The following is a 41728-nucleotide window of genomic DNA, read 5'->3' as shown; positions in this document are numbered from 1 at the left end:
TAAAATTGGGGGGCTGTCCCCACACTACAATAAACACGAAAATCGAAAATAGTTGGAGATCCTGAGCTTGTCGAAGGGAAGATCGAAAATCAAGACAGCGACAGAAGTTGTAGGGGCGCGGTTTCCACGCCCGTTGGCGTCTACACCGCTCCTCTGATCACCGGAATCAGGTTGTCATTCTTGAGGAGTCATTCGCTTCGTGAATGACGACGAAGAATCTGCTTTTGACGCTACTTTTGTCAAATGTCAAGTCGAAGATCCTTCGCCAAGTCGGAGGGTTGAAAATCCTTTGCGAAGTCGGAGGGCACCGTCCCCAATATACTCATCTATCCTGAGAATAGATCCTATATGAGCGTCACCCGATTTCAGATAAAAATGCTTTTTCAACAATCCTACATGTCAAGGGTTGCGAATTTCAGACAAGAATGCTTGTCCCCGGCTTTGGTTATCAGTTCTGATAATTGGTCGTACCGCTAAACTTTAGCTGTAATACTTGAGAATAGCACATTTATCTGCGTATCCAAGGTGATGAGTCTACTGAAGAGTAACATCTAGCACAGAAATACGATCTCTTTCAGCGATCTCAATCACGCGTTCTTTTGCTCTTAGGAACCTATCTATGGGTAAGAGGACTAGTGCATCGACATGATTCCATGGGCGCGGGGATAAGGTTACCTTCCTCTCTGAGGATCCATCTAATCTGCAGATTCGGGATGCAGTTTCATCAGAAACGAATGCCATGATAAGAATCTCCCGTTCGGAAAGATAGTGGATCTCAAACATATAATCTGGCAAGCTTCGGATTCTGCGCGCAACACATCTTTTTAACACATCCGTAATGTTATCACCCCGAGTATCGAAATAGTATGTCGATGCAAAGAAAAACGTTCCGGACGGAATCTCTGATATTTGTTTCCCGGATTCCAGGGGACTCAGTCCCCGTAGATTCTCAAAGCGTCGTCTACTGATGAGCACTGAATCCATCTGGCCTTTGGACACTCCTCGTATGACTTTCAGGGATAACGGCTGTAGTATCTGAATTGAGTCGGATACGGACTCAGGGGAGTCTACCTCAACAGGATACTGGTCTACTCGGCTACGTGATGGCATCCGCCAGGTCCATGGGCGGGTGACCACAACAGCTGCCAGCAGAGCGAATACTCCGCTAATTACCGCTCCCTGTACGGTTCTACTTTGATACCATTTCCGCTTCATTGGCTGTGAAGGTATTAAGTGTTAGTAGTTGTAAACCCTTGAGAATCACTAGCTTTGATGCTCATCTGTTCTCAGAATTGATACTGTGAGACTGTTACACGATTTCAGATAAAAATGCTTGTTATTCTTCTGCGAATCTAATGTCAGTGATTCTGACTTCAACCTTCTTGCCCAAGTTAACAGCCCATCATCGCCGCGACATACAAAGTTCCTACCTACCAGATGAAGCATAGCGGATTGTGCGTTTGATGTCAATAATGACTTTGCCCTGCGAAAACCCTCGCCGGCTCGGGGTCGAACCTTGAAAGTCGAATCTCCGGACATGAATTGCATTCACCTGAGGCTATTGCCCATTCCCGCATTTGCACATGTGCGCATTTTCGAATTTTCGGGAATATGCAAGTATTACTTCATGTAAAATTGGGGGGCTGTCCCCATGATACTAAGATTGATGATCTAAGATCGATGATCGGGCATTGAGTAAGCCCGGGCGAATTTGTAGGGGTAGTTCGCGAACCGCCCACACTGTTCTTCATCTCGAGCCTCAATCCTTATCTTTCAATCTTAAATCTGCGATCTACGATCTCAAATGTTGAGGCCCTGCCCCTACAAAACCTGATGCGCCGAACGCGTAAGGTATTCATGGGGGCGGTTTTCGTACAGCGTACAGCGTACAGCTTTAGGTGGGAACTCTTTCAGTTATTGACAGTCTAATATATGTATAGTAGAATATGGGAAGACGGGAGGCAGGTCCGTCATTTTTTGTCTCCACGGAGGTCACATGACTGAAAACGAGAAAGATGTCCAGGCCGTAAAGAAGCTGAGAGAAGCTCGTCAGAAGATTGAAAAAGAGATTGAGAAGGTGATAGTCGGACAGAAGGTGGTGATAGACCAGCTTTTGACCGCCTTGCTTGCAAACGGCCACTGTTTGATTGTTGGAGTACCGGGACTTGCAAAGACGATGCTGGTCAACACCCTTTCCCAAGTCCTCTCACTTTCCTTCAACAGAATCCAGTTCACTCCAGACCTGATGCCGTCTGACATCACCGGTACAGACATCATTGACGAAGACACAGCCACAGGGAAGAGAAGTTTTCGGTTTGCAAAAGGCCCCATATTTGCCAATATCATACTCGCAGATGAAATCAACAGGACGCCTCCTAAAACACAGGCAGCACTTCTTCAGGCGATGCAGGAGTGCGAGGTGACCGCCGGAGGGAATACTTATCCGCTGGATCTACCATTTTTCGTCTTTGCCACGCAGAATCCCATTGAACAGGAAGGGACATATCCCCTTCCCGAAGCCCAACTGGACAGGTTCATGTTCAACATATACATCGATTATCCCAACCCTTCGGAAGAAGAGGAGATTGTCAGGACTACAACCAGCGCATACGAAGCGAGTCTCCAAACTGTCCTTGATTCACAGGAGATACTGGAGCTCCAGAGATTGGTGAGAAGAGTTCCGGTTTCAGACCACGTTGTCAAATATGCTGTGAACATGGTAAGCATGACCAGACCAAACAGTGATGGAGCGCCCAAATACATTAATGACTGGGTAGCGTGGGGCGCAGGACCAAGGGCTTCACAGTACCTGATACTGGGTGCCAAGACGAGAGCAGTTCTAGACGGCAGATACACCCCTTCAAAAGATGACGTGAGGGATGTAGCCATGCCTGTCCTCCGCCACAGAGTTTTGACCAACTTCAACGCAGAAGCCGATGGGATTGCTTCAACAGACATCGTTGACAGAATTATTCAAGATCTTCACAAAAAGGAAAGCTGATGCCTGTAGAGCAATCTTACAGAAGGTTTCTGAACCCTGAGGTCGTAACAAAGCTGAAGGGCCTTGACCTGAAGGCCAGACTGGTAGTTGAGGGGTTTCTTACAGGCCTTCACAAGAGCCCATACAGAGGTTTCAGCGTTGAGTTCACCGAACACAGACAGTACATGCAAGGAGACGAAATCAGAAGGATAGACTGGAAGGTTTGGGGAAAGACAGATAGATACTATATCAAGGAGTATGAGGAAGAGACTAATATGAAAGGCTATGTGCTGCTGGATGCAAGTGGCAGCATGGCTTACAGTTCAGGAGCGATATCAAAATTGGAATACTCTTCCCTCCTTGCTGCTTCCCTCTCATTTCTTCTGCTTCAGCAGCAGGACTCAGTTGGCCTCATCACCTTTGACACAAAGATAAGAAGATACATCCCACCAAGGTCAACTGCTTTGCACCTTCATAACATCCTCAAGGAGCTGGATAGTCTTTCTGCTGGGGGAGAGACGAACGTTTCAGTCACATTTCACGAGCTGGCCGAGAGAATAAAGAGGCGTGGCCTTATCATAGTCATTTCAGACCTGCTGGATGATCCCAGAGAGGTCCTTCTCAGCCTGAAGCACTTCAGACACAAGAAGCATGAGGTCATAGTCTTTCACGTCCTGGACAAATACGAATTGGAGTTCCCTTTCCAGAAGTCTGCCATTTTCAGAGACATGGAAACGAATGAAGAAATCCCTGTCCATCCTCAGCACCTGAGAAGGGAGTACAGGCAGCGAGTAAGGGCCTTCATGGAATCGTACAAAAGAAGATGCAGGGAAAACTCCATTGATTACGTGCCAATTGATACCAGCACTCCATACGGGTTCGCCCTCACTTCCTATCTTGCAAAAAGGAAAAGGTTGCATTAGGAAGCAAAAGACCTGAGGGAGGCAGTCCAGTCTGATCGTCCACCAGTTGAACCAGAGACATTGCGCAGTTTTCGATCTTCGATGGGGGGGAGATGGGTGTGTCGATGTTTCCCATGGAAGGAAAGATTGAGTTGACACCATGACTTTCTTGAATCCACTTTTTCTTCTGGGAGTTACGGCAGGGATCATCCCCTTTCTGATTCACCTTCTCTACAGAAGAAGACTCAAGGTTATCGAGTTCTCCTCTCTTGAGTTCCTGAAGAGGATAGAAGGAAGAAAGACGAGATGGTTCCGCATAAGAGAGATGCTTCTTCTAATACTCAGATGCCTGGCAGTTGTCCTACTTGCCATCGCTATCTCCCGCCCCATTCTGAAATCGACCAGTTTCGGATCACTCAGTTCCCATGCGCGAGCCTCTTCGGTATTCATATTGGACAACTCCTACAGCATGGGCCGCGTGGGAAAAGGCAAGAGCAGTTTTTCCAGAGCTAAAACCACCGCAGAAGAAATTCTGAAACTGATGGACAAAGGGGACGAAGCATCTCTAATCCTTGCATCAGACATCTCCAGGCTTGTCTTTGAAAATCCTGTCCATGACAAACACCTCTTGAGAAGCGCAATAATGGATGCAGAACTCTCTTCAAGGTACACGGACTTCAGACCCTCTCTCGAGATTGCAATGACCATGCTCCAGGGCTCCAGGAATCTGAACAGGGAGATGTATCTTTTTACAGACATGCAGAGGTCAGGCTTTGAGTCTCTCTCCAGAGGTGGAATTCACGGCGGCAAGGGGAAGAGACTGTACGTCTTCGACTCTGGCATGACTGGAGACGGTCACAACGTCGCCCTGGAGGATCTCGTTCTGACTGATCCCCTTATCTTTGAGCGTGGCAGAGTCGAGTTCATCGCCACCTTGAGGAATTACAGCCCAAGAGATGTGAACGTCTCACTCCATTCCAGACTCGACGGCCGTGAGATGGGTGTAAAAGAGGTTCCCATCCCCGCCACTTCAAGCCGGACAGTGGAGCTGGCTTTTTCCGTGGAGGAGCCTGGACTCCATCACCTCCGTGTAGAGATAGGCAGAGATGACCTCACAGCCGACAATTACAGATTCACATCCTTCGAGATACCCGGCGAGATAAAGGTGGCTCTCATATCGGACAGGCGACTCACGAAAAGGGGCTACGTGGAGACGGCCCTCAGTCCGCAAAAAGGTCTATCGATGTTCAACCCCAAGACCTTCAGCAAGGGCGAACTCCCATCGATTGATCTAAAAGACTATTCGGTGATTGCACTGCTGGGCGTCTCGTCTCTCACCTCAGCAGATGTACTGAGACTTACAAACTTCGTTCAGAAAGGTGGAGGCCTGTTTATGGCATTAGGGCCCTCAGCTGATATTCACTTCTACAATTCTGTTCTGCTGCCGAAGCTCTCGTCGGCCAGGGTCAGGCAAGGTCAACCCGCAACAAAAGACAAGACCTTTTTCCTCAGAATAACATACTCCGACTACACTCATCCTGTCTTCTCCCAATTCAAGGATAAGGACAAGGGTGACTTGAGTATTGCTCGTGTTTACAACAGGTTGGTTTGTACTGGAACCTCCGGCGTCATTGCCAGGTTTTCTGACGGAACCCCATTCATCATTGAGTCCAGCGCGGGAAAAGGAAAGGTCTTCCTTTCCACCATACCTCTTGATGGTTCTTCCAGCGACCTCCCGCTCAAGGCCATATACGTCCCACTCATCCACCGCATCTTCCGGTATCCATCCCTGGGAGAAGAGGGGGATTACAATGTGAATGTGGGGGAAAGGCTTTCTCTGTCTGTCAGTGGCCTTGAAGGGATAGTGTGTAAACCGCCCGACGGCAGACCCGTCAGGATTAAGCCCAGAGTAAGGTCGGGCCGGATGTATGCAGAATACGAGGATACAGAGGAACCCGGAATATACACAATGGCTGTTTCGGACTCAAACCTGGCATATTTCGCCGTCAATCCGGTCTCTAAGGAATCAGACGTGAGCAGAGCAGAAGAAGAGGAGGTCAGAGCTCTCCTGGCGGAGCTGAGTCCCCAGTTCTTGGGCCGGGGTGAGAAGCCGGGCTCGTCCATCTTTGATGTAAGATTGGGTGTTGAATTGACCAACCCTCTGATTATACTGGTTCTGATTGTGCTTGTTGCCGAGATGTTCATAGCAGGCCGGTGGAGGGGAACTGCAGCGCCAGGGATGTGAACCACATCCACAATCACAGGTTTTTTCTGTCTAGGCTTTCGATTCATAAATTCGATGACGAATTCATTCACTCAGAACGAGTGCTAAGTGAGCAACCTGGAGCAATGTCCCTTGAATGGAATGTCACTGTATTTGCGAATCGAAGCACTAGTCTAACCTATCACCGGACCCAGAGGTAGGCTTGGAGCTTTCTCACAGCAAAGTCCAGATGTATCTCTCCTGCCCCCAGCGATATAAATTTCATTATGTGGACAGGCTCCCCGAAAAACCGCACGCGAACCTTGAGTTTGGCAAGCTCATCCACGAGGTGCTCGAATTTCTTCACAACCCCAGGAACATGAAGACACCTGCCCTTGAAGAACTGATGGAGGAATTCGAAAAGAGGTGGAGCAAACTGCCGGAGACTGAAGGTATGGCCGACTACAAGCCTCTCGGCATCAAGATGCTGGAAGACTACTACCAAGTTTACGTTCCCCTCGAAGAGGAGGTGCTGGCAGTTGAGCAGAGATTTCGACTGCCTCTCGAAAACCATACTCTTGTAGGGGTGCTCGACAGAGTCAGCCGAAGCAAAGACGGGACTATCCTCATCACAGACTACAAGACATCAAAGACGCTCCCCACCCAGCCTGAGGTTGATAAGGACCCGCAGATGACCATATACCATCACTTTGCACACGACCTCTATCCCGGCCGTCCCATACTGATGCGACTCCACTTCCTGAAATTCGATTTCCTTTTTGAGACTAAACCCACAGATGAGGCGTGGACAGCTGCCAAGAAAAGAGTTCTTGGTGCCGCTTCTGCAATCGAGTCTGGCCAGTTCGACCCCACGCCCGGAGGACTCTGCAAGTATTGCGACTACATGAATCTATGTCCGGCAATGAAACATCTATTCAAGAGCGAGGATGAACAGACCGAGGTCTTTGATGGAATCGATATCAAGGATACTGTTAGAGAGTACATTAGACTCAAAGAGATTGTTAGAACCTCAAATGCTCAAGTAGACGAGCTGGCCACGAAGATTGAGGGCTACATGGGGGTTGAAGGCTACACAAGGCTGTTCGTGGACAATATCGTGATGTCCCAGGTCAAGACGAGGAGGCCAAAGTGGGACGAAGAGAGGCTGATTGAAGTCTTGAACAATCTTGGGCTGGTCGAAGAAGTTCAGGGCGTCAGAGAGGACATGGTGAATAAGCTTCTCGATTCCGATGCAATCTCGGCCGAACAGAAGAGGGAACTCGAATCCTGCAGGGAAATCAGGTTTTCCTACTCTCTGAGGTACAAATTCAAAGGTGAGGACAAGGATTGATTCCGCTCAGAGAAATCGTAGATCGAGCATCTCACTCACCGTCATTCGAAGGAATCTTATCTGCCCTTAGATCTGGCAAAAGAAGGCTTTCAGTTTCTGGCCTCACCGGCTCGGCAAAGCCTCTCCTTGCAGCACTGATATGGGAAACGATAGGCAATCCCGTGCTGCTGACGGTTGCTGAGGAGGACGAGGCTTTCACTTTCTATCACGACCTCCTCTCATTGACTGCTGCAGCTTTCAGTCTCCCATCAAGACCTGAAGATGTGGAGCCCTCGCTGGAGACTGCTGAACAGAGGATATGTGCGCTCCACGGTGCGCTAGAGCCTGGAACAGCCGCAATCGTTGCCACACCCAGAGCGATCCTGCAGCCAGTCATCTCCCCAGATCTTTTCCGTGGTCTAATTCAAAGCATCTCAAAAGGCGATCAGATCGACAGGGACAAACTGATAGAAGCTTTGAGCGATAGCGGATTCGAGAGGATGTCTGCCGTGGAGAATGTTGGCGAGATGGCGGTGAGGGGAGGGATAGTTGATGTCTATCCCTTTGACACCGAAAATCCTTTCAGAATAGAGTTCTCAGCTGATGTGATCGAATCTATAAGAGAGTTCGATCCCTTGACCCAAAGGTCGATATCGTTCTTGAACAGAATCCGCGTGCTCCCGTTCAGGGAGCCGTTGCCCCAGGATGACAGCGGAAAACCCTTTGTCGGCTTCTCAGAATACATAAATCCCCGGTGGGTGATCTTATTCGACGAAACATGGCTCCTCTCTGCAGAAGTGGAAGACTCAGATTCGAACGATCAGGCTTTTGACCCTTCATCTCTTGAGAGGTTGCAGAGCTCGCATCCAACCATCGTCCTCTCCGCACGGGCCGAATTGGATGTGCCACTGAAACCGCAAACACATTACGAGAAGAATCTGCAGCTTTTGAAGAAGGATCTAGAGAATTTACGGCAAGAAGGTTACGCTACCTTCGTGCTGTCCCAGAGTGAAGGCCAGAAGGAGAGGATGACTGAGGTACTATCAGAGACCGAAGTTGGAGTTGTTGTAGGGATACTCTCTTCGGGTTTTCTGCTACAAGACGCGCATCTTGCAGTATTCACTGAGAAAGATATCTTCGGCCGCGAACCGCGAAGAAGGCGACCAAAGTTCAAGGCGGGCATACCAATTGAAAGCCTTTTGACCCTCAAGCCAGGGGACATCGTGGTTCATACAGACTATGGAATTGCCAGATTTGAAGGTATAGAACGGGTGAATGTGAGAGGGGCAGAGAGTGACTGTCTTTTTTTGAAATATGCAGGCGCGGACAAAATATTCGTTCCGATAGAAAACATGCACCTCGTACAAAGATACGTAGGGTCACATGAAAGGCCACCAGCCCTGACCAAGCTCGGAACGAAATCCTGGGAGAAAACCAAGAACAAAGCGAGGAAGGCCGTGCTTGACATGACCCGAGAACTCCTTGACATATACGCTGCAAGAGCTGCCATGAAGGGAATGGCATCTCCCGAGGACGTTCCGTGGCAGGCCGAATTGGAAGCGTCGTTCGTCTTTGATGAGACTGAGGATCAGCTGGAGACGTTAGCTGAGATAAAAAAGGACATGGAGTCCGAGAGGCCAATGGACAGGCTCATATGTGGTGAGGTCGGATATGGTAAAACAGAAGTCGCCCTGAGGGCCGCGTTCAAAGCGGTCATGGCTGAAAAACAGGTTGCTCTTCTAGCTCCCACCACAATACTAGCCCAGCAGCATTACAATACATTCTGCGAGAGACTGAAACGATTCCCCATCAGGTGCGAGGTGATTTCCAGGTTCAAGACCTCTGCCGAACAGAAACGGTTGCTTCGAGAGCTGAGCGAGGAGAAGATTGAAATAATAATAGGTACGCACAGGCTGTTGAGTGACGACATCGTTTTCAGCGACCTCGGCCTCCTTATCATCGATGAAGAGCAGAGGTTCGGGGTAAGACACAAGGAGAAGATCAAGAAGCTGAGAAAACTGGTTGATGTTCTGACCATGAGCGCCACGCCGATCCCCAGAACGTTGTATATGTCCCTGGTGGGTGTGAGAGATATGAGCACCATAGACACAGCTCCCAAGGGCAGACTGTCTGTCCATACCGAAGTGTCCCCCTGGGATGAAGAACTGATCGTTGAATACATCTTGAGAGAGATTGACAGAGGAGGTCAGGTCTACTTCGTTCACAACAGGGTCCAGACCATAGATTCTATGGCATCTTTCATCCATGGACTACTACCCCAATTGAAAATAGGCGTCGCCCATGGACAGATGCGAGAAAGAGAGCTGGAATCGGTCATAGTCGATTTTCTTGACAGATGTTACGATGTCCTCATCACCAGCACCATAATCGAATCAGGAATGGACATCCCCAATGTCAACACCATGATAATCAACCGGGGTGATAAGTTCGGTCTGGCCCAGCTTCACCAGCTCAGAGGGAGGGTGGGCCGCTCAGACAGGAGAGCCTACTGCCTCATCCTCATCCCAAAAGGGAGAAGGATAACAAGGGAGGCGCGCGAAAGACTTTCAGCTATACTCTCCTACAGGGAACTGGGCTCTGGCTACAAACTCGCTTTGAGAGACCTCGAGATAAGGGGGGCGGGGAATCTTTTGGGCCCGGAGCAACATGGATACATCCATGCAGTGGGATATGATCTTTACTGCCAGCTCCTTGCAGAAACTGTGTCAGAGCTGAAGGGTGAACTGCCAGAGAGAAAGGTGATAACCTCCATTTCGCTCGACTGTGACGCCTATATTCCCAATTCCTATATCCCTGACGCACAGCACAAGATTGCTCTGTACAAGAGGCTCGTGGCAATTTCCAGCGAGCAGAGACTGGCAGAAATCCGGGATGAGCTTGTGGACAGGTTTGGACCTGCCCCTGAGGTGTGCCAGAACCTCCTGGATGGTGTAGAGGTGAGGATTCTTGCCTCAAAGCTCGGCATAAGGAGGGTGGCTCTCTCTGGCAGATGGGCAGAACTGCATTTTGAGAAATCTTTTGATCCGGGTTCGGAAACAATGGGAAGAGTATTAAAGAGCTGGCCTGCCCCCATTCAGTTCTTCACAGAGCGCGGCCTGATGATGAGGGTGGCATTGGGAGATGAGGGCTTGAAAAGATTCAACATCATAAAAAAGCTATTGCATTTGCTGGAGTGATTCTATAGAATACAAGGCCCGGTTTGCCAAGTAAATTGTCCAATGGAGGTGTTAGATGTCTCGTAGGTTCGTTATATTCTTTGTCACTCTTTTTGTGCTGGGGATCGCCTCTGGCTGCAAGAAGATGGAAGACAGAACCGTTGCCACAGTGGGTGATCTCGAGATCACCCTTGGGGAACTCGAAAAACAGTATTCGCCCAGGGGCCTGTACACTGATGAAGAGAGGAGAGCCGCCAAAGAACGGATTCTGAACACTCTCATAGATGAAAAACTTCAACTGAATGAGGCAAGGGCCAGAGGTTACGGTGAAAGAGAAGAAGTTATAGACCTGGTGGAGGCCAAGAAGAGAACACGCATTATCAACCAGCTGTACAAAGTAGAGATCGCGGACAAGGCGAAGGTTAGTTCTAGAGAGGTCAGGAAAACATACGACATGAGTTCTGAGGAACTGAACCTGAAGCACATACTGCTCACCACGAAGGATGAGGCGAAGTCTATCTACAACTCATTGGAGGAGGGTGCTGACTTCGATACGCTGGCCAAGGTGAAATCCATGGATGCCTCCACGAAAGCAAAGGGAGGATCGCTAGGATGGGGAACTCTGGGACGCATTCGGCTGCCAGATGAGGTGTTCTATGCTGCCCATAAACTGGAACCCGGGGAGATATCAGCACCTATTGAAGGCGACAACGGCTGGCACATAGTAAAGCTCATCGAAAGGAGAAAGGTAGAGCAGAGGCCATTTGAAGAGATGAAGAAGCGAATCGAAAGCGGATTGACGCAGAAAAAGATGAGAGCGACAGCCGAATCATATATTGAGCGGATCAAGAAGCTTGCTGACATGCAGTACGATGAGAATGTGGTCAAGTCCGTCGCGGAGAAGGTCCCACAGGAAAGACTTTCTCCCTGGGCTCAAGCATCACTTCCCAATGTGTCAGACGAGGAGAAGAAAAAGGTTCTGGTAACCACAAGATATGAAAAGTGGACCGTGGGCAAGATCTTGGAGCGGGGAGAGAAGTCACCTCCAAGGTCATCTGTTGACACTCCGGAAGCTCTCAAGCAATGGGTGGAAATGCTCCTCGTAGAAGAGATGCTGGTCCATCAAGCCCTAGAGAAAGGGTTCGACAGGACAAAAGAGGTTAGGGCCGAGATTGAGCGCGAACGTGACAGGCGAATGGTCAGTCTTCTCCATAGCGAGGTGATTGAATCAAAGAGCGAGCCTACTGATGAAGAGGTAAAGGCCGAGTACGAAGCAAACAAGGAGAAGTATGCAATACCTGAGAGAAACCAGGTGTCTGCAATCGTGACTGCAACTGAAGATCAGGCGAAAAACATACTGCTGCGTCTCCAGAAGGGAGAGGGTTTCAAAAGGCTAGCTGAGAAAAAATCAATCCACCCATCGAAAAGGAACGGCGGGAAACTGGGTGTTGTGAATGAGAGAAAATATCCCAACATATTCAAGGTCGCTAAAGAGCTAAAGGTCGGTCAGCTTTCCCAGCCCATAGAAACCAAAGATGGCTGGGCAATTATCCAGGTGACCGATAGAGAACCCATGGAGATGCGGGACTTTGAAGATGTACAGAGACTGGTCCAAAGAGATCTCAAACGAGCAAACATCAAGAAGAATGATGAAGTGTTCATAGCTGAGCTGAAAGAAAAATATCCTGTCACGATCGACGAGCGACTGCTCGAGGAAGTAGGAAAGAAGAAGGAGAAGGAGTACATGGAGCAGGAGGCCGAAAAGAAAAAGGCCTCCTAGAGCGTAGAAAACGTTTTCTTCCCCTAGGAGATCAAATGAACAGAACCGTTCCCTTCGTAGTCGTGGCAATCTTGGCATCTTCTCTCGGATGCAAGGAGGATGTTGCCAAAGGCGATGCTCTTGCCAGGGTCGATGACAGCGTCCTCACGGTCCAGGAGTTCAATGCCGATATTCCTTTAGAGTACGCAATGAGCCTCACTCCAGTGCAAAAGATGGCCTTTGTGCAGACATGGATAAACACGGAACTGCTCTATCAGGAGGCCATTAGGCAGGGTTTCGATGAGGACAGAAGGATTGCAGCGAGGCTGAAGCAGATCGAAAGAGAGCTTCTGGCCAATGAGTTTCTCCAGAGAGAGCTGGTGGGAAAGACCAATGTCTCCATTCAAGAAGCCCAGCTCTTTTTCCAGCAACATGAGTCTGAGTTCAATACTGAAATCAAGATAGCACAGATTCTCGTCTCTTCTCAAGATACGGCGAACGCACTCCTTGCCAGAATCAAGGGAGGCGCTGACTTCGCAGAACTGGCCAAGCAACACTCCCTGGATCCCTCGCGGGAGGCAGGAGGAGTCCTCGATTACATACGGAGAGGAGACATGGCCTCTACGCCAGAGCGAGAGGATGCAGCTTTTGCCCTCAAGAAGCCTGGCCAGATTTCAGATGTGATAGAGAACCGATATGGCTACTATATCGTGAAACTAATTGCCCGCAGACGTCTTCCCAAGCCGGCAAAATTTGAGGACGTTTCCGATCGGGTGAGAAACATGCTCCTTGTGAGGAGGCAGAAAGAGATTTTTGAAGTGTTGATTGACGGCCTCAGAGCCAAGGCAGAAATAGAAGTACACCCCGAGCTGCTGGCACCATATTCGCCGGCTCCTTTTGTGAAACCTGAAGGAAGTCGATGAAGTCCCTTCCCCTTTTGTTCTCTGTGGTCACACTTGTGGCTGGAACGATATGTGCGGGAACTGCAGACAGGATAGTGGCTGTTGTCGGCAGTGATGTGATCACCGAAAGCGAAATGGAAGATGCAATCTCGCTGCTCAGCGCCCAACTGATTGATCCCCCTCCTGCAGAAAGCCTGAAAGATCAAGTCCTGGACCAGATGATTGAGAACAGGCTTCTTCTGAATCAGGCTAAGGCTGAAACGATCCAGGTAACACACCTTGAAATAGAGAAGGCCCTGGATGGGTCAATAGAGGAGATAAGGGCCAGATTTCCGACAGAGGAAGCTTTCCAGAAACAACTAGAAGAAGAGCATACTTCGGTCGCGGAACTGAAGGAGCGGTACAGAAATGAGATTGAGGAGAAACTGATGGTTCAGAAACTCATCGAGAAGGACCTCAAGAGAGGAATCACAGTTTCGGACATGGATTTGAGGGGGTTCTACGAGGCCAAAAAGGAGTCTATCCCCAACCAGCCGGCAACCGTCAGGCTGGCCCATATCCTCATAGCCATAAAGCCAGGCAAGGGAGCAGAAGAAAAAGCGTCTGGACTGGTCGCCGAAATCCTTGAGAAGATCGAGGAAGGAGTTGACTTTGCCGCGCTGGCCAGACGATATTCTGATGATGTAGTCAGTTCAGGCAAAGGGGGTGACCTCGGATTCGTTAGGAGAGGAGATGTTCCAATACCTGAGTTTGAGCAAACCATCTTTTCCATGATAGTTGCGGAGATAAAGGTTACGGTTACCCCATTCGGCTTCCACATTATTCAGTGTACGGACAAAAGGGAGAACGCTGTACGGCTGCGCCACATTCTAATAGCAGTTGTCCCGACGAGGTCCGACACGCTAGTGGCAAGGGAACTTGCAGAGTCAATAAGGGAGCGGGTGCTAGCAGGTGAGGATTTCACTGAACTGGCAAAACAGTATTCTGAAGACCCAGAAAGCAGCAAGAGGGGTGGTGATATGGGCCTTTTCGCCAGTTCAGATCTGTCAAGCCCGTACAAGGATGTTGTTTCTTCTATGACCACGGGGCAGATAAGCGAAATCGTGCAAGCGGAATTTGGTTTCCATATCATAAAGCTTCTTGAAAGAACTGAAGCGAGAACGCCAACATTTGAGGACCTCAAGGATGAGCTCCGCGAGGTCTTCTATCAAATGAAAATAGCTGAGAAGTACGATAGATGGCTAGCTAAACTGAAGAAAGGAATCTACATAGAAAAAAGGCTGTAATAGTTGCGCCTAGATCTATTCCTCAAGACTTCAAGGTTGATAAGGAAAAGGACTTTCGCCAAGAAGGTATGTGACGCCGGGCTGGTGAAGGTCGATGGACAGAACGCCAGACCTGCCAAGGAAATAAGAGAAGGACAGACAATCTCCATCCAAACCCCCACCAGGCTCTTAGAAGTAAAGGTCGTCAGGATCCCGAAAGGAAATGTTTCTAAGAACGATGCTGTGTCGCTCTACCAGATAATAAAGGATGAATACCAAGAGTGACGGTTTTATGCGCATAGGCATTGTAATGGGGGACCCTTCAGGCATAGGTCCTGAAGTCGCGCTGAAGGCGATCAGGTTCGTCGACTGGAACGCAAACTCCTGCCCTATTCTTATTGGATCAAGAGATGTGTTCCAGAGGGAGATTAACAGACTAAACCTACCCACGCACCTTTCATGCGAAGAGAATTCGGCGTCACCTGATGGCGTCAGATTGGTGGAGTCTGTTCGTGAAGAGGTGAATAGATTTCCTTATGGGAAGCCATCCAAGCAGTCTGGTCAGGCGTCGTATAACTCTATCCTCATGGCAGTCGAACTCGCCGCCTCAGGAAGCCTTGATGCCATCGTAACCTCGCCGATAAGCAAGTCGGCTTTTGGACTGGCCGGGGTTGAATTTCCTGGCCATACAGAACTTCTTGCGCAGTTGACTAAGGCGCCGCGTTATGCAATGATGCTTGCCGCAGGTAAGCTAAAAGTGACTCTGGTGACCACCCATATGGCCCTATCTCAGGTAGGCACGCAGATTACGGCGGGGACTGTCTTCGACAAGATTGAGCTTTCTGCCATTTTCCTCAGCCACTATCTCAAGCTTCAGTCGCCGACCATTGGTGTATGTGCCCTTAACCCTCATGCGGGTGAGGGAGGCAAGTTTGGCACTGAGGAAAAGGAGATCGCTGAGGCAGTTCGCGATGCAAACAACTCAGCAATAAAGGCAGAGGGTCCGCTACCAGCAGACTCCCTTTTTGCTCACTGGCAGAAGTATGACTGCGTTGTTTCATGCTATCATGATCAAGGTTTGATCCCTGTAAAGATGCTCGCTTTCGATACGGCAGTCAATGTGACCCTGGGTCTGCCCATCGTGAGGACATCCCCTGATCACGGAACTGCGTTTGACATTGCGGGAGAGGGGAAGGCGAATCCAGATTCGATGATAGAGGCCATCAAGCTCGCTCGCAAGATGGTTCTCGCCGGGAGAGTGGAATGGAAAAGAAAAAAGTGAATCTTCAGGAACTGAAAGAGAAAGCACGCAGGGTCAGGATAGACGTGATCAAGATGTTGACCCGTGCCGGGTCTGGCCATCCAGGTGGGTCGCTCTCCTCTGCAGACATCCTGGTTGCCCTTTTCTTTTACAAGATGAGGCATGATCCAGAGAACCCAGAATGGCCCGAGCGGGACAGATTCATTCTGTCAAAAGGCCATTGCTGTCCCGCTTTGTATGCTGTCCTTTCAATGGCAGGCTACTTTGAGAGGAAACACCTCTGGACTTTGAGAAAGCTGGGCTCCATTCTCCAGGGCCATCCCAGTTCTACAATGACGCCTGGGGTGACAATATCTTCCGGTTCACTCGGTCAGGGGCTTTCAGTTTCCAATGGTATTGCACTTGCTGGAAAGCTGGACAAAAAGGACTACAGAGTGTACTGCATGCTGGGTGATGGTGAGAGCCAGGAAGGACAGGTCTGGGAGGCTTCCATGACCTCGTTCCACAGGCGGCTGGACAACCTCTGCGCAATCATCGACCACAATGACCTCCAGATTGACGACAGGGTTTCTCGCATCAAGGATCCAATATCATACGCGGAGAAGTGGTCATCTTTTGGCTGGAATACAATAGAGATTGACGGTCACGACATGGGACAGATCGTCCGTGCGCTCGATGAAGCAGAGAAGGTGAAGCGTGCTCCCACGATGATCGTCGCAAACACGATAAAGGGCAAGGGGGTATCATTCATGGAGGACGATGTCACGTGGCACGGCCGAGCTCCAAATGAGCTCGAAGCGAAAAAAGCTCTGGAAGAACTGGGAGGAGACCTGGATGTGCAATAAGGAATCGATGCGCGCTGCCTTTGGACAGACGCTTCTCGAAATGGGCCGGGAGAATCCTCAGATAGTCGCCCTCGCAGCTGATCTATCTGTCTCCACAAAGACATCGATGTTCGCCAAGGAGTTTCCTGACCGGTTCTTTCAGATGGGGGTGGCAGAGGCAGATATGATGGGCACGGCCGCGGGCCTGGCTACCTGCGGCAAGATACCGTTCGCCTCTACGTTTGCCATATTCGCCGCTGGAAGAGCCTGGGACCAGGTGAGAAATACTATATGCTATTCGGGACTGAACGTAAAGATAATCGCGACTCACGGCGGACTCGATGTGGGCGAGGATGGAGCCAGTCACCAAGGGATAGAAGATGTTTCACTCATGCGCGCTATACCTTCCATGAGAGTTGTGGTTCCTTCAGATGCCACCCAGACAAAAGAGGTGATAAGGGCTGTCGCCAAAGAGGAAGGGCCATTCTACGTTAGACTGGTCAGATCAATGAGTTGTCTTATATATGAAGGGCCCTCTGGATTTGAGCTGGGGAAGGCGATTCGCGTCAGGGATGGGAAGGATGTGACCATCATGTCAATGGGCCCTCTTCTCTGGGAAGCACTTGAGGCTGCACGGACTTTGGCAAAGGAAGGGGTTCAGGCCAGGGTTGTGGACATGGCATCGGTTAAGCCGATAGACGGAGATGAGATTGAAGCTGCCGCCAATGAGACATCCGGAATAGTCAGCGTGGAGGACCACGTATTGAACGGTGGACTGGGAAGTGCGATAGCAGAAGTTGCCGCCAGAAGAAGGCCTGTCAAAATGAGGATGGTGGGCATAGACAACACGTTTGGCCAGTCAGGCTCACCAGGGAGCCTATACAAGAAGTTCGGCCTCACCAGAGAGAACATCTCTCAACAGGCAAAGATACTTCTTGAAGAGAAACAAGAATGATTGACATAGAGAATGTTACCGTTGTTTACCGAAGGAAGTGGATAGGGCTTGAAGACGCAAGCCTTAAGGTAGGGAAAGGGGAGTTCGTTTTCCTTGTCGGGAGTTCTGGCGCAGGTAAATCCACTATTCTCCGACTGATTTACCTCGATATTTTTCCTGCGAAAGGACAGGTGACTGTTCTTGGACAGAATACTTCCAGCATAAGGCGACCGCAGATACCCTATATAAGAAGAAAGATTGGTGTGATTTTCCAGGATTTCAAACTTCTCAAGGATAGAACCGTCTTCGACAACGTCATGTTTGCTCTTGAGGTGACTGGCTCTCCGGCCAAGAAGAGGAAGAAGAAGGCGCTGGAGGCTCTGAACGCTCTCGGGATGGTGCATAGAAGAAACGAGTATCCATTCAGCCTCTCAGGTGGAGAACAGCAAAAGGTTGCCATAGCCAGAGCGCTCGTGCGCGAGCCGCTCATTCTGCTTGCTGATGAGCCGACAGGTAACATTGACGAGAGCAGCGGAACAGAGATTGTGGAGCTCTTGAAAGAGATCAACAGAAGTGGAACCGCTGTCGTCATGGCCACACACGACTTGAAACTGGCAGAGAGCAGCCCTTTCAGAACTGTCTACATGGAAAAAAGCAGGATCGTGGAGAAATAGGCAAATGTACGTGTTGAGAGCTGCGCTTTCTAGCATTGCCCGTAACAAGTTGATGGCTTTCATCTCTCTTGGAGTGATAGTCGTCTCCATCTTTGTGCTTGGGATATTCCTGACGATCACTGTCAATTTCCAGAGCATAGTTACGGCGCTGAAGGAAAAAGTTGAGATAAGGGTCTTTCTTAATGATGAGATCGACAAGACGGGCGTGGGGGATATTAAGGGTGCGATAATGGCGGTTGAGGGTGTAGAAAATGTCTTCTACACATCCAAAGATGATGCCTTAGACAGGTTCCGGGAAGAGTACAAAGACAAGGCAGATCTACTTGACCTGGTTGAGGGCAATCCTCTTCCCGCTTCCTTCAGTGTAAAACTTCTCCCAGAATACAGAACCGAAGAGAAAGCATCCACTATTGCCAGTAGGATAGAGAAGATGGAGGGTGTGGAGGAGGCAGAATACGGAAAGGAATGGGTGGCAAGACTAGACGAGGTGGTAAGGATTCTCGTGATGGTGGACGCTTCAGTCGGTGCGATCATAGCCCTCTCATGTCTGTTTCTCGTTTTCAACACCATAAGGCTTACCGTTTTCGCCAGAAAGGAAGAGATTGAAATCATGAGCCTGGTAGGCGCAACCAGCAGCTTCATAAGGAGGCCATTCTTGCTGGTCGGGCTGTTCTATGGCTTTCTTGGGGGAGTTCTTGCCAGTGCAATGCTTTACGCAATCTATCAGGCAGTCATCGTCAAAGTTCCAGCGATAAAGTTCCTCGAGCCTGCGCAGCTTGGTGGTCTTGTTCTGTTCGCCACCTTGCTTGGCTACTTCGGTTCTGTGTTCTCAGTGCGGAGATTCGTGGCAACATGATCTCCTCTCAGAAGCGGGTGGTTGTGGGCATGAGTGGAGGTGTGGACAGTTCCCTGACAGCATCAATTCTAAAGGATCAGGGTTATGAGCCTACCGGCATAACCCTCTCTTTGTGGGCGGAGGGCTCAAGATGCTGTTCAGAAAAGGATGCTCTGGATGCGAAGAAGGTTTGCCAGACGCTCCGGATCCCTCATTATACAATCTGTCACCAAAGCAGATTTCAGAGGGAAGTGGTTGACTACTTCGTCAATGAGTACGCAAGAGGAAGGACCCCAAACCCGTGTGTGGTGTGCAATGAGAGGATCAAGTTCAAGATGCTTCTCTCCAAGGCGATGGAGATTGGGACACACTATGTGGCCACAGGCCACTATGCCCGCGTGGAGCGTGACGAGGAATCGGGCTTTTTTCTCCTTAAGCGAGGAGTGGATGAAGCCAAAGACCAGTCTTACTTCCTCGCGACCTTGCCTCAGGCGGTGTTGCGAAGAATCCTTCTCCCCATGGGTTCGATTACGAAAAAGCAAGCCAGAGAGAGCGCCAGGACCAGCGGTCTGCATGTGAAGGACAAGAGCGAAAGCCAGGAGGTCTGTTTTGTAAGGGAGGGGGAACAGGAATCCTTCCTGGAGCGGAGAATAGGAAAGCAAAACGGAGAAATAGTGGGAGAGGATGGTGGAGTACTGGGCAGGCATTCAGGAATATACAGGTACACAATAGGCCAGAGAAGGGGCCTCGGGCTTTCCCAGAGATATCCTCTTTATGTAAGAGCACTCGACGAGAAAGAAGAAAAGGTTTTCGTGGGCCGCGAGGAGTCTCTTCTCAAGAAGACTGTCACTATTGAAGGCGTGCGATTCTTAGCACCTCAGAAGGGACGCGCGGTAGAGGTAGAAGCAAAGATCAGATACGGCAGCCCGCCCTGCCCCGCGAAATTCGAACTTCTGGAAGAGAATAGAGCAAAGCTCACCTTCCAGGTTCCACAGAAAGCCGTAACTCCCGGCCAGCTCGCAGTCGCGTACATAGGCGACACTGTGTATGCTTCGGGATGGATACTTTCCGGCCAATAGCCAAAACCACGAAATTCCCATCCCCTGCGCACCCCACCTTCGAAATTGCGAAATTCGAAATTGAAAACCCTGAAACCACAAGATTACACAAGATTAACACAGATTCAGACCATATTCTCATGGCTGAACCCGAACCAGAAGAATAATCTTGTGGTAATCAGTGAAATCTGTGGTTGCGAAATTGAAAGCCGGGACTGCTTCGACTCGCTCCGCGAGGCGCGTTTATGCCGAGTCTGTCGAGGTGCAATGAGAAGTGTGGTTGTTGGCCCGGCGAAAAGCAGATCCTTCGGCTGAGGCCAGGCTAAGGAGAGTCATGAGTAGCCAAGTGCCTCCGCTCGACTTCGCCCTTCGGGAGCCTCAGGGCCTCGCTCGGGATTAAGTCTTTGTAACGAAGTCACTGCGCTTCGCTTGTGACCGCTAACAAAGACTAAACAGGACGAAAAATGCCTCATCCAGTGACATAGAAGCATTCGGGAGGTCCTTCGGCGTTGCCTCAGGATGAAAAATACCCTACCCTGTCTGCCGACAGGCTCAGTCTTTTTCAGCTGGGCCTATTTCGTTTCTATTTTCGAAGGTGCAGGGTGGGTAGGTGGGAATTTCGTAGTTTCATGTATCAGCTATCGTACAGCGTGCTCCTGCAATCAGTGGTTCAGAGGTTTCAGTCCGATCCTGGTGCCCGGAAAACGCTTGACACGACCTCCGGGCTGGCATAGATTATTGGTGTATCTGTCGGCGGTTTTCAGAAATCAAAAAACTTTAGGCCGGAGGCAGCGATGTTACCGAAATGGATCATCATTTTTTCGGTAGCGCTGGCCATCCTTGCGCACAGCGATTCCTCTTCTGCCCGGTTCCTCATCTGGGATGCGGATGGAAATACGAACAGCGGCCCTGCAATTAGAACTACCCTCTATGGTGCTTCTTATGAAGGTGACTACACCACAGACATCAACCCTTACCTTGATAGCCTTTCAAACTACTGCGCCATCTTCATCTGTCTGGGGGTCTACGACCAGAACTACGTCCTGGCTCCTGGTCCCATTGTGGACTCTTTGTCCGCCTACCTGAATGGAGGTGGAAAGATCTATATGGAAGGGGGAGACACCTGGGCTTATGACACTCCCACTGCCCTTCACGGTTACTTTAATATCAATGGTCTTGACGATGGATTTGGCGATGTGGACACCATACTGGGTCAGCCAGGGACTTTCACCGAAGGGATGATCTCTGGCTATTCTGGAGACAACCACTTTATGGATCGACTCGACACTCTGGGAAGTGCCTATGTTGTCTTCGCTAATGATTCACCTCCTTACAATAATGGAATCGCATACGAGGACGGACCCGGATCGTACAAAACGGTTGGCACCTCCTTCGAGTTCGGCGGCTTGGAAGACGGCGCTCCCCCAGGCACCAAGGCCTTCCTAGCAGATACCATCATGGGCTTCTTCGGCTGCCTCCCGGCCATCTATAACCTGAATGTAGGAGTAATCTCCATAACTAGCCCATGGAGCTGGACCCTACCCAACACCCCTCTACTTCCCCGGGCCCAGGTGAAGAACCTTGGTATAGACACCGTCACCTTTGATGTGACCTGTGTCATAGACTCACTGGGAGATACAATCTACACTGACACCCAACCCGTCGTAGACCTGCCGAGCGATAGTATGCAGCAGGTCAATTTCGTCAGTTGGACGCCTGCCGGAGTCGGCAACTGCTACAATGTCACAGTCTACACTCAACTCGCCGGGGACCAGATGCCCGCCAATGACACCCTGGACGTGACTGCCTGTGTTTTCGACACGACATGGGATATTGTTTCAGAGTATACATCCAACCCACCCATCATAGACGGATTCATGGCTCCCGGGGAGTGGACAGATGCCACCCGGAGGGACGTGAGTAACATCTTCGATAAAACTCTGAACAACCCTGGCTGTGTATATTTCTATGTCAAAAACGATACCGACAACATTTATATTGGTGTAGATGCCGTCTCAGACTCAACAGAAGAAGACTACGACCTCATCTGGACCTATTTCGATGACAACAACGACGGCGCCTGGCCCATTTGGCCGCTTCCTATTGAGGGAGATTTCTCCATCGCAAACAAAGGCAGTGGTGACAGCGTCTACTTCAGCGCCTTGAACTGGGACTCATGTAACGCCTGGCCTCCTTGTTCACTTCAGAGGGCAGATTTCGCAACTATCAACTCCGGGCATATGCAGTACGAGTGGGCTTTCCCCCTCATACTCGTGGAGGAGATTCCCCCGACTGCCGATTGCTACCACTTTGCCGCAATTCAAGCCTTTGCGTGTGATACGGTAGGGTTTTGGCTCGCCGTCCTGAATCAGAATCCCTCCCCGACCTGGATTGGCTGGTGGCCCACCAATGCAGAATCTCCAGAGGGGTGGGCCTGCGCACCGGGGAGAATGGGGAGATTGATTCTGGGGTGTCCACCTAATCAATACGACGGAAGTGTGGTCTCCCTGGATGCCCCTCCGGACACTGTCTGTCTGGACTCGACGTATGATGTGAAAGCCACGGTGAAGAACGTCGGGTATGCTACGCTGGATTCCATCGAAGCTGTGTGTACCATTGATACTACGGGCGGCAACGTCTATACAGAGTACGGCATCATTCTCAATCTTGGGCGAGGTGAGGACACCCTTGTCCCGTTCATCCTCTGGACCGTCCCTTCCAGCGTTCCCTCTGATTCCCTCTTCATCATGACCGTCACCATTACGGCCACTGGAGACACACTAACAGCCAACAACTCTCTTTCCAAGACCCTTTATATCTGTACAGTTGGAATAGAGGAGAGACTGACGCGGTCTCGTCTTCCAAAGGTCTTCAGGCTCTCTCAGAACAAGCCCAATCCATTCTCCCTCAGTACAACAGTCACTTATGCCCTTCCAAAGAGAAGCGCCGTCAGCATGAAGGTCTTTGATGTTGCAGGGAATGAGGTTCGAACACTGGTGAAAGACCTTCTCGAACCTGGATTCTACAGCCTATCCTGGGACGGCAGAGATGCTCGGGGCGGTGCCACTGCGAGCGGTGTCTATTTTCTGAGGATGGAAGCCGGAACGTTTAAGTATGTTCGAAAGATGGTGATACTTAACTAACTTTCTGCAAAGTAGGAAGGACGAAAAAAAAAGCTGTGAACTGCAAAAACTTTTGGCAGGAGGTGGCAATGTTACCGAAATGGATCATCATTTTTTCGGTAGCGCTGGCCATCCTCGCGCACAGTGACTCCTCTTTTGGCCGGTTCCTCGTCTGGGATGCTGATGGCAATACAAACAGCGGTCCCATAATAAGAACTGCCCTCTATGGTGCTTCCTATGAAGGTGACTACACCACAGATATCAACCCTTTCATAGACAGCCTTTCAGACTACTGCGCCATCTTCATCTGCCTGGGGGTCCATGATTCCCGCTTTGTTCTGACTCCTGGCCCAACCGTTGACTCTTTGGTCGCATACCTGAATACCGGCGGAAAGATCTATATGGAAGGGGGAGATACCTGGGCTTATGACAGTACTACTACCCTCCATCCCTACTTCAAGATCATAGGAGACTGGGATGGTATTGCTGATGTGGGAATCGTACTAGGCCAGACTGGGACCTTCACTGAAGGGATGACTTTTACCTATTCCCCTTCGGCAGACAACGAATATATGGATCGAATCCTCCCGGACAGCTTGAGCACTGCCTTCGTCATGTTTGAGAACGAGAGCCCTTCCTATATCAACGGGATCGCCTATGACGATGGAGGAGGGTCTTACAAGACCGTAGGGATCTCCTTCGAATTCGGCGGTTTAGAGGACGCACTCTCCCCGAGTATGAAGACTGATCTCGCAGACAGTATCATGGGGTTCTTCGGCTGCCCCCCAGCCATTTATAACCTGAACGTAGGAGTAATCTCCATAACTAGCCCGTGGAGCTGGACCCTACCCAACACCCCTGTGATTCCTCAGGCCAAAGTGAGGAACCTGGGCACAGACACCGTCACCTTCGATGTGACCTGTGTGATTGACTCAGGGCAGGGTACTATCTACACCGACACCCAACCCATTACAGATCTCGTCAGTGACAGTATACGGCAGGTTAATTTCGCCGGATGGACGCCTGCCGGAGTTGGTAACTGCTACCAGGTTACTATCTACACTCAACTCGCCGGCGACCAGATGACCGTCAATGATACCCTAGACTTGACTGCCTGTGTTTTCGACACGACCTGGGAGATTGCTTCACAGTATACGTACAATCCACCTAGCATAGACGGGTTCATGGCTCCTGGAGAGTGGACTGATGCCACGTGCCGGGACGTGAGTAACATTTTCGATAAGAATCCCTCCCTCAGCAACTCGGGCGCTGTTTACTTCTATGTCAAAAACGATGACGATAGCGTTTATTTCGCTGTGGATGCCATCGCGGATACAATAGAGAAAGCTGCTTTCCCGTTCTATGACCTCTTCTGGGCCTTCCTTGAAGACAACAACGACGGCGCCTGGCCCATTTGGCCGTTTCCTATCGAGGGAGAATTCATGATTCAGCATGACACGGTGTTTGGGGACAGCGTGGGCTTCAGCGCCCTGAACAGCGACTCATGCAACTGGTGGACGTGTTGTCTAGCCGATAGAGGGCAATACGCGACTGCTCTGTCCGGGCACATGCAGTATGAAGTGGCCCTGTCTCTTTCCCTCATTCCGGATACCACGTGCTGGGGCTATGCTGGAATTCAGGCCTCTCCGTGTGATACAATCGGGCTGTGGCTCGCGGTGGAGGATGTCCGTTCGGATCCCCCGGAGTACCTGTGGATCGGCTGGTGGCCCGCCAATGCCGGCTTTCCAGATACAGGCCAGTGTGTACCCGGAAAAATGGGGAGCTTGATCCTCGCATGTCCCGGGGATGCTTTTGATGCAGGGGTCGTCTCTCTAGATGCGCCGCCTGACACCGTCTATCCTGGCTCATTGTATAATGTGCGAGCCACAGTCAGGAACATGGGAACTCTCGTTCTGGATTCTATCGCTGCAGTGTGTACTATCGATACAACCGGCGGTAATGCTTATACCGGCTACGGGACAGTCCTCGATCTGGGACCTGGTGAAGATACCCTCATCATGTTCATCCCATGGATGGTGCCGCCTGTGTCCCCTGACTCCTTCATTATGACCGTCACCATAACGGCTGCTGGAGACACGCTGACAGGCAACAACTCTCTTTCCAAGACACTCTACAACTGCGAGACTATTGGAATAGAGGAAAGGCTGGCGCGGTCTCGTTTGCCAAAAGTGTTCAGTCTCTCTCAGAACAGGCCCAATCCATTCTCCCTCCGCACAACGATCACCTACGCCCTTCCTAGAAGAAGCCCCGTCACCATGAAGGTCTTTGATGTTGCAGGGAATGAAGTTAGAACACTGATGAATGACCTTCTCGAACCTGGATTCTATGGTTTGTCGTGGGACGGCAAAGATCGTCGAAGTAACCCGACCGCAAGTGGCATCTACTTCCTTAGGATGGAAGCAGGAACATTCACGTATGTGCAAAAGATGGTTATCCTGAAGTAACTTTTTCCAAAGGACGACTCTTCACAAAGTACGGAGTACAAAGTGCAAAGTACAAAGAACGCTTAGTACTTCGCAATTCGTACCTTGTACGTCTGTGCTAAGGGAGTCCGCGCCGCTTACGCCAAAACCACTCAGTCCCAAATATGGCGACAGCTAGAATGAATAGTATGGGACTGGTTTTTAGGTCAAACTCCAAACGCTTCTTCGCCGAGACAGTCTCGAGCGCAAGTTTGTCGGGTAGAAGGTTGGCTTCAGACAGGCTGAAATAGAGGCCGCCGCTCGCACTTGCAATCGCTTTCAGTTCATCTTCTCTCATCCTGGTCTCAGTAAACTCCAGGGTGAGTTCATCAACGGCCAGTTTTCCCCTGGCTTCTGCTATCTTCTCTTTGTCCTTGTAGGCAACAGCCCTATAGGTGAACTGACCAGGAGGAAGGGCATCGATAGCGCCCTCATATCTGCCTCTACCCATTCCAGCCAGAGGCAGTTCAATCGGCTCCTTGGTTGATATCTTCACTCTAACATTGGCCCGGTCTTCGGGTCTGTAGTTTTCATCGTAGACTTCAACCAGAAACGTCACTGTCTCACCTGAGGTGTAGATATTCTTGTCTGTTCTTATCCGGAGCCTGTCCATCTCCTGCCTCGCAACCAACCATCTAAAGACATTGGAGAAAAGGTTCGAGTAAGCCGCGCTGGGCTTTCCGAGTCCAACGGGCATGAAAGACCACTTCCAGGTCTCATTCGATAGAATGCACATCGTCTTTCCTCTCCCAAACCTTTCTATGGCTATTGTGGGCATAGGTCCCTGAGCTGTCTTTGTAGCAGGGTCGACCGCCAGGGCAGTGGCTCCAGACTTGAGACCTACCGCTCTATCCTCAACTTGCACAGGAGGCAAGCCCTTCCAGGTGGATTGGCTCTGATACATGTCCGCGGAGAGTGAGGTCGTCGCGTGCGCGAGCCCCTCGACCGTTGGCTGATGTTTCACCTGTTTGTTGAGCTGGCCCCCCAAGACTACTGGCAGCAAAGGCTCTAGGTTCTTTGGAAGATTCGACATACCACCCAGAAAGAGTACTCCTTTTCCATCAGAGGATACAAAATCAGAGATGAGTTTCCCCAGCCCTTCTGAGATCTGCCCTCTATCTGGACTGTGGACCGCAACGATATCATACATTGAGAGCTCACTGTGGCTCGATGGAAGGCGGCCAGGATTCTCACTGCTGCCGCTCAGGAGAAGGTATCTCGTTTTGTCCAGTAACAGCAGCTGATTCATACTCACATTCTTGTCTTCGGAAGAGCTGATCAAAAGAAACTTCGCATCCCAGCAAGGTCTCGCTATTAGCAGAACCTTGATTTTTGACTTGAGAACCCGCATTGCGAAGGGACGGGAATTGTTGTCTGTAGTCAGTTCGTCCTTGAGGGGGGCCACAACAATCCTATAGGTGTGTAACCCCGGGGTCGTCGGGTTCAAGTCAAAGGTGACCGACTGTTCCTGTTTCTGTCCCGACAGAGTGATCTCTTTCGCATCCAGCCGCTTCTTTCCTTCGTAAATAGAAACGACCGTCTTTTCATCCTTAAACCCCTTTGACTCGATGTCAGCTTCTACTGGAACCCTGTCTCCTGTATATGCGATCTCATTTGTTCTTATCATCCTCACCAGCACATCCCTTCTCATGGAAGCCTCGCCCACACCAACAGTGTAGATGGGAAAGCCCGCCTCTGTCGCAGCGCCCAGGGGATTCTCCCCCACATTGGAGGCGCCATCTGTGACAAGAATAAGCGCTGAAGGCTGCCTCCCCAGAACCTTGGGTACTTCCCTGATAGATTCACCAATGTCGGTGACCTTCCCGGATGGAGCCAGGCTTTCGCTCACAGCCTGCACGTGTCCTGAGAAGCTGAGGACTACTGCCTCGGCCTTTTTCCTGAGAGAAGGCAGCAATTCTACTTCAATCAGCCGTTCAGCACCCTGAAGCCTGCTGGGAGGGGTATCATCTATGGACATCGAACCGGATGTGTCAATAAGAATGGGGACCAAGGGTTTCTGCCTGAGGCTTAGCACCATACCTGCTACAGGCTCAAACAGGGCAAAGAGCAAGAGGGAAAGACCAGCGCCTCGCAAAAAGGCAAGGGGCCAATCCCTCCCTATCGCCCCCGAAGGCCTTCTTCTGTAGAAAAGGTATGAGAAGAAGCCTGAGAGAATGATAAAAAGGGACAGGAACAGGAGATGTCCCCTTGTGAGATGTAGAGAGAAACCGCTCATCTGTTCTGCCCACAGGAATAAGATATGGATGTAGAATAAAGATCAATCAGTAATACCATCTTCCATATTCATCCTATAGAAATTGAGGAGAACCTCTTCCGCGTTTTCCTGAAGACTCACCTGTCTGGAAAGACGCACGTCAACACCTTCATGTTCCTCCGACCCTTGCACACTCACTGAGACTGAAATACCTCGAAGATCAAATGTACCATCACTATCTTCATCTTTTGCTGCCGCAACATTATAAGTCCCATCGGATAAATATTGAAAAGAGAACCTTCCAGCCTCATCTCTTAGAAAATCCAAGAAAAGAGGGGTCCAGAGCGAGTCGAAGACACCCATTACCGCCATGTATGTATTTGACGCATTAGCTACGGTTACTGTTCCGGAAATCCTTCCTCTCGGAATACTGTCCAGGGTCGAGAACACCGATTTTTCTAAACGCAACAGTCGATTGCCGCTGTAGTCCTTGCATCCCTTCGTTACGTATATGCAGGACTGGTATGAAGGAAGTGACAGAATAGCCACTGAGACAGAGGTCATCTGCTCATTCCATTTCCAGGATGTGTCGGCAGGTGGAGGGAGAAGGACTATTGAACCAGCATGGAGAGAAGAAGAAGATGTGTCCATAGTCTCGTTAAAGAATACGCAGAGTGCGGTATCCACAGCAACTCCTGCGGACATGTCTCTTGGATAGATTTCCTTCACGCGCGGCCTGACGGTGTCGCGTGCCGTACTTCCCTGAAATGACTTTCTGCTCTCAGGTCTCACCTCATTCCCTGCCTGGTCTGTAACACCTGATACATACGCGGTGTAGGACACGGGTTCCTGGTTCTCAGTGGTGAGGCGGGCAATCTGCCCATTTGCAAGAAGGCTAACAGACAGAACGCTCAGCGTATCATCATCACCATCCACGATCATATAGTTATTCAACTGCTGTATTGTGACTATGTCCATCTTTTCAGTGAAGGCGAGATCGACGTGATTCCTGTCCGCAGCTTTTGCCCAACCAAGCTTCGGTGCCCACCTGTCAGGGCTCGGGGGTATACCCCTCCTTCCACATGAACAGATAAGGGGAAGAACCAGAAAAAACAGAGCTATCCTATGGAGCATACTAACGGAAGTTTAGCCCCACTCCAATGCTGAACTCATCCTGGATCCTGATCTCACCGACCAGGCGAAGCCCTTTAGAGATCTCGTAGATGACACCACCGGTAAGAACAATGTCTGTTTCGCTGTCGCTGTGACCATGAGAAGTCCAGTTTGTGAAGACAATGAGCAGGCCCCCATACGGGTAAACGTTGCGTCCGCGTTGAAGTTTGAGCCTGCCGTCGACCAGACCACCAAGGGTTATGGTGAACGCAGTGTATTCATCCCCGAACGCGATGTCCAGTCCGCCGATGCCAGATATGTTGGTGGGGACTTCCTTAGTTGATCTATAGAACATGTACTGAGCATCGCCGCCCAGAGTCAATACGTTTGACTCATGAATTCTTGTGAACACCAATCTTCCGCCAGCCTCAAAGTCCTCGACAACACCCATTCTCCCCTGACCCATAAGAGAAAAACCGTCATCACCCGACAATATGACGTATCCACCACCGTACACGTCCCCAGGGTTAGTCGTTCTTGCCCTATGGAAAATGCCAACGGACTGGGCAAAAGACACGTTTGCCGCCAGAAGAACGACAAGAACCACAAGCATCAGCCGTCTCATTGTTCCCTCCTTCAAAAGGTTAGACCGGCCTCTCCACAAATGCGCTCTTCAATATCTCAATGATCAAGTCGTCGTAATCCATACCTTCGTGCTTTGCCTCTGCTGGCAAATCTGAAAGCTGCATCATGCCCGGTATGGAGTTCACCTCCAGGACAAAAGGCACTTCATTCTTTTCTATGACCATGTCCACTCTTGAAAATCCATGGCATCCGAGAGCATGGTGGGACTGCAGGGCCAACTCCTGCGTCTCCTCATAAACAGCATCTTTCAGCCTTGCAGGAATAATGAACTCTGTCATCCCTTCTGTGTACTTCGCCTTATAGTCATAGAACTCACCCTCGGGAACAAGCTCGAGCACTGGTAGAGCTCTAGTTTTCTTAATGCATCCGAGTATTCCCACTGTCGCACACATGCCGTCTTTCAACCTTTCGGCAATCAGGTTGCCAAATTCTCTCTGATGATTTCCCAGATTCTCCCGCAAGGACTGTTCACTGCGAATAAACTTCACCCCTATGCTTGAGCCTTCTGTCGTCGGCTTCAGAACAAGGGGGATGCCAACCTTCTCAAGAACCTTTTTCTCGGCCCTCCGCGAGTTCTCATCTTTGCCTATCAGGCAATAGTCTGGCGTCCTGATAGAACTGACCTGGAATATCATTTTGGAGTATGCCTTATTCAACGAAAGAGCGGATGCAAGTACACCAGATCCAGTGTATGGAATGCCAAGGACCTCTAACAGAGCCTGCATTCGTCCATCTTCTCCCCCCTCTCCATGCAGCGCTATGAATGCTGCCTCAATCTGGTTTGAGTTGAGGGACCCCAGCGAATCTTTCTTAACATCTATCATTGTGGCGTTCAGGCCCTTCCTTTTGAGAGCCTGCCACACCATCTTCCCCGATAGAAGAGATATCTCGCGCTCCCTGGACCAGCCGCCCATGAGAACCCCGATGTGCTTCTTCCTCAGCTCCTCCATCTCCGCCTCACTTCACATCTATGATCAGCCTGTTCGTACCTATGTTCTGGGCTCTATCCGTCGCTTTCACCACAATTATGTGCTGGCCGCCGGACAGGCTGGAGGTCTCCAGTACAAACGACTCCTCTTTGGTGTCAAATATCTGATCAATGGGGAAAACTGGCCGCCAGGGATTGCCATCAATCGAATATTCACAGTTGGCCACTGGACTCGCGTCATCTTCCACCTGGAAGGTGATTCTGTATTTCCTCCCCCGCTTCACGTCCGCTCCCATTCTGAACACCTCTGGTGGGGTGTTATCTATAACAAAAGGGTCGCTTTCACGCACATCTCCAAGAGCAAGATCGTCAGGATTCGATGGGGAGTCGCTTGCCTTAACTCTTATCCTGTACTTGCCATCTGGAAGAGACTGTGAGTCGAATGTGTGTGAGCTCATCTTTAGATCACTCTCCATGGTAAACCAGTTCCGTTGTCCTGTTCCTTTGAACTGAACCACAAACTGAAGCGAATCGCCATTGGGATCCTCGGCCGTCCACGAGACAATCACTTCACCCCTCAAATCCTGGCGTGGCCGGCCAGAAGAACCCTCTGTTTGACCAGAAGAGAGTGGCTTTACGGTCACCCCGGTTATCTTGGGATCGAGGTTCTTTTGTAAATAGGCAACAGAAACATCACGAAGCGTCGGAGTGACATGGGAGTTCTTGGTGGAAAGCTCTGCCTTCCACTGGAGAAAGCGGGCGGGCGGACTGCTCACCTTTTCCCCTTCACCTTTGGTAGAGCTTTTAGACCAGTCAGACCAGGTCTGGTCTGGTTTCTCAGTGTTCCCGCTTCTGGTCTGCACCGACACAGACGTACGTTCAGGTGTGTACGCAGTCCATGAGATTACTCCCCAGAAAGAAATAGTGAGAGCATCCAGAGACTGAGAGGTGAAATATCCCTTTGCTGCATAAGTCTTCCCCAATGTGTACACCCTTCCCATGTTCCCCGTCGAAAGTATGAACTCCTCCTCATTGCTAGCTATGGAGAGAACCTGAAGTGCTTCTACCCTGCTCAGAATTTCTGTGGTTCCATCTCTCGCAACTCTCAATAGTTGGCCCTCTTCACCCGTTCCAACTACTATGTCGCCGTCAGGGAGCATGGCCATGCACAGTAATGTATATGAACTCCAGGAAACCACCTGTGTGGTGGTACCATCCTTGCTCACCTTGTATATGGCCGAAGCTCCGGGAGTAACAGGAGCTGCTTCTCCTCTGGGTTCATCGTCTCCTCGCTTTGCCCGTGAGGGGCTTGAAGAGGGAGCAGACTCACCGCTCGTAGTCCCAACGAGGATGTTGCCTGCCTCATCGAAAAGTATGGAACGAATCTCCTTTTCCGGGGTATCATAGAGCACCTTCGTCTTCTTCCCATCTATAAGGAAGAGTATCCCATCGTGCGCACTTCCCGCATAGATCTTACCTTCGTGAACCGCTACCTTGGTGATGTTTGTCTGTCCCGACTCCAGTATTACCTGAGCGCTCCCGTTTTTCTTCACTCTGTAGATTCTTCCCTTATCTCCCGTCCCTGCTATTAAGTCTCCGTTCTTATCGATGGCCATTGACCAAATGTATTTCTCCTCAGAGTCGAACAAGACTTTTCCGCCGGAATCATTCACCCGATAGATTATCCCGCCGGGTGCCGTGCCGGCATACAGCTTCCCCGATCCATCAATGACCATGGATAGGATCTCGGCTTCAGGAGAGTCGAAGATCACGCTGGAATCCCCGTTCGGCTGAATCTTGAGGATTTTTCCTTCGTTTCCTGTTCCAGCATAGATGTTCCCCTTCTTGTCTGACGCTATGGACCATATGTAGGGTTCAACCGACTCGAACTTTTCGGTAAGTGGAGGTGAGAGGACAACAGAACCATCCTTTTTTATGGATATGTTCTCCTGTTTTCCTCTGGAGAAATCCTCAAATGTTTCTGTTCTAAAAAAAGTCGTTGAAACAGCCTCTGCCAGATGCAAAGTTGCGAAGAAAGCTGTCATCAAAAATAACCAGGCAGCGATCCCACAAACCGCTATTCTCATTTCTCCTCCACTCTCACCTTAAGTTCTCTTCTACCCGATATAACATCTTCAGTCTCTATTACCCTCTCACTGGAAATGATGTTAGAGGCCTCCATCAAATCTCTAGATTGAGTCTTCTGAATAACACTAAGGAAAGATGGGGGAAGAGAGGGCATCTCGCCCTCAGGTACGGAAACGATCTTTCCAGGTATGTACATGGTGACCACGATAGAATTCGATGGCCTTTGTGACCCAATTCTTTCTATAAGCTCATCAAGGTTGCGCGGTTTTCCTTTGAAAGGCTGTCTCCTTGTTTCCTCTCCAGCTGCAGTGGCCCCATCTGCAACGATTATGGTGACATCCCCTGGAGGCGAATCTTCAGGTATCACCAGATGTGCAGTCTTTACATACTTCTCTTGCGCGTGGGGTTTCAGTCTGATAGTGACGACAATGGTATCTCCGGGATCGGCGATGCGCTTGCTGACAAATGCGTCTGCTATGTATGCCCTCTTCGATTTATTTGTAAGAACCAGCTTGATGTCCACGTTATTGAAAGTGACTTTTTCAAAAGCATTTCCCATCAGGACTGCCATAATATCTGTGGCATCCCTGGCCAGGCCAAATATCGCCAGACTGTCTGAGTACGTCTCTCGAAAGCGGATAGCGTCGTGCCCTTCCAGACTGATCGTTATGTCAGAGTTGATTGTGAGCTCTCCCCGAATATTTCCGCTCACCATCGCACTGTTCATTACAGCTATTGCGAACAACGACGGGGTCAGCGCCCTATTGAGTATCACGTTGATCTTATAGTCGGAAACCCCCTCGTCGGAATCGACCGTGATGTTTAGAGGGAGCACCTTTGCTCTCGCATCAAGGCTCCCACTGATGCCAGAAAACCTGTCCTCAAGAACCGCACCCAAACCCTCTGTGGCAGACGCTATCTTGTATGAAGTCATGCTGCTCTTGAGAATTGTATGCACGTAGCCACCAGTCGCTGGAAGCTCGGTTTTCCCTGTATGAAACATCGGGTGTCCCCAAGCATAGAATTTGTTCCCCTCAAGATGCGTCAGGGTCCCTATTGCGCTCATCTCGAAGTCACCATCTAGCAGTCTTATCGCCAGAACAGAACCAGGTATCAGAGGAGATGATTCTCCGCCTCTCTTTCCTCCTCCTGCGACAGGAATAAGCCCGAATTGCTCAAGAGGAGAGGCGGACCAGCGTGTGGCTCGAGGGTCAAATCCTGAGAAAACCACGGGAGTCGCGATAGGAGTGATGTCGCCAAAAGACTCAAAACGAGGACGTCCCATACCGACAGCGCCGAAATCCTTAGAGGAAAGAATCTCCTCTATAGGAACGGCTGCAGCCAAGGGCTTTTTCTGAAAGATACCCAGCGCGTACGCGATTGCACCCACCAGTTTACCGTCGACATAGACAGGGCTTCCACTCATACCCGCAATCACGCCAGATTCTTCAAGTGGTCCTCCCGAAAGCTCAAGCAAAATCAGGTCAGACTTTGGCCTCGCGTTCTTGAGCACACCCACCACCTCGACATCGAAGTCCTTCACCTCAGTCCCGTGGAAAACAGTCTTGCCAATGCCTTTCATACCCGGTCTCAAATCGTCCACGGGCATGAACTCAACAGGAGCTGCTCCTGTAGAGGCCAAAAATGGCATCAGGAAAACCATCAAAAGCAAGGGTTTTCTTCTCATTCTCCTATCCATGTAAACTCGCCGGAACCCAGGGGAATTGCAGCTTCGTCCACTTGTTTGGCAGCTTCATCTTCCGCTAAGATACCATGCCGCAACCTATTAGTCAAGTGATTTGATGCCTTTGACAAAGTACAAAGTACGAAAAACTAGATACGAGGTGTTTAGTACTTCGCTCTTCGTACTTCGTCCTTTGTTTTAAAGTGGAGATCAGCTCACAGTTTGTCTGCATTGATCAGGGCTTCTCTGGGATTGCCTTCAATGAGCCCCTTGATTATGGCGAATTGAAGATGGTAATGGTGGAGAAGCCGTCGGTCGGGAAGGACACCTTCGGTAAAGCCCATCCCAGCGTCATTGAAAGCATCGGAGAAAGACAGGGCCAAAACCAGTCCTTCCCCGTGGTCTGCAAATGTCATCACTGGAACGGCCCTTTCCGAAAAGAGCAGGGGCTTGCCGCCTCTCAACTCAAAAGCATCCCCAAGGTCCCATGATATCTGCGAAGAGGGCTCATACGCAGGCGAAGCATCAGCCACCAGGCCCTTGTCTGCAAAGATGTCAAATCTCTCCAAGAGTTTCCTGGACGCATCCGAGCCGTTTTCAACTCTGTCAGCGACAAGAAGCCGACCTCCCTGGGAAACGAATCTCTCCAGAGCATCTATTTCCCTCGCAGTGAAGTCGGAAACCGGGTTGATGAGAACAACCAAATCTCCCCTCTCTATGCTCTCTTCGATATTGGGCACTGCAAACGGGTAATACCCGAGCCTCAGAACCCACTGGAAGAAGATCTCGTATGACTGCCCAGGCTCTCTTGTGAAGCCTGTAAGTGGAAGATCGTAATCACAGTGGCCCTGTTCGAATACGACCCCGGTCAGCTCGGAAACAGGCGTCGGGAGTTTGTACGTCGACCTGTTTATGGCCCCGAAAAGGAGAATTGCAAGTGAGGCTGAGAACATGGCGCCAACGAGCGCAAAAGAGATGAACCCGAAGTTCTTCGCGTTTCTCCTCGGGAGGATGTAAGCCGAAAGGAGAAAACAGCAGAGAGATATTATAAGCAACAACCTGTTCACCCACGGAAACCTGTTTTCTCGATTGAGCCAGTCGGCTGCCCCAAGGAGAAACTCAGGCTTTCCAGGGTAGAAGGCGGAGAAATTGCTGTAGACAGTGCTGTCTGTGAATCCAACGACCCTTCCCCTTCCGTATCTCGTGGCGATTGCCTGATGGAAGTTGCCGAACCACATCCCCAAACGGTCCACGACCTGGGGGTAGAAGTTTGAAACCGAGTAGTCAATGTCCAGTTTCTTCAGTCCTCCTGCTAGAATCACTCTGCCCGGAAAGAACGAGTTTGGCTCTATGGAACAAGAAACAGCAAACAAGAATGGCGGCATTCTCTGTATTATCGGATGAGGAAGTACGCGCGGTCGCGTGTAAACCTGTTCAAAGACACGCTCAATATCAAACAGACAGTCATACCTGAACTTAAATCCAAAACGACTGGCAATCGGATTCAGATATACACTGGAGCCAAACACATTTGTGTGGTCTCCAATCAGGAAGAGACCCCCTCCTCTTTCCACGAAATCCACAATTGCATCTATCTCTTCTTCGGAGTAAGAGTTGGTTGGAACCTTTACCATGAGGACATCGCAACTGTCCAGCATTTCGGGAGTGATCGTTTCGAGGTTTCTTTTCAGTGAATAGTGATGCGCCAGGTATTCCGCCATGCAGTAGTAGTTGTACCCCGATTCTGAACCATACCATTTTGTATCATAGCGCTTCGTCGTGACTGTCCACTCGCTGTGTTTCTCATCGATGACGAACCTCCCCTTCTTCAACGTACCAGGGTCGTGGAACCCGAAGGAGGCTGTAAGAAGAAAGGCCCCCGTGCACAACAGCACGCCAGCAACTCTCTGCCTTGGTCCGAGACTCAGATTTTCTAAGATGACGGCCGAAACAGGCTTTTCCCGAGGATGGAAGAACCTGTGTATTATGAAGGCGAATGGTAAGAAACTTATCCCTATCGATACGGGATTCCAGAATATGTAAGTCTTGCTCGCCTCCTCATCGTATCCAACGAAGTACATAACATATACAAAGAACACAAGCAGAAATACATATCTCACCACCACGTAGATTCCCACGGTGACAACCAGGTGGACCACCTTCCGCCAGACATTCTCGAAATAGAAGAATATTGCAGCCACGCCACCAGCAACAATGAGAAGGGCCGGCAGGAGTCCTATGGCCGCCCACGTAGTCTGAATCTCGTAGAGCTCTCTCATCGTTCTGAAGAAGAGCGTATTCTGGCTGTAACTGACCGGCACCCTCAGGAACCTGAGTAGTCCGAAGATGAATGGGGTCATACCATTTACCGTAGGCGAGCGAGCGGAAATGATGCTGTAGATCCCTGGTATGAGAGATTGCATGACCAGAACGGCCCCAACAAATAGAAATCCAGAACCGATTGGCCTGGAGCTTGGCCAGAGCATCAACAGGATTGCAAGTGCCATCATCCCTGGACCAATTCTGTACGGAAGAGGGAGAATCGCGCTGGAGAGAAGAAGCGGGATGATGAGGTACAGAATCTTCTTGTCAAGATTCGAATGCTCCCTGGGGCGCAAGCCGAAACAGGCGAGAAGAGCAGCCACACCTATCAACACCCAACCGAGCCAGGGCACAGGGCTGGTGTATATCTTCAGGCCGTACAGCCAACTGATGGAGGAAAACAGGACTGCCAACCAGATGAGAAACATCCCTTAGCTCTCCTCAGGAGTATTCAGTTGATCCAGAAGCCAACTCAAGAATTCGATGTTCGCAGTAAGCGGCTCATCCTCGGTTTCCAGGTTAATATTGTAGAAGAAGCCAGAATCTCCGAAGACCACAATTCTACCTTCTCCGTGATTCTTCAGGACAACGGCTGGGTATTCGCCGTGACCGGCTATGACCTCGACATCTTCACCGGAGTATGAGATTGGCCAGGCCTCACGGAAATACACAAACAAGTCGGTACCAGGTACATCTGTGTAGAAGCTCCCCAGAGGGGTATTCTCTATGTCAAACCCAAAGTGCCTGAGCAAAGATGTGGAGGCGCCCTTCTCCTCATATCCAACGGCCATAAGGAGGTTGCCGCCGTTCCTCACATACTCATCCAGTGCGGTTATTTCTCCACTCGTAAAAGCCTTGCTCGGAGCTATCAGTACAAGGAGTCTACTGCTATTCAAGAAGTGAGTATCAAAGTCGCGCATACCGAACGAAAGATAACCCTTGCGCATCAGGTTCAGGTGGAGGCCCATGTGACCATGCGGCTTCCAGAACTCCACCGGGTACCTTCCGTAATGGGAATCGTCAACCAGCGCAAAATCTCCTCTAATAGGTGTCTCTACTCTTCCTGCAAATAGAGCCTGGCTTAAGATGATTGGAACAATCGCGAGGATGGGCATCAGGAGGAAACGGAGAGCTGAGAAGCCTGATACAGAAGTCAGGAGAATGAACAGACTCAGAAAAACAATTGATAGAGTGAGCCTCGGACCGTGAGCAGGGATTCTCGCATCACTTGCCAGCCATGTGAGGACTCTGTTGACGAACGGGTATGTGTCGATCATGAGCGGGTTAACGAATCCAGAAGTGTCACCGAAGATGAGCACCTTCCCTTTCCCGTAGTTCTGCGCCGCGGCCAGAATAACGTCTCCCAATCTCTCACCGGGATCGTATTCCAGATTTCCAAGGTAGCCACCATCTTCATCATCCGGATTTCCTTCGTCTGAGAAGCCATACCTGCCTATGATTACCGGGACTGCTGGATAGGAGATCCTGAGTGAAGCACCCACAACTGAACCCACATCGTTCTGTTCATCGCTCATACCGACTGTGAGAGGACTGGCCGGATAGGAATAGGAGTGGAGCCATCCGCCAACGAAGTAGTCTCCTGAATCGAAGTTGTACTTTATCTTAAACGGCCTCAGAACAGCATTGAGCCAGTTCTTCCTCTCGTCCTTGAAGAAAGTGTGGTCACCGAGCATAACAAGTGATCCGCCTCTCTCCACGAATTCCCGTATCTCTTCGTATGAGTGAGCTGGAAGCTCATGGTCGATATTGATCATAAACAGGACCGTGACACCAGTCAGTATTGAACCATTTATTGAATCTATGGTAATCGACTCGAAACCGAGCGCTTCAGCGAAAACGGGGAGATTGCCGAACATCCCCGAACTGCGCGAGCCATACTCCCCATGGATGGGCCTCATCCAGTTGAAGTAGCCTTCTCTGTAGAAGGCTATTCTTGCCTGTCCGGTATCCCGTGCCGGAGCAACAAGAACCAGAATGAGGATTGAGACCAAAAGAGCAGAAAGCCCCACCCCTCCGAAGACAGGCCTTACTTTTCCAGGGGATGGCTCAATGGTCGGATGCATGATCCTTGTGAAAACATAGAGCGGAATGAGACCTAAGCATAAGGCAAGAAGCGGAGCCGACATGAGGATTCTATTGTATGCGCTGACGCCCTCAGCGCTATCGCGAACGACGGTCGCCATTGCGTGAGCGAGTGGATGGCCGAGAGCAATGGCAATACCATTTGCCACAAGAAAAGCAACCACTAGCAGCACCAGGCTGACGGGCTTCTTTCTGCGACTCGAGAAGAAGAGGGCTACAGAAACCGAAAGGAACAAAAGAGTAATATATACTCCCGTAAAGCTCGCAGAGATTGAGAGCTGCCTGCCTCCTGCTGCTCCAATCACTCTTGAGAACCAGACCGAGAATGATTGAATGGCAGACCAGACAATGGGCGAGTGCTTCTCAAAGATGAGAAATAATCCAAACGAAAAGGTACCGACTGCCATACCCTTCAGTTCTCGGGCGGTTTCGTCTCCGCTTGACAAGACCTGATACAATCCGAGGAGAAAGAGAGACACGAGCAGTGGCCTTAAGCCCGGCTGGACCCTGAGGGAAGCGAATGCAGAAATGAGAATCGCAAGCCCTAGCCAGAGCCGATGACTCCTTAGCGCAACCTTCCGCAAAGGCAAATAGGTTATGGCGAGCCAGAGCAGGAGTACTGCTCCAAGTGCCAGATTGAGTTGGTGCGTGAGGAAGCCAGCTATTTCTGAAAGGAATGCGGTTGCAAGAATTAGAAGGGCTACCTTCTGGAAGAGATGGGTAGATGAGCGGCCGTGGGCTAGGGAGTTTTCTGTCACGACAATGCAATATAGGTTAACACGCACGAAAAGTCAAGGCAGAACTCCGACGGCTCCGCCCCACCGAACCTGGCTTCAATCTCTCATGTTTCGTATCATTATATCTTTCACATTGGGTTCTTCATAGCCCTATTTCTGGTTGCCTCAAATTTGAACCCGCGACATTTGCCCCTTTTCTTGAGTTCGCACTTCGATGGATCACTGTGGACTCTTACCCCAATACTGAGGGAAAAGTGGAGAATTGCCCCAGGAATCCCGAAAACCATAAAGACCCCCATTGAGCTAACACACTTCAGCTTTGTCGCTTATGACCATGGGGGTAATTGGACTGGCAGGGCACAATTCTTGCAATAAGACGTTACAGTAGGATCATCAGCGCTTGCATTGGGGAACGAACTTGAAGCAAGTCAGACCTATCTTGTTTCCTTTCATGTTATCACGAAATCACGAGCCCATTGCAGTGCTTTTCATATCCGAACATGAAAGGAGGTGATAGGATATGAAATGGACAGGTAAGCTAATACTACTCCTCGTGGTTATGGCTGCCGCAGTCGCTTTCCTCTCCATGAGAACCGCTCAAGGAACTGATGATTCCAGTGACGGTCCGCTCTATCAAAACACACTAAATCAGGCCTTCACTGAAATGCGTACTGTTCGCAACGTGCCTGAGAGCAACGAGCATGGCGAAGACCTTCAAGACCTTCTCCTGGGAAGGAAGCCAGAGCCAACAAAGAAACCACGTAACACCAAATGTCCTCCGGATGATACGCGCTGCCCCGTTAAGGGCACCAAGTGCCCGAAGAAGCGTAAGTTTACGAAGTGCGAAGTCACCCACAACAAAGATGCCCCTACCAAGTGCTTCGATGAGAGCAATTACACAAAGTGTAGGGCAAAAACCTACTATCCTGAAGACCCTACTAAATGCACCTTTCCTTGGTGGACGACGTGTAAGGTGACCCACGACTTAGGTAGTTCTGGTCGTACAAGGTGCTTCGCTCCCAAGACCGTGTGCCTCGCAAAACGCTGGTGTTGGCCTGTACCACATGACCTGGGTGTCACGATGATAGATCCCCCTGGTCCGACTGGATGCAATCCATACGTCCCCACCGTCCATGTGAAGAACTTCGGACTGGAACCGGCATCGTTCTTCGATGTCTTTATCATGATAATGACATCAGGGGACCAGGAGACAAAGACCATCGAGGACACTCTTGGGCCAGGGGAAACAATGTCCGTAGAATTCTCGCCTATCCCTCTTCCCGAAGGCGACCACGAGATCTGTGCGACGACGATCTGGACACCGGATCAGAACCCTGACAACGACGAGATGTGTGCACCTTTCCACTGTGGGACGATGGATGGCCCCGCGCTTTCTTCACGCACAAGGATTGAGGCGAGGGCGCTTGCTCTGTTCCAGAGCTATCCCAACCCGTTCTCGGACAGAACAAGTATAAGCTTCATGATTCCTGCTGCGACTCACGTAACTCTCAGAATCTACGATGTGACGGGAAGCGTGGTAACGACACTGGTCGATGGAGAAAAGGCAACCGGCCTTTACACTCTAACCTGGGACGCGACAGATTTAAACAACGGCGTGTACTTCTACAGGATGGTTGCCGACGGAAGAGTCTTTACGGGGAAGACGATGCTAATAAGGTAGACGAAAGTCGGAAAGTCAAAGGGGCCTGTGCCGCTCAGCACAGGCCCCCTCACTTCGTGGGGAATTCTTGCCCGACATGGGTCCGAAAAGTGGAGAAATGCCCCACCTCGGCCGAAGTCCAGCAGGAACCGAACTGAGCTAAGTCTCTTTGGTTGTTGCAGTTAAGTATGTGCCGCCAATCAACATCGTGGGGCACGACTATTGCGACGAATCGTTACAACGCGTGCACCCACCCTCGGTGAGAATTGGAGCACTAACTGAAGCAAGCGAGCATTATCTCTATTCTCTGTCTTGCATTGTCAGCATGCCACAAGCCCATCATAGGGCTTTGTGTATCCCAATATGAAAGGAGGTGAAAACGGATGAAACACACAAGCAAGCCCATGCCATTCCTCGTGGCCCTGGCAGCCGCATTTGCTCTCCTCAGCGTGAGCACGGCCAATGCGATGCAGGATTCTGGCGATAGCCCTCTCTATCAGGCGACGCTGATGCGAGCTTACGGTG

At 50.3% G+C, this 41728-nt stretch carries 27 protein-coding genes; 18 read left to right on the top strand and 9 right to left on the bottom strand.

What is annotated here, in order from left to right; translation table 11 throughout:
* Window positions 1–534: 534 nt before the first annotated feature.
* Window positions 535–1110 carry a hypothetical protein gene (locus E3J62_12305; GenBank protein ID TET43820.1) on the bottom strand — a complete coding sequence of 192 codons (576 nt, stop codon included), beginning with the start codon at window positions 1108–1110 and terminating at the stop codon, window positions 535–537.
* Between the two features lie 886 nt (window positions 1111–1996).
* On the opposite strand from E3J62_12305, the gene E3J62_12300 reads away from it, so the two are divergent.
* From E3J62_12300 to E3J62_12220, 17 genes are all read left to right on the top strand, one after another.
* Window positions 1997–3001: a MoxR family ATPase gene (locus E3J62_12300; GenBank protein ID TET43819.1), complete on the top strand. Its 1005-nt coding sequence runs from the start codon at window positions 1997–1999 to the stop codon at window positions 2999–3001.
* A complete protein-coding gene (locus E3J62_12295) occupies window positions 3001–3903 on the top strand; it encodes a DUF58 domain-containing protein (protein TET43818.1) in 903 nt (300 codons plus the stop codon). Before E3J62_12300 ends, E3J62_12295 begins: the two co-directional genes overlap by 1 nt.
* Window positions 3904–4042: 139 nt before the next feature.
* Window positions 4043–6127 (top strand): VWA domain-containing protein, encoded by a 2085-nt coding sequence (locus E3J62_12290; protein TET43817.1) that lies wholly within the window; start codon window positions 4043–4045, stop codon window positions 6125–6127.
* Between the two features lie 181 nt (window positions 6128–6308).
* Entirely contained in the window at window positions 6309–7436 is a 1128-nt protein-coding gene (locus tag E3J62_12285) for a PD-(D/E)XK nuclease family protein (GenBank protein ID TET43816.1), read from the top strand.
* A complete protein-coding gene (gene mfd / locus E3J62_12280; GenBank protein ID TET43815.1) occupies window positions 7433–10612 on the top strand; it encodes a transcription-repair coupling factor in 3180 nt (1059 codons plus the stop codon). Before E3J62_12285 ends, mfd begins: the two co-directional genes overlap by 4 nt.
* A 55-nt stretch (window positions 10613–10667) precedes the next feature.
* The gene (locus E3J62_12275) at window positions 10668–12371 is read left to right on the top strand and encodes a hypothetical protein (GenBank protein TET43814.1); all 1704 of its coding nucleotides are present in this window, start codon (window positions 10668–10670) and stop codon (window positions 12369–12371) included.
* Window positions 12372–12406: 35 nt separating this feature from the next.
* Window positions 12407–13273: a hypothetical protein gene (locus tag E3J62_12270; GenBank protein TET43813.1), complete on the top strand. Its 867-nt coding sequence runs from the start codon at window positions 12407–12409 to the stop codon at window positions 13271–13273.
* The gene (locus E3J62_12265) at window positions 13270–14538 is read left to right on the top strand and encodes a hypothetical protein (GenBank protein TET43812.1); all 1269 of its coding nucleotides are present in this window, start codon (window positions 13270–13272) and stop codon (window positions 14536–14538) included. The genes E3J62_12270 and E3J62_12265 overlap by 4 nt, the downstream gene beginning before the upstream one ends.
* Before the next feature lie 3 nt (window positions 14539–14541).
* Entirely contained in the window at window positions 14542–14802 is a 261-nt protein-coding gene (locus E3J62_12260) for an RNA-binding S4 domain-containing protein (protein TET43811.1), read from the top strand.
* Complete coding sequence (pdxA, locus tag E3J62_12255; GenBank protein TET43810.1) at window positions 14786–15799, top strand: 4-hydroxythreonine-4-phosphate dehydrogenase PdxA; 1014 nt, start codon at window positions 14786–14788, stop codon at window positions 15797–15799. The genes E3J62_12260 and pdxA overlap by 17 nt, the downstream gene beginning before the upstream one ends.
* Window positions 15796–16623, top strand: coding sequence for a transketolase (locus tag E3J62_12250; GenBank protein ID TET43821.1), 828 nt, complete (start codon window positions 15796–15798; stop codon window positions 16621–16623). Before pdxA ends, E3J62_12250 begins: the two co-directional genes overlap by 4 nt.
* Window positions 16613–17557 carry a transketolase family protein gene (locus tag E3J62_12245; protein TET43809.1) on the top strand — a complete coding sequence of 315 codons (945 nt, stop codon included), beginning with the start codon at window positions 16613–16615 and terminating at the stop codon, window positions 17555–17557. Before E3J62_12250 ends, E3J62_12245 begins: the two co-directional genes overlap by 11 nt.
* Window positions 17554–18210: an ATP-binding cassette domain-containing protein gene (locus tag E3J62_12240; GenBank protein TET43808.1), complete on the top strand. Its 657-nt coding sequence runs from the start codon at window positions 17554–17556 to the stop codon at window positions 18208–18210. Before E3J62_12245 ends, E3J62_12240 begins: the two co-directional genes overlap by 4 nt.
* 4 nt (window positions 18211–18214) lie before the next feature.
* Window positions 18215–19066, top strand: a complete 852-nt coding sequence (locus E3J62_12235; GenBank protein ID TET43807.1) for an ABC transporter permease — start codon at window positions 18215–18217, stop codon at window positions 19064–19066.
* On the top strand, window positions 19063–20124 hold the full coding sequence (gene mnmA / locus E3J62_12230) for a tRNA 2-thiouridine(34) synthase MnmA (GenBank protein ID TET43806.1): 1062 nt from the start codon (window positions 19063–19065) through the stop codon (window positions 20122–20124). The genes E3J62_12235 and mnmA overlap by 4 nt, the downstream gene beginning before the upstream one ends.
* Window positions 20125–20897: 773 nt before the next feature.
* Window positions 20898–23246, top strand: a complete 2349-nt coding sequence (locus E3J62_12225) for a T9SS type A sorting domain-containing protein (protein ID TET43805.1) — start codon at window positions 20898–20900, stop codon at window positions 23244–23246.
* A 68-nt stretch (window positions 23247–23314) separates the two neighbouring features.
* Window positions 23315–25690, top strand: a complete 2376-nt coding sequence (locus E3J62_12220) for a T9SS type A sorting domain-containing protein (GenBank protein TET43804.1) — start codon at window positions 23315–23317, stop codon at window positions 25688–25690.
* Window positions 25691–25787: 97 nt separating this feature from the next.
* Here the strand turns inward: E3J62_12220 and E3J62_12215 are convergent, their stop codons facing one another.
* The 8 genes from E3J62_12215 to E3J62_12180 form a co-directional block, all read right to left on the bottom strand.
* Window positions 25788–27944 (bottom strand): hypothetical protein, encoded by a 2157-nt coding sequence (locus E3J62_12215; protein ID TET43803.1) that lies wholly within the window; start codon window positions 27942–27944, stop codon window positions 25788–25790.
* Window positions 27945–27986: 42 nt separating this feature from the next.
* The gene (locus E3J62_12210; protein TET43802.1) at window positions 27987–29057 is read right to left on the bottom strand and encodes a hypothetical protein; all 1071 of its coding nucleotides are present in this window, start codon (window positions 29055–29057) and stop codon (window positions 27987–27989) included.
* Window position 29058: 1 nt separating this feature from the next.
* The gene (locus E3J62_12205; GenBank protein ID TET43801.1) at window positions 29059–29661 is read right to left on the bottom strand and encodes a hypothetical protein; all 603 of its coding nucleotides are present in this window, start codon (window positions 29659–29661) and stop codon (window positions 29059–29061) included.
* 19 nt (window positions 29662–29680) lie between these two features.
* Window positions 29681–30631 carry a D-alanine--D-alanine ligase gene (locus E3J62_12200; protein TET43800.1) on the bottom strand — a complete coding sequence of 317 codons (951 nt, stop codon included), beginning with the start codon at window positions 30629–30631 and terminating at the stop codon, window positions 29681–29683.
* A gap of 7 nt (window positions 30632–30638) precedes the next feature.
* Window positions 30639–32696 (bottom strand): hypothetical protein, encoded by a 2058-nt coding sequence (locus E3J62_12195; protein TET43799.1) that lies wholly within the window; start codon window positions 32694–32696, stop codon window positions 30639–30641.
* Window positions 32693–34396, bottom strand: coding sequence for a hypothetical protein (locus tag E3J62_12190; GenBank protein TET43798.1), 1704 nt, complete (start codon window positions 34394–34396; stop codon window positions 32693–32695). Before E3J62_12190 ends, E3J62_12195 begins: the two co-directional genes overlap by 4 nt.
* Window positions 34397–34596: 200 nt before the next feature.
* Window positions 34597–37131, bottom strand: coding sequence for a hypothetical protein (locus E3J62_12185; protein ID TET43797.1), 2535 nt, complete (start codon window positions 37129–37131; stop codon window positions 34597–34599).
* 3 nt (window positions 37132–37134) lie between these two features.
* A complete protein-coding gene (locus E3J62_12180) occupies window positions 37135–39564 on the bottom strand; it encodes a hypothetical protein (GenBank protein TET43796.1) in 2430 nt (809 codons plus the stop codon).
* 499 nt (window positions 39565–40063) lie between these two features.
* On the opposite strand from E3J62_12180, the gene E3J62_12175 reads away from it, so the two are divergent.
* Complete coding sequence (locus E3J62_12175; GenBank protein TET43795.1) at window positions 40064–41224, top strand: T9SS type A sorting domain-containing protein; 1161 nt, start codon at window positions 40064–40066, stop codon at window positions 41222–41224.
* Window positions 41225–41728 lie beyond the last annotated feature (504 nt).

The sequence above is a fragment of the candidate division TA06 bacterium genome (assembly GCA_004376575.1).
Taxonomy (GTDB): domain Bacteria; phylum Hydrothermota; class DG-26; order E44-bin18; family E44-bin18; genus E44-bin18.
Note: the sequence above shows the minus strand (reverse complement) of the source record. Positions and strands in the feature narration are given on the sequence as shown.

Bases quoted from the DNA above. Each gene is read 5' to 3' on its own strand.
- E3J62_12290 (TET43817.1), top strand. From the start codon at position 4,043: ATGACTTTCTTGAATCCACTTTTTCTTCTGGGAGTTACGGCAGGGATC.
- E3J62_12205 (TET43801.1), bottom strand. From the start codon at position 29,661: ATGAGACGGCTGATGCTTGTGGTTCTTGTCGTTCTTCTGGCGGCAAAC.
- E3J62_12185 (TET43797.1), bottom strand. From the start codon at position 37,131: ATGTTTCTCATCTGGTTGGCAGTCCTGTTTTCCTCCATCAGTTGGCTG.
- E3J62_12215 (TET43803.1), bottom strand. From the start codon at position 27,944: ATGAGCGGTTTCTCTCTACATCTCACAAGGGGACATCTCCTGTTCCTG.
- E3J62_12175 (TET43795.1), top strand. From the start codon at position 40,064: ATGAAATGGACAGGTAAGCTAATACTACTCCTCGTGGTTATGGCTGCC.
- E3J62_12190 (TET43798.1), bottom strand. From the start codon at position 34,396: ATGGATAGGAGAATGAGAAGAAAACCCTTGCTTTTGATGGTTTTCCTG.
- pdxA (TET43810.1), top strand. From the start codon at position 14,786: ATGAATACCAAGAGTGACGGTTTTATGCGCATAGGCATTGTAATGGGG.
- E3J62_12265 (TET43812.1), top strand. From the start codon at position 13,270: ATGAAGTCCCTTCCCCTTTTGTTCTCTGTGGTCACACTTGTGGCTGGA.
- E3J62_12275 (TET43814.1), top strand. From the start codon at position 10,668: ATGTCTCGTAGGTTCGTTATATTCTTTGTCACTCTTTTTGTGCTGGGG.
- E3J62_12195 (TET43799.1), bottom strand. From the start codon at position 32,696: ATGAGAATAGCGGTTTGTGGGATCGCTGCCTGGTTATTTTTGATGACA.
- E3J62_12235 (TET43807.1), top strand. From the start codon at position 18,215: ATGTACGTGTTGAGAGCTGCGCTTTCTAGCATTGCCCGTAACAAGTTG.
- E3J62_12270 (TET43813.1), top strand. From the start codon at position 12,407: ATGAACAGAACCGTTCCCTTCGTAGTCGTGGCAATCTTGGCATCTTCT.
- E3J62_12305 (TET43820.1), bottom strand. From the start codon at position 1,110: ATGCCATCACGTAGCCGAGTAGACCAGTATCCTGTTGAGGTAGACTCC.
- E3J62_12225 (TET43805.1), top strand. From the start codon at position 20,898: ATGTTACCGAAATGGATCATCATTTTTTCGGTAGCGCTGGCCATCCTT.
- E3J62_12295 (TET43818.1), top strand. From the start codon at position 3,001: ATGCCTGTAGAGCAATCTTACAGAAGGTTTCTGAACCCTGAGGTCGTA.
- E3J62_12200 (TET43800.1), bottom strand. From the start codon at position 30,631: ATGGAGGAGCTGAGGAAGAAGCACATCGGGGTTCTCATGGGCGGCTGG.
- mnmA (TET43806.1), top strand. From the start codon at position 19,063: ATGATCTCCTCTCAGAAGCGGGTGGTTGTGGGCATGAGTGGAGGTGTG.
- E3J62_12300 (TET43819.1), top strand. From the start codon at position 1,997: ATGACTGAAAACGAGAAAGATGTCCAGGCCGTAAAGAAGCTGAGAGAA.
- E3J62_12220 (TET43804.1), top strand. From the start codon at position 23,315: ATGTTACCGAAATGGATCATCATTTTTTCGGTAGCGCTGGCCATCCTC.
- E3J62_12210 (TET43802.1), bottom strand. From the start codon at position 29,057: ATGCTCCATAGGATAGCTCTGTTTTTTCTGGTTCTTCCCCTTATCTGT.
- E3J62_12245 (TET43809.1), top strand. From the start codon at position 16,613: ATGTGCAATAAGGAATCGATGCGCGCTGCCTTTGGACAGACGCTTCTC.
- E3J62_12240 (TET43808.1), top strand. From the start codon at position 17,554: ATGATTGACATAGAGAATGTTACCGTTGTTTACCGAAGGAAGTGGATA.